Genomic DNA, 57,671 nt, shown 5'->3' with positions numbered 1-57,671 from the left:
ACGCAGTCATCGGCTGGCATCCCCAGGACGCCAAAGACATGACCGACGAGCATTTGGAGTGGATCGAGGAGTTGAGCCGCGATCCGAAGGTAGTGGGGCTGGGCGAAATGGGCCTGGACTATTACTGGGATACGTCGCCAAAAGACGTGCAGGCAGAAGTATTCCGCAAGCAAATTCGTTTGGCGCGGAAGCTCGACATGCCGATCATCATCCACAATCGCGACGCGCACCAGGATGTTTTGACGATCCTGAAAGAAGAAAAGGCAGCAGAGGTCGGAGGGATCATGCACTGCTTCTCCGGCAGCTGGGAGACGGCGAAGCTGGCGCTGGACATGAACTTTTACATTTCATTCGGCGGCCCGCTGACCTTTAAAAATGCGAAGCAGCCAAAAGAAGTAGCAGCCCAAGTACCGCTCGACAAGCTGTTGATAGAAACAGACTGCCCGTACCTGACCCCTCATCCGTTCCGCGGGAAGCGAAATGAGAGTGGATACGTGCGTTACGTCTGCGAGGAAATGGCGAACATTCGCGGCTTGTCTTACGAAGAAATGGCCCAAATCACCACAGAAAATGCAAGACGACTGTTTCGCCTCCAGCCGTAAAAAACAGCAAGCCAAAACGGGAGATCACGCCATATCACGTGATTTCCCGTTTTTTTGTGCTGCGATCTGTTGTTCTACTCGTTTTTTGCGGCGCATACCTTGAACAATGTGTCGAACGATTATTGTCCATCCGACAAAGCTTCTCGACAGAAATCTGCTACCATTCGCCATCTGATTTTTGCTAGTCTGTTAGCATTATCGCTTCGGCCAGGGGAGGGTAAATTTGACAAAGGGAAAAAAGTAACTTACAATCAAAGCCGACCTTGTTAAGTACAGACCACTTCCAGAATATTGGTGCAATTACATCGACCCTTACCTGGCTAGACAGGAGAAGCCTCGTGCTTTTCTAGGAAAAGGAGTGTGGGAAATGGAGTTACGCGCGATATGGGAAAAGTATAAGCATTCGGGGCTTGTCGTTTTCGGCATCCTTGCTCTTGTGCTCGTTCCCATGGTTGGCTATTTCTCTGCCCAGGCTACCCAGCCAAAACAGGTCACTTTTTCGTTGGACGGAGAAAGCCAGACGGTAGCTACCAAAGCTAGTACCGTACAGCAGTTCTTGACCGAGCGAAACATTACGGTAACGGAAAAGGATTCCCTTCAACCAACACCTGAGACGAAGCTATCAGACGGAGCATTGATCACTTTACATACAGCCTGGTCCATTCCGGTCCAGGTTGACGGGCAGACTAAAACGATACAGACACTTAGTCGGGATGTTGCTGGCGTGTTGAAGGACAGCGGCATTGCGCTGGGTGAAAAGGACCGGGTAGAGCCGGCCCTGACCGCCTCGCTGACGAAGGACGCTTCGATTACAATTAAGCGCGTAGTCGAGCAGACAGTCAAAGTCGAGGAACGGGTTGCTTTTCAGGAAATACGCAAGAACGATCCGGCATTAACCAAGGGTAAGTCCCGTGTACTGCAAAACGGGCAAGAGGGTAAGGCAATTGCACACTACAAGCTGGTCATGGAAGACGGAAAGGAGGTCTCCCGTGAACTGGTGGCAAGAGATGTGCTTGTGCCAAAGAAGGACCAAGTGGTGGCCGTCGGAACAGCAGCTCCTTCGCTGCAAAACAACGATCCATCGCAAAGGGTCTTGGTCGCTTCAGCGGGAATGATCTCGCGTGGTGGGAAAGTATTCAGGCCGAAAAAAGTGCTGAACGGGGTTACTTTGACTGCCTATTCTCCTTCAGGGGGAGGCAAGCATCCTAGCTCGCCAGGCTATGGACGTACGGCGACAGGCGTCAAAGCAAAGGCAGGCCACACGATCGCAGTAGACCCAAAAGTCATTCCATATGGCTGGTGGGTGTATATTGAGGGCGTAGGGTATCGCCGGGCAGAAGACACAGGCGGCGCCATGCGCGGCGGAAAAATTGACGTGTTTGTGAGCACAGAGCCAGAAGCCGTTCAATTTGGTCGCAAGCGCAACAAAACCGTCTATATAATCGGGCCGCAGAAACCATAGGACAGGAGCAGACCGCTCCTGTCTTTGTCTTTGGCGTTTTGCGAATAGACATGATAAGCTGTTTGATAGTTAGACGGTTTCAGGCGAGGATTCGTTTCGGCATTTTCAGGCTTTTTGCCTGATTTTTTTGGAACACTACTAGCAAAAGCGACATTGTACGAAAGTAGGAGTACGTCATGAAAATAAAAGAGGTCATCGTCGTGGAGGGGAGAGACGACACCGCTGCCATCAAGCGTGCAGTGAACGCTGACACGATTGAAACGGGTGGTTCCGCCATCCATGCCAGAACGATAGAAAAAATCCGGCTGGCGCAGCAGAAGCGCGGCGTCATTATTTTTACAGACCCCGATTATCAGGGGGAGCGCATTCGCAAGATCATCAGTCGTTCCGTACCGGGCTGCAAGCACGCCTTCATTACCCAGGAGGACGGTATGAAAAAAGGCGACATCGGGGTGGAGAACGCTACACCGGAAGTGATTGTTCGCGCGCTGTCGGAAGTCCGGACAGAGATGGCGGAAACAGCCGGAGAGATTACCTCCGATGATTTGCTGGAAAATGGACTCACGTCGGGAAGCGATGCCAAGGAGCGGAGAATCAAGCTTGGGGAAGCTTTGGGGATCGGTTACGCCAACGCCAAGCAAATGCTGCAACGGCTGAATGCTTTTCAAATCACTCGCGCGGAATTTAAAGCGGCTGTAGAAGCCATCGATAAAGAGAGGGAGTAAGCAATGACGCAAGCAGCAGGCAAGGATATTGCCACACCTACGCGAACAAAAGAAATCCTGGAGAAGTACGGCTTCTCCTTCAAGAAGAGTTTGGGCCAAAATTTCCTCGTAGACACCAACATTTTGCACAATATCGTGGACGAAGCTGATCTGACGAAGGAAAAAGGCGCGATTGAAATCGGCCCGGGGATTGGCGCTTTGACCGAACAATTGGGACGAGCAGCAGGGAAGGTCATGGCGATTGAAATCGACCAGCGGCTTTTGCCCATTTTGCAGGACACGCTGTCGCCCTACGACAATATCGAGGTCGTGCATGGCGACGTGCTGGAGCTTGATTTGCGTTCCCTCATTACAGAGAAGCTGGCTGGGGTCGAGAAGCTGAGCGTCGTAGCCAATCTGCCTTACTATGTGACGACGCCGATTTTGATGAAGCTGCTGGAAGAGAGACTGCCTCTGGAGAACATCGTGGTCATGATTCAAAAAGAAGTGGCTGAGAGAATTGCTGCCAAGCCAGGCACGAAAGACTACGGCTCTCTTTCTGTCGCGGCGCAGTTTTATGCGGAAACAGAAGTCGCGATGATCGTTCCAGCCAGCGTGTTTATTCCTCGTCCTAACGTCGATTCTGCCGTCATCAGGCTCAAAGTCAGGGATCGTCCGCCAGTTGAAGTGGACGACCAGGATGTGTTTTTCCGGGTGGTGCGCTGCTCGTTCGCCCAACGGCGCAAAACTTTGTTGAACAACCTGATGAACGGTCTGTTTCTAAAAACACAGAAGGATGAAGTAATACAGATGCTTTCTGACATCGGGATTGAACCGACCCGCCGCGGCGAAACCCTCAGTATCGAGGAGTTCGCCCGCCTAGCCAACGAAGGCTTGCGGCGCGGCCTTATTGGGCAATAAGACAAACTTTTACCCTCGTTTTTGGACGGAAAAAGCCAAAGACGGGGGTTTTTTGTCGATGAATGCAAGAAAAATGCGGGAAATAAAGGCCGGGCTATTATCGGCAAGCCTTGCTACAGCAAGGTTTTTGCGCATTGTGGACATACTGTTGGAGAGCAGGTGACAAATATCTGCTAATTTGCTGAAAAAAACCCCGTTGACAAAATATCTACAGGGTTGCTATAATTTTTTATTTCTTTGACAAAATATAATTGAGCTGTTATAATAGATGTAAGCGAGGTGGATGGAACAATGGCAAGAAACGCGTTACTTGACATTAAACGCAGTTTAGACGGGCACATTGGTGAACGCATCCTTCTGAAGGCCAATGGAGGTCGCCGTAAAACCGTCGAACGAAGTGGCATCCTCGAAGAAACATACCCATCTGTGTTTGTGGTAAAGCTTGACGACGATCAACTCTTTGAGCGGGTCTCCTACAGCTATGCCGACATCTTGACGGAAACAGTAGAGTTGACGGTGTGCCGCGATAACGAGCACATCCGCATCACATTTGTACAACAGTAGAGCCCTTTTGGGTTCTACTGTTTTATTTTTGCTATCAAAAGGTTGTAAATATTTGGGCGCGAAGATGAAAAAGCTGGACTTGGAGCACACTATACCTGTCAACGGGAAGGGAGGATGCTATGGGTCGCAGACGAGGAATGATGTCAGAGCAGTTCAAGATGGAACTCGCCAAGGAGCTTGGCTTTTACGATACGGTAAAGGCGGAGGGCTGGGGAGGCATCACGACGCGTGACGCGGGAAACATGGTGAAGCGAGCTGTACAGCTTGCCGAGGAAGCACTGGCTGCCAGACGGTCATAAGCGCTGGCAGGACGCGAGCGGACACATCCCATCTCAGGAATACAATCATACAAACTCGTTGACAAGGCCGGGACCTCCCGGCTTTTTTCATGCCGAAAAACACTGCTGAATTTTCGAAATAACCGCAATGATCTCGATCCTATTCTTTTTGGGGTATCAACTGGCAGGGGAGAGATTGGCTATGCTACAATAAGAGACTAGGAAATTTAGTATAGTAGGCAGAGGTGAACAACGTGCGTATCTCGGTCAAAGCTCCGGCCAAAATCAATCTGACTCTCGATGTGCTTGCCAAACGGCCGGACGGTTATCACGAAGTGGAAATGGTGATGACTACCGTCGACTTGGCAGATCGTGTAGACTTGACTCTGCGCGAAGATGGTGAGATTACGCTGGACTGCTCTGCCAGCTTCGTACCGGATGATATCCGCAATCATGCTTATAAAGCGGCAGTGCTCTTAAAAGAACGCTATCAGGTGCGCCAGGGCGTACGGTTGTATATAGACAAACAAATCCCGGTTGCGGCCGGACTTGCTGGCGGCAGCAGTGATGCCGCGGCGACGTTGCGCGGTTTGAACCAGCTGTGGAATCTCGGATTGAGCTTGGATGAACTGGCGGAGATTGGCGCAGAAATCGGTTCTGACGTCCCTTTTTGCGTCTATGGCGGAACTGCGCTGGCAAAAGGGCGCGGGGAGCAAATCACGCATTTGGGAACGCCGGCCCCTTGCTGGGTGATTTTGGCCAAGCCGCCGATCGGTGTGTCCACTCCTGATGTGTACGGGAACTTGCGCGTCGACAAAATCGACAATCATCCTGACACCAGGCAGATGCTTCAAGCTATCTCAGAGCAAGACTTTTCATTAATGTGCCAGTCGCTCGGAAATGTGTTGGAAAACGTCACGCTCTCCCTTTATCCGCAAGTGCGGCAAATCAAGGAGCTGATGATCGCGTCCGGAGCGGACGGTGTCTTGATGTCCGGCAGCGGTCCTACGGTGTTTGCCCTCGTGCAAAAGGAAGCGAAAGTACATAGGATCTACAATGCACTCAGAGGTTTTGTCAAAGATGTGTTTGTTGTCCGAATGTTAGGCTCCCAAGATGGGGAAATACTTGCATGAACACGTATAAAAATGATACATTAGCAGCATAATATTCGGTTTTGGAGGAAGAGCCATGAAGAAATTGCGCAGAAGTGCGCGTCTGGTTGACATGACGCAGCACTTGCTTGCCCATCCCCATACGCTGACTCCTCTCACTCTGTTTGCGGAACAATACGGCGCAGCGAAATCATCCATCAGTGAAGACTTGTCGATCATCAAGGAAGCGTTTGAGGTCCAGGGTGTAGGACAGCTCAAGACGGTGGCGGGTGCGGCAGGCGGAGTGAAGTATATTCCCCAGGTAAAAACGGAAGAGGCCCTTCACTTCATGCGCGAACTGATCGAGCAATTGGCCAATCCGGAAAGACTTTTGCCAGGTGGATACCTGTACATGTCCGACATTCTCGGCAACCCGGCGACTATGGCGAAGATCGGCAAGCTTTTTGCCACTGCTTACGCTGACAAAAACGTCGATGTGGTCATGACAGTGGAGACAAAAGGAATCCCTCTCGCATACGCGACAGCCATGTTTTTGAATGTGCCTGTCGTCATTGTGCGTCGCGACAACAAGGTGACGGAAGGTTCTGTGGTAAGCATCAATTACGTATCCGGTTCCAGTAAGCGGATTCAGACGATGTCTCTCGCTCGCCGCGGCTTGGCCGAGCAGTCCCGCGTCCTGATCGTGGACGACTTCATGAAGGCTGGCGGCACGCTGCGCGGCATGATCGATCTGCTTCAAGAGTTCCGCGCGACTGTTGTTGGTTGCGGCGTGCTGGTCGAAACGACAGCAGATGTGTCCGAGCGATTGGTTGATGAGTATGTGTCTCTTGCCAAACTGCAAGATGTCGACTTCAAGGGCAAGCAGATTGAAATTGAGCTAGGCAGTTTTTTTGAAAATAGAGGGGAGTAGATCAAAATGGCAATCTCTTTTGTTTCAACTGACAAGGCTCCAGCAGCTATCGGCCCGTACAGCCAGGCTGCAAAAGTAGGTCCGTTTCTGTTTGCATCCGGCCAAATCGCGCTGCGTGCGGACGGCACACTGGTAGAAGGCGACGTTGTGGAGCAAACCCATCAGGTGTTCTCCAACATCAAAGCTGTTCTGGCAGAAGCAGGAGGAAACCTCTCGCATGTAGTGAAGGCGACCGTATTCATCAAGGACATGAATGACTTTGCGCAATTGAACGAAGTGTATGGCCAATATTTTGGCGATCACAAGCCTGCTCGCTCTACCGTTGAAGTGGCACGCCTGCCGCGCGATGTAAAAGTAGAGATCGAGATCGTTGCCTATATCGAAGCGTAAGAATAGAATAATTGGAAATTCGACACAGCCTGATGCTCGTTGCGTTAGGCTGTTTTTGCGTTGTTTATAACATGGATAGTAAAAATGTGCCGTGTAAAGAGTTGATGTTATGAACATATTTATATATTTTTTTAAAAATTGCATAACATCAGCAGGAATATTTACCCAGAGGGTGGAAATACTCCTAAACGCGTTTCATAGATAAAGGGAGTGAACTAGATGGAAGTTACAGACGTAAGACTGCGCCGAGTGAATACGGATGGTAGGATGAAAGCGATTGCATCCATTACAATTGACCATGAATTTGTGGTTCATGATATCCGTGTCATTGACGGAAACAACGGCATGTTCGTTGCAATGCCGAGCAAGCGCACACCAGACGGAGAATTTCGCGATATCGCCCATCCGATTTCTTCGACTACCCGTGAAAAGATCCAAGCTGCTGTTTTGACCGAGTATGAACGCGTAGGTCAAGAAGAAGAAAGCACGATCGAAGCGGGTGCGTAAAATAGCACCCAATACAAAAGCACCCTGTCATTTCTGGCAGGGTGCTTCGGCGTCTGATTACCCGTAACATTTGGATAATTTTCTTGTAATTTCCTGTTGATCCATTCCTTCCCCGATAAAAACAGCGACCAGTTTCGGTCCGAAGTTCTCGAATGGAAAGAACAGCACTTGATTGTCCGTGTGCTGGAACGAAATCAGTTCTTTTTTTCCATGAAAGAGCACATACCCCTTTGCCCGATACACGTTTTTGGGCAGATCATACAAAAAATCCTCGAATTTTTTCTCGTCTATCGGCCCAGTAAAAGTGTAGGAAAACGTATCGATGCTGTTGTAAAGCGAAGGTGTGCTCGTTTTCAGGCCGAGCGATTGTTTCAGCCTGTCCATCGTGGACATGCGGCCGATCGTTGTTTGGACGGGAGCAGGGGAGGCAGAATCGGGTTCTCTCACATGCTCGACTCGTTTCACAGCCTGAAGCCGGGAGAGATCGATGTTCGCCTGCACCGCTTGGTGAATCGGCGCTTTCGGGTTTAGCTCCGCGAGCTTCTGCTTGACGCGCTCCACCAGTTCTGCGCTCGCCATATCTGTTTTGTTGAGCAGGATGAGGTCGGCGTATTTGACCTGATTGCGGACGGTCTTCACGAGAGCCGCTGTGGAGGCAAAGCGCGAATTGAGATCCAAAAAGCGGGAAGCATCCACGACGCTGATCGTCCCTTTCAGCTCGATGCGATCGTAAAGCTCGGGATGGGTAAGCGTATCGATGACATCGATCGGGTCGGCGACTCCTGTTGTTTCTATCAAAATGCGATCGGGTTGCAGGGAGTTCAAAATATCCCGCAAGCCTTCTGTCAGTTCCCCTTTGATCGAGCAGCAAATGCAACCGTCCAGCAGCTTTTTTACGGGGAAGCCAAAGCCTTGCAGCTGTTCGCCGTCAATATCTTCCTCGCCCATTTCATTCATCAGGACGACTACGTTTTCGTTCTGGACGCGTAGATGAGTCAGCCATTTTTGCAATAAGGTCGTTTTTCCGCTGCCCAAGTATCCGGTCAGCAAGTAGACATCCGCTGGCATTCCTTCCTGCCTCCTTTATATAACCTCTTTCGCCCATCAATATATCACTTTTTGTCAGATTATTAAATGTTGTCTGTTAGATGAACAACTTTCAGGCAATGTCAGGGAAACGGCGATAATCCTGCATCGATTGTCTTGAAATCCACATATGATTAAGATATAGTCATTGTGGAACTTCTACGATGGAGGGTTGACATGTCTAAGATCCATGCCGTGGTTCTGGCCGCTGGTCAGGGTACGCGGATGAAATCGAAGCTGTACAAGGTTCTGCATCCTGTATGTGGGAAACCAATGGTTCAGCATGTTGTGGATACGATGGTTTCTATGCAGGTTGAGGACATCGTTGTCGTCGTAGGTCATGGTGCTGACGTGGTCCGCGCCAAACTAGGCGAGGGCGTTACTTACGCACTGCAAGAAGAACAATTGGGAACGGCGCATGCCGTTTCGCAGGCAGCGCCGTTTTTACAGGATAAAGAAGGCACTACGTTTCTTTTGTACGGAGACGTTCCCCTCTTGTCTGAACAGACGTTGTCCGCCTTGCTGACCTATCACGAAGAGCAGCAAGCGGCTGCAACTGTATTGACCGCCGTGCTCCCCGATCCGACAGGCTACGGGCGCATCGTGCGCAACGAGGCGGGCGAAGTATTGCGAATCGTGGAACATAAGGACGCTACAGAAGCGGAACGGGCGGTCCAGGAAATTAACACGGGCATATACTGTTATGACAATCGCAAATTATGGAAAGCCTTGGCGGAAGTGAAAAATGACAACGCGCAAGGCGAATACTATGTAACAGACGTTGTCGGCATTTTGCGGGAAGCGGGCGAAAAGGTAGTGGCGTACGAAGCGGTTGACCCTGAGGAAACGATGGGCGTCAATGATCGTGTGCAGCTGTCTGAAGCGGAAGCGTATATGCGGAAGCGGATTGCCAACGGTCATATGCGCAATGGTGTTACCATCATTGATCCGGCTTCTACGTATATCGAGGCAGATGTCGTCATCGGGGCCGATACGGTTATCCAACCGGGTACATTTTTGCGCGGACGGACAACCATTGGCACGGATTGCGTCATTGGGCCACAGGCTGACTTGACAGATGTGCAGGTTGGTTCCGGCGTCACCATTTCCTATTCGGTCATGGTAGAGTCAAGCGTGGAAGCAGAGTCGGCAGTCGGGCCATTCGCCTACATTCGTCCAGGCTCGCAAATTGGCCGCAAAGCGAAGATCGGTGATTTCGTCGAATTGAAAAATACAAAGATCGGCGACGGAAGCAAAGTACCTCACCTCAGCTATGTAGGTGACGCGGAAATTGGCGATGGCGTGAACATCGGCTGTGGTACGATAACCGTCAATTACGACGGGGCAGTCAAGCATAAGACAATCGTCCAGGACGGAGCGTTCATTGGTTGCAACAGCAATCTGGTGGCTCCCGTTACCGTTGGACAAAATGCGTATGTAGCAGCAGGATCGACCATCACTCAGGATGTGCCTGACAATGCGCTTGCGATCGCACGTGAGCGTCAAGTGAATAAACCAGATTACGCTAACAAAATGCCTCGCAAGGGCAAAAAGCAATCATAACGGGAGGTTCTAAGAGAAGATCATGGCTAATTACCGCGACCCCAAACTGAAGGTATTTACGTGCAACGCAAACCCTGAATTGGCAAAAGAAATCGCTGAACACATTGGTGTACCGCTCGGAAATGCACAAGCTGTGCGCTTTAGTGACGGCGAATGCCAAATTAAATTGAATGAAAGCGTTCGCGGTTGTGACGTATTTGTTATTCAGCCAACGTCTGCTCCCGTTAATGAGCATTTGATGGAGCTTTTGGTAATGGTCGATGCACTGAAACGCGCATCTGCAAAAAGCATCAACGTTGTTATTCCTTACTACGGATATGCCAGACAAGATCGCAAGGCGCGCGCACGTGATCCGATCACAGCAAAACTGGTTGCCAACCTGATTGAAACCGCAGGAGCGCAACGTGTAATTACCATGGATCTGCACGCAACACAAATCCAGGGATTCTTCGACATTCCTGTGGACCATCTGCTCGGTGTGCCGATTTTGGGCAAACACTTCTCCGAAAAAGGCTTGAAGGACATCGTCGTCGTATCGCCTGACCATGGCGGCGTAACTCGTGCCCGCAAGCTGGCTGAGCGTCTGGAAGCGCCAATCGCCATTATCGACAAGCGCCGCCCAGAGCCAAACGTAGCGGAAGTCATGAACATCGTCGGTAATATCGAAGGCAAAACTGCCATCATTATTGACGATATCATTGATACAGCGGGAACAATCACCCTGGCTGCCAATGCATTGGTAGAAGCTGGTGCCCGCGAAGTTTACGCATGCTGCACACACCCTGTTCTGTCCGGTCCAGCAATCGAGCGTATCGCCAACTCGAAGATCAAAGAGTTGATCGTAACCAATTCGATCCCGCTGACCCAAGAGCAAATTATCGACAAAATCACCGTTCTGTCCGTAGCGCCGATCATTGGCGAAGCGATCATTCGCGTACACGAAGAACTGTCTGTCAGCAAGCTGTTCGATTAAGGCAAGCATCCCCTTTTAGGGGATTGAAATAAACCTCCTTTGGACAAGCTAGTGAGGAAACTTTTACTAGCTAGGGTCCGAGGAGGTTTTTTTGTGGAAGCGATAAAGGCTCAAGTGCGTAACCAAACAACAGGCAATTCCGTAAAGGTGCTGCGGCGTGAAGGCTGGGTGCCTGGTGTCGTGTACGGAAGCGATGTAAGCAGTCAGTCGATTCAAATCAATGGACGGGAGCTGGATGCGGCCTTGCGTCACCAGACGACAAACAAGCCGTTCCGGTTGGATGTGGATGGAACTACCCATGATGTGATGGTAAACGAATTGCAACGCCATCCTTTGCAGGGCAACATTTTGCATGCCGATTTCAAGAAAATCAATATGAACGAAAAAATGCAGACGTCGGTACCTGTCCTCATGACGGGAGATCCTGAATTGGGAGTAGCGACGCTTGTGCGCCATAACGTAGAGGTCAACTGCTTGCCAAGCAATATTCCGGGATCGTTCCTGGTGAACGTGGACGGCTTCCAGATTGGAGACGTTGTTTTGGCAGCCGACCTGGAAGTTCCGGCGGGAGTAGAGCTGCTGGTTGACCCTACAGAAGTGCTGATCAGTGTCCTGCCAGTGAAGGCCAAGTCGGAAGAGTCGATCGAAGCGGAGCAAGAGGCGGAAGCCGTAGCAGAGAAGGCTGCGGCTGAATAAGAAAAAAGTCGAATGATGGAAAGAAGGGGCCGAGTTGATGACTGCGGGCCCTTTTTCTTTTGTTACCGATGTCATTCTAGTACAATGGGGAGAGAGTAGGAGGGAATGAACGTGAAAGTAATCATTGGATTGGGTAATCCAGGTAAAAAATATGAAGACACCAGACATAATGCCGGATTCATGGCCATAGATAAGATTAGCGACAAATGGGGCATTCCCGTTACGCAAAACAAGTTTCGCGCTCTTGTCGGCGAAGGCCGGGTGGAAGGCGAAAAGGTGCTGCTTGTCAAACCGCAGACGTACATGAATCTGTCCGGTGAGTCAGTCGCAGAAATCTTGAAATTTTACAAGCTGATTCCGGATGATCTGGTTGTCATTTTTGACGATCTCGACTTGCCGACCGGACAGCTTCGCCTGCGTGAAAAAGGCAGTGCTGGTGGTCACAACGGCATCAAGTCGATGATTCAACATTTGGGAACCCAGGAATTTAAACGCATCAAGGTCGGGATCAGCCGTCCAGAGCCAGGGCGCAGTGTGAGCGACTACGTGCTGCAATCGTTCCCTGCTGCGGAGAGAACGCTGATTCAGGAAGCTGTGGAGCATGCTGCCGATGCAGCGGCGATGTGGACGAGAGAGCCTTTTATTAAAGTGATGAACCAGTTTAACAGCCTGCAAAAATAAGCGGCGGCACACAGGAGTCAGGCTTGCCGCTAGTATGATTTTCCACCCAACCGACCATACTAAGCGATATGAAAGGTATGGGGGTGGCATATGCATGAGCATTCGCTATACGTGTCGTTGCTGCGGCATGAAAATCGCGGAATTTGACGAATCGCAAGTGACAGAAGCGCAGCTCGGGTTTGATTCCTTGACCCCGGAGGAGCGTGCTCTTATAATATCGAGAGAACAAAGTGGAGATACGGTCGTCAGCATCACGTGCGACTACTGCCGTGAAGCGCTGATTCAGCATCCAGAGCTTTCGCTAGTTGGAAACCCACTTCAATAAATAAGTGGATACTCGTTAGGAAGGCTTGCACTGACAAGGCCTTAGCTTGGGGAGCTAAGGCTTCTTTTCGCATGGTCGACCCGCGGGCAAATCGCTTGACCAGTCATGCTCTGGCTGTAGATGACAGAAGAATTAGAGAGGGGATTAGTGAATGCAAGTCATCATTAACCCGATGAAACAAGACTCGAACGTCGGGACAATTGTGGCTGGTTTGGAGAAAGGTCTGCATGAGCAGCTTGTCTCCGGTCTAGCAGGCTCAGCCCGACAGACACTGATGGCGGCACTGAAACAGATGACCGGGCGCCCGGTTTGTGTCGTCACGCATAACATGTACCAAGCACAAAAAGTATACGAGGATCTTATTGAGCTGGTTCCTTCTGATCAAGTGCTGCTTTATCCGGGAAACGAGCTGATTGGCTCTGAGCTTGCCATCGCCAGTCCCGAGATGCTGGCGCAGCGCATTCATGTATTCAACCGTCTGGCCCAAGGCTTTACGGGTTTTTTGGTTGCGCCATTCGCCGGATTGCGCCGCCTGGTTGTGCCTCCCGAAGTGTGGAAAGAGGCGCAGATTACGCTGTCTGTCGGTGACGAGCTGGATATCGAATCGTTTTTGTCCCGCTGTATCGAGCTTGGTTACGAGCGCGTCGATATGGTCGAGCGAAAAGGCGAACTGAGCGTTCGCGGCGGAATTATCGACCTGTACCCGATTGATTCCGAGTGGCCTGTGCGCATCGAGCTGTTCGATGTGGAGATTGACTCGATCCGTACGTTCGACATGCTTTCCCAGCGCTCGCTTGAATCGGTGCAAACCTACATTTTGGGCCCGGCAAAAGAAATGATCGCCTCTACGCCTTTGCTGATGGAAGCGGCTGTTCGCTTAGAGCAGAAGCTCGGTGAAACCGTTGCCAAGCTGAAAGATGGCGCCGCCAAGGAAAAAGTGGTCGAGCGGATTGGTTCGGATGTCGAGCGTATGAAACAAGGGCAGCGTTTTGCTCAGCTGTACTCGTACGTTTCCGTCATTTATCCGTCACAGGACACGCTGATCTCCTACATGCCGTCTGAAACCCTCTTGATCATGGATGAGCCTTCCCGCGTTTTGGATACGGCAGCACAGCTGCAAAAAGAAGAAGCAGAGTGGCTGACCGGACGAATCATTCAGGGCGAGTACATGGCTAACCTGAGCCTGTCCCGCACTTATGAAGACATCGTTTCCCACAAGAAGCGGCAGATTGTCCACCTGTCTTTGTTCCTCCGACAATCTCCCAAGACCCAGCCGCAAAACATCGTCAACCTGACCTGTCGCACTATGCAGAACTTCCACGGACAGATGAATGTGCTGAAAACAGAGCTGGCCCGCTGGAAAAAGTCTCAGGACCAGATCGTTTTTGTCGCGGCCGATCTGGAGCGTGCCAAACGTCTGGAGCGCGTCCTGCACGATTATGAGATGGAAGCAGATGTGTTGACCGAAGCGGTTGAGGTGGTGCCACCAGGGCGTCCTACGATCATCTTGGGGAACCTCCAGACAGGCTTCGAGCTGCCCCTGAACAAGCTGGTCGTTATTACGGAGGGCGAAGTATTTACCGCCAAGCAGCGTAAAGCGCGCAAAGTTCAGCAGACGATGAACAATGCGGAGCGGATCAAAAATTACTTGGAGCTAAAGCCCGGCGATTTTGTGGTGCACATCAATCACGGGATTGGGAAGTACCTTGGAATTGAAACCAAGGAAATACTCGGAATTCATAAAGATTACCTTCACATTCAATACGCAGCAGGCGACAGCCTGTTTGTGCCGATCGATCAAATCGACCATGTGCAAAAGTACGTGGCGAGCGAAGAAGCCCAGCCGAAAATCTACAGCTTGGGCGGAAGCGAATGGAAGCGGGTCAAAAACAAAGTTCAGTCTTCCGTCAAAGACATTGCCGAAGATTTGATCAAGCTGTACGCTGCGCGCGAAGCAGCGGTCGGTCACGCCTTTTCCTCAGATACAACCGAGCAGCGTGACTTTGAATCGATGTTTCCGTATCAGGAGACTCCCGACCAGTTGCGGGCAATCGCTGAGGTCAAAAGCGATATGGAGCGCAGACGCCCGATGGATCGCCTCGTCTGCGGAGACGTGGGTTACGGAAAAACAGAAGTGGCGATTCGCGCAGCGTTCAAGGCTGTCATGGACGGCAAACAGGTGGCTGTTCTCGTTCCGACGACGATTTTGGCGCAGCAGCATTACGAGACGTTTCGTGAGCGTTTTGCCGACTACCCGATCCGGGTTGAGGTGTTGAGCCGTTTTCGCTCGCGCAAGGAACAAAACGCTACGTTAAAAGGACTGAAGGAAGGCACTGTCGATGTCGTCATCGGAACGCATCGTTTGCTGTCCAAAGACTTGACGTTTCGCGAACTCGGACTGCTCATCGTCGACGAGGAGCAGCGTTTCGGTGTGAGTCACAAAGAAAAGCTGAAGCAAATCAAGACAAATGTCGATGTTATCACGTTGACCGCGACGCCAATCCCGCGGACGCTGCACATGTCGATGCTGGGTGTGCGTGACTTGTCTGTCATCGAGACACCGCCAGAAAACCGTTTCCCTGTGCAGACGTACGTAATGGAATACAGTCCTGCGCTGGTGAGAGAAGCGATTGAGCGCGAGATGGCGCGCGACGGCCAAGTATTTTTCCTCTACAATCAGGTGCAAGGCATTGAGCAGATGGCTGAACAAATATCCATGCTCGTGCCTGATGCACGGATCGCGGTAGCGCACGGCCAGATGAATGAGAGCGAGCTGGAAGGCGTCATCCTCGACTTTTTGGAAGGGAATTTTGACGTGTTGGTCAGCACGACGATCATTGAGACCGGGGTGGACATCCCGAACGTGAACACGCTGATCATCCACAATGCCGACAAAATGGGCCTGTCCCAGCTGTATCAGCTTCGCGGACGGGTTGGACGTTCGAACCGGATTGCTTATGCTTACTTCACATACCAACGGGACAAGGTGCTGACAGAAGTCGCAGAAAAACGGCTTCAGGCGATCAAGGAATTTACGGAACTCGGCTCCGGCTTCAAGATCGCCATGCGCGACTTGTCGATCCGGGGGGCTGGTAATTTGCTCGGTGCCGAGCAGCACGGGTTTATCAATACAGTCGGTTTCGACCTGTACAGCCAGATGCTCAAGGAAGCGATTGACGAGTTGAAGGGAGAGGTCAAGCAGGAAGCGGTTACGCCTGTGGAAATCAATCTCCAGCTCGATGCTTACATCCCGTCTATGTACATTACCGACAGCCGGCAAAAGATCGAGATGTACAAAAAGTTTGTGGCGGTATCCACGCTGGAGGATGTCGACGATCTGGCAGAGGAATTGTTGGACCGTTTCGGCCCTGTTCCGCAGCCGGTTGACAATCTCCTGACCATTTCCCGTTTGCGTGTCTATGCGCTGCAACACCACATCACCGAGATCAGCCAAAAAAATCCGGATGAAATCAAGCTCGTTCTCCATCCTAGCCAAAACAACAACATTGATGGCGGTGCTCTGTTTGCGCTTGCCAGCAACTGGAGCCGGAGGTTGGGGCTCTCAGGTGGACAACAGATCACGATTACTGTTAAAGTAAAGGGGTTAAGGGAAGACGAAGGTGTACAGCTGATCGAGAAGCTGCTTCGTCAATTTCACCAGGTGCGTAAAGACACCGGTACGGAGAGTCCTGTGTCCTAATGGGCAGAGGACTTGCCAGGAAGGGAGATTTCTATGAAACGTTCTGTAGCGATCTTGTCTTCTGCTGTTTTGGTCGTGGCGCTCATGACGGGCTGCGGCAAGGCAGAAGAAAATGCTCAGCAAAACCAAAATCCATCCAGTCAGACAGACGGTAATAAACAAGGAAACCAAGCGACTGATGCCAACGATCCTTTGACACAATTTCCTAAGCTGACTCTGCCATATACAGCAGATGCGAAGGCTGTGGTTGTTGAGTATCAGGGTGGAACGATTACAGGTCAGGAGTTCGAAGAGTTCCTGCGCGTAATCAACTTCATGAACCCGCAACAAGGCACGATGATCGAGGCTGCCGACAATCAAGCGCTGAAAGCTTTTGCACGCGAGTACACGGCAACGAAAATTTTGGCCAGTCGCTCAGACGATGCCATGAAAAAAGAAGCCAAGGACTTGGCGGATAAAACCTTTGAAAAAATCAAAGGTCAGTACATGGGCTTCCTGGGCAAGGATGAAGCCAAGTTCACAAAGCTGATGGAAGGCCAAGGGGTCACCAAAGAAATGGTAACCAACCAAATGGCGCTCATCAACGAATCGATTACCGTTCTGAAAAAGAACATCAGCGACAATACGCTGAAGCAAGAATTTGACAAAATGGATAAGGCATCGCGCACCGTTGCATCCGTACGCCACATCCTGATTTCGACAGAACAGCGCAAGCCTGAGGAAGCATTGAAAATCGCCAACGACCTCGAAGCGCGTCTGAAAAAAGGTGAGGACTTCGCCAAGCTGGCGAAGGAGTTTACCGATGACCCTGGAAGCAAGGAAAACGGCGGTCTGTACGCAGATGCTGACGTAAGCCAATGGGTGCCTGAGTTCAAGGACGCAGCGATTACACAAAAAGTGGGCGAAGTAGGCCCGCCAGTGAAAACAAGCTTTGGCTACCACATCATTAAAGTGGAAAACCGCAAAGAAAAAACCTTCGACGAAATGAAGGAGCAGCTTCGCGCAGGTGCGCTGGAGTCTGGCTATGACGCTTTTGGCAAAAACGAGCTGGACAAGCTGATCACGAAATACAACGTGCCTGCATCCAAAAACGAGGCCGCTCCAAAATAATAAGTCGTCTGATCAAAAACAGGGAATCCGTTTCCCTGTTTTTTCGTTTTCTCGCATATTCTTGAAGCGTGGGCAAATACTATTATCACTCGCTACCACCCGGGGGAGAGTAACAAAGCAATTGGTAAAAATTGATGCAAGCACCCATAGTTAAAATTAGAATTTGAGGAAAAAATACAAGTAACCAACCACCATTTATTCACTACCCACTTCTCAGGGAAAGCGAGGCAACATGACATGAAAGCAACTGGTATCGTTCGTCGAATTGACGACCTCGGTCGGGTCGTGATTCCTAAGGAGATTCGTCGTACACTGCGCATTCGTGAAGGCGACCCGCTTGAGATTTTTGTGGATCGTGACGGAGAAGTCATTCTCAAAAAGTATTCACCGATTGGAGAACTGGGTGATTTTGCAAAAGAATACGCTGACTCCCTGTACGAAAGCATGAATCATACGGTATTAATCTCAGACCGTGACAGTGTGATCGCTGTCGCTGGCGCATCGAAAAAAGAATATCTGGAAAAAGCGATTGGCAGCATTGTGGAGAAGTGTTTGGAGGAACGCAAGACACGACTGGAGAAAAACGCCGGTTCTTATGAAATTTGCCGCGACATGAGTGAAACGTACGGTTCCTTTGTCGTCGCTCCGATTGTAGCGGGAGGGGACCCGATCGGTTCTGTCATCCTGCTCAACAAAAATGAATCGACGAAGATGAGTGATTTGGAGATGAAGATGTCGGAAACAGCGGCCGGTTTCCTGGCAAAGCAAATGGAACAATAGCAAGAACAAAAACAGCCTCGGACAAAAGAGGCTGTTTTTTTGTCGTAAAAAAATCAGCTGATCCTGTTGCGTTCAGGGCTTGGCAGATTTTTTCTCGCCGATTTGCTTGTGGTATAATGGACGAAGTTTCTGGTTGGAGAGGAGAAATTTCACGCACATGGCTCAAGAAAAGGCATCTGTTCAATTTGTGAAAGGCGCCGCAATATTAGGGGTTGCCGGTCTTGTCTCCAAGCTGCTTGGCGCAGTATACCGCATTCCATACCAAAACATTGCCGGAGATATCGGCTTGTACGTATATATGCAAGTATACCCGCTGTATACCACGTTGTTGATCCTGGCGACGGCAGGCTTTCCTATCGCCATCTCCAAGATCGTCTCGGAGCGCGTCGCAATCGGCGATACGCTGGGAGCGCGAAGAGCGTTCCGTGTTGCCAGTATTGCGCTGGTCGTGCTCGGCTTGTTTTTCTTTATGCTGTTGTACACAGGAGCACCAGTCATTGCCCGGTTCATGGGGGATGAGCATTTGACGACTCCGCTGCGTGCTGTTGCCTGGTCCCTGCCGCTCGTGCCGATGGCAGCGATCTTGCGCGGGTATTTTCAAGGACATCAAAACATGATGCCAACAGGAGTATCACAAGTTATTGAGCAGTTGATTCGCGTTATTTTCATTTTGGTCGCCGCTTTCTGGGCGATGAACGTTTACCAGGATGCTTATCTCGCTGGTACGGGAGCGGTGTTTGCCGCATTTCCCGGCGGTATTGCCGCCATCCTCGTCTTGCTTTGGTACTGGAGAAGAGACAAGCAGGGCGCCCAACTGATTCCGGAAAGGACTCAGCAAGCGGGAGTGAGCGCCTGGACCAACCGTCAGGTGCTGCGCAGCCTGTTGATGTATGCGGTTCCGATTTGCATGGGGGCGCTTGTTTTGCCGCTCGTCCCGCTTGTCGATTCTGTTACCGTCGTGAACATGCTGCAAATCAGCGGGACCCCGGAAGATTTGGCCAAACTGGCAAAAGGGGCATTTGACCGCGGGCAACCGCTCATTCAGTTCGGTACATTTTTTGCCACCTCGCTGTCTTTGGCGCTTGTGCCTGCGATCAGCGAAGCAGTCGCCCAGCGTCAGCATCAAATGATTGCGAACCGTTCCGAAATCGCCATTCGCCTGACATTCTTGCTGGGACTCCCGGCATCGTTTGGGTTGGCCCTGCTTGCCGAGCCGATCAACGTCATGCTGTACGGCGATAAAAACGGAACCGAAGCGCTTGCGGTTCAATCCTTCACGATTATTTTTGCCACATTGAGCATTGCCAGCGCGGGCATTTTGCAAGGGTTGGGGCGCGTCATGCGGCCTGCGCGCAACTTGTTTATCGGTGTGCTCGTCAAACTCATATTAAACCTTGCGCTCGTCCCTCTTTGGGGGATTTCCGGCGCGGCACTGTCTACGGTCATTGCCTATCTCGTAGCGATGGGGTTGAACGTGCTCGCTGTGAAAAAATATACAGGGGCGCAGATTGGATTGCGCCAAACAGTCAAAAAGCCGTTTTTGTCTGTCATCGTCATGTCAGTGGTTGTCCTGATTGTGGAATGGGGAGCAACGGCCTTGCTCGGGAAGGCAGGCATGTCTGAACGACTGTTCCAGACGCTGGTTGGACTGCTTGCCGTTGGTGCAGGGGCAGTAGTGTATGTGCTGGCGCTTTTGAAAACAGGCGGGCTTACGCGAAACGACATTCATTTCCTGCCAAAAGGAAAACGAATTGCTGCGCTGTTGACACGGTTCCAGCTTCTCCCCAAATAAAAGGCATGAGGTAGTCGAGTGGAGGCGAAACGATTGGATAAGAACAAAAATACGATTACGGTAGTGGGGCTGGGCGCAGGTGACCTCGATCAGCTTCCGTATGGGATTTATCGGACACTCAAACAGGCTGACCAGCTGTACTTGAGAACGAAAGAGCATCCGGTTGTCGCGCAGTTGGCAAGCGAAGGCGTCGCCCTGACCTCTTTTGACGAAGTGTACGAGCAGCACGACGGCTTCGCCGAGGTGTACGCAGACATCGTCGAACGGCTGTTGGGCAAAGTGCAGGAAGCAGGTCATATCGTGTACGCCGTTCCTGGCCATCCTTTGGTGGCGGAACGCACGGTTCAGTTGTTGCTTGAAGAAGGCCCGAATCGCGGCGTGCAGATTGAGATCGGCGGCGGGCAAAGCTTTATCGACCCCCTTTTCGCAAGACTGCACATCGACCCGATCGAGGGCTTTTCCTTGCTCGACGGGACGGCTCTCTCGGCGCATCAAGTGTCGCCAGGGCTGCACACGATTATCGCGCAAGTATACGATGCTTTCGTCGCATCGGATGTGAAGCTGACCTTGATGGAAGTGTTGCCGGATGATTACGTGGTAACGGTGGCTACAGCTGTCGGCGTAGCGGGCCAAGAGCGGATCGAGAGCGTTCCGCTGTACGAGCTGGACCGGGTCGAGCATTTCGGCAATTTGTCTTTGGTGTACGTGCCGCCAACTACAGACGACACCGTATCATACCGTCAGTTTTCTTATTTAAAAGAGATCGTCGCCATTTTGCGCAGTCCGGATGGCTGCCCGTGGGATCGCGAGCAGACGCATCAAAGCATTCGCAAAAATTTGATCGAAGAAACGTACGAGGTACTGGAAACGATTGATGACGAAGACCCGGATGCGATGTGCGAGGAGTTGGGTGATTTGTTGATGCAGATCATGCTGCATTCGCAAATCGCAGCGGAAGATGGATATTTTACCGTCGACGATGTGGTTGCGACTTTGAATGAGAAGCTGGTGCGCCGTCATCCGCACGTATTCGGGGAAAAGAGTGCCAATGATTCAGAGGAAGCGCTCGCGAACTGGCAAGAAATCAAGGCACAGGAAAAAGCGGCAAAAGGAATCGACGTGGCCGCCGCGTCCAAACTTTCCGGTATTCCGCGCGATCTGCCAGCACTGATGTACGCTTACAAGCTTCAGAAAAAAGCAGCGGAAGTCGGCTTCGACTGGGACGATATTGCAGATGTGTACAAAAAGGTAGAAGAGGAATACAACGAGCTGCGGGAAGCGTCCGCAGAAGAGCGCGCTGGCGAATTGGGCGATTTGCTCTTTGCCGTGGTCAATCTGGCTCGTTTCCTCAAAATTGATCCGGAAGAAGCGCTGGCACTGACAAACAACAAGTTCAAAAAGCGTTTTTCCTATATCGAAGGGAAGCTGCACGAAGCTGGCCGCACCTTTGAACAAACCGATTTGCAGGAAATGGACAAATGGTGGGAGGAAGCCAAACACCAGACAAAAGGGAGAGAGTAAGGATGAGACTGGATAAGTATTTGAAAGTATCCCGCCTGATCAAGCGCCGTACGCTGGCAAAAGAAGTGTGCGACAAAGCTCGGGTAGAAATCAACGATCGTCCGGCCAAAGCATCCAGCAACGTGAAAATTGGCGACAAGCTGGCGATCCGTTTCGGACAAAAGATCGTTTCCGTAAAAGTAGAAGACATCAAGGAAAATCCGCGAAAAGAAGAAGCAGCTTCGCTCTATACAGTCATTGGTGAAGTTCCCGTGCCACGTGACGAAAAAGAAGAGGACGCTTATTTGAAAGGGTAACGTGCCCAGGATTGCAACTTAGACTGCCATTACGGCAGTCTTTTTATTTTGACAAGGCTACTGGTGGCACAAAACCGCAGGACGTTTTTTCTGCAAAAGAAGGATATAATGGAAATACATGAAAGCAAATCAGAAGGGATGGTGGTGCAGATGGAACAAAGGGGAGTTCAGACGGGGTACTTCTTGGCCATTTCACTTTTGCTTTCAGCCCTGTTTTACTTTTTCGCCTCCAACTGGCCGATGCTGGACAGATGGGAGAAAATAGGTGTCAGTGTCACTGTATTGGTTCTTTTTTATCTCTCATCCTATGTCACGTCCGTGTTGTTGAAACGTCATGCTTTCCTCAGCAATTGGCTGCTGGTTGCCGGAGGTCTGGCATTTGGACTTTGTGTCGCTCTTTTAGGGCAGATTTACAACTCTCACGCCGATAGCTACATGCTGTTTGTCGTCTGGCTGATTCCTAACCTGCTCTTCGCGATTTTTACGCGCTACCAGCCTTTTTACGTGATCAGCTATGTTTTGGCGCATCTGGCCCTGATCTTTTTCCTCGAACCGACAGTCGTTCACGTATCGCGCGAGAGCGAATGGTGGTACATGATTTTCTGGCTGGTCGCACTTGGCAATATGGTGCTTTTTTGGCTGACGTCGACGCGAAAGCTGCCGTCTCAACCGATCTATTATTTGTCCTTTCTCGTCTTTTCCGTCAGCTTGTTCATCTCATCGTTTGTCGAAGTGTACGATGCATTGCCTGAAATTCTGTATCTTTTGGTCGGAGCCGTCCTGTTCGTAACCTTTTTGAAATGGCTGCCCAACCGCGGACTGCTGATTGCGACAGCTTCCATGCTGTCTTTGTTCCTGCTCGCGAAGTTTTTCTGGTATATGCTTGAGTATTACTCTGAGGGCTTTTTCCTCGTGGCGCTGTTGGCGGCTGCGGGTTTGGTCTGGGGGGCGGTCGTGGGCATCAACTGGCTGCGCAAGGAATCGGCGCACCAAAAAAGCAAGTGGGTGCAATTTTTCCAGGAAGCATTTACGGTGCTGGTAACGACGATTGCCGCATTCATTGGAGCCATTTCGCTGACCGGGCTGCTCGTTCTTGTATTCGATGACGAATCGGTGCTGTATTTTATCTTTTTCCTGTCGCTGCTCGGGTTTCTTGCCCCGGTTTTGTTGCTTCCGAAAATGAATGCAACGGTTCGTTATACATTGCTTACGATAGGCTATTTGCTCGGAATCGGCTCCTCGCTGTTTTTGGAAGGTTATTATTGGGTGGTGTTCCTCGCCGTTTTGCTCTACGTGTGGAAGGCGGTAGCTGGCATTCCCGCGCGGCTCTTGACCCAACTCGCCTTTCTGCTCGTGCTCTATTTCAAGCTTACGAACAACATGTTCATGCAGGATACGACGGTGCTTTTGATCCTGTTTGTGTTCCAAATGGGGATGTATTACGTCCGAAGCCTGCCCGCCGTCTTGCGAAACAGCTCCCTCGTCTACGGCTTGCTGTCTTTGCTTGCGTTGACCGAGCTTCATTTTGAATCATTTGCCGTGAATTTGCTGATTCAAGCCGGGTTCTTTGTCTTCACGACTTATTTGCTTTATCAGACCTTGCACAGGAAGAGCAAAAGCGCTTTCGGCATCGTTCTCGCCTTCTGGTTTGCCTTTTTGCTGATGAAGTATTACGACCTGTTGTGGAGCTTGCTGCATAAATCGTTGAGTCTGCTGCTTTTGAGCATCGTCTTTTTCCTCGTCAGCTATTGGCTGGAGCGGCGCGTACAGTCAGACACGCCGATAGTGTCGCCAGTCTTTGCGAAGCGGCCGCTAATTTTGCTGATGATTATGCTGCTTCAACTTGTTTTGGCAGGCTACCAGGTGTACAGCAGCGAGACGATTTTGTCCCAAGGAACCTCCGTCAAGCTGAAGCTGGCGCCAGTCGACCCACGCTCGCTGTTGCAAGGCGATTATGTGAGATTGAACTACGACATATCGACACTTGCAGACGAGGAGCTTCCTTCCGGGGAAAAAGTCCGTGTCGTATTACGGAAGCAAGAACAGAATGTGTACGGCTACAGTGGCTACTATGAAAAAGCAGGCGTCTGGAACAAGCCTTATACGGCTGATCCGTCCGATGTCGTCATCAATGGGAAAACAGTCGGATGGGGCCAGGTTGAGTACGGAATCGAGAGCTATTTTGTCCCTGAAGGAACAGGATTGGAAGTACAGGAAAATGCAAAGTTTGCGACGATCAGAGTCGGAGCCAAGGGCGATGCCTTGCTGGAGAGCCTGTCGTCGGAATAAAGATGAAGCATCTTGAAAAGAAACAGCAAGAAGCTGTCCGAGCATTATCGGGCAGCTTCTTTTGCATGGGTCATCGGGACATGAGTCTGCTCCAGTTGCGATACGACATGGCGGACGATCAACATGCCCGTAACCCCGAGCAGGAAAAACAGCAGCGCCATCAGATAGGAAGGGAAAATAGCCCCCAGCGTAATTCCAGCCGTTCCGATGATTCTGGCGCCCTGAAACACAAGGCCGTTCACTGCCATGTAGGAACTGCGGGCGTCATCGCGGACAATCCGGGCGAGAAAGGTTTGCCTGGTCGGAATGTGAATCAGCTCGCCCCAAGTGGCGATTAGCATAGCCGCCATCAGCAGGAAAAGGGAATTGCTGTACAGGATTACCGTATAGCCGACGATGTACAACAGCCCGCCAACGTACATGGCAGAAGCTTCTCGCGCATGGCGGATCAGCCTCGTGATAAAGAGGGAGAGCAAGACCACCAGGAGCGTATTTTCCAACTGAATGAGACTGAACATTTTCAGACCAGTCAGTTCAACGGCAAACCAATCGAAAAGCGAGATGCTTTGGGACGGGAACTCGTGGGATAGCCTTACAGCGACGTAGTTCGCAGTCTGGAACTCCAGGGAAAAGATAAACAGACCTCCCAGCGAGTACAGCAAAAAGCGACGATCCGTTATTACCTGCCTGTAGCTTTTTATGACATCCACGAGAACGTTTGCGCCTGCAAAAGGAGTTCGTTGCGCCCTGTCCTTTTGCGGAAAATACGATTCCTGCATGCGCACAGACATCATGTAGAGCGTGAACAAACTGACCAAGGTTAGGGCAATAAACAGCTCGAAGCGGTGCGTGGCAAACAGCAGTCCGCCGAGAACGGAGCCGATTGCAATCGACAAGTTGGAAGCCCAGTAATTGATGCTGTACATGAAGGTGCGATTTTCCGCGGTGCTCACATCAATCAGCATCGCATCGGCTGCTGGACTAATCAGCCCATTGCTCGCGCTTTGCAAGAGCATCATGGCAAAAGTGAGCCAAGCGGAATCGAGCCACGGTGAATTGGCAAGCGTCATGATCAGGAAAGCGGCACATTGGACCGATTGACCGTATACCATTACTTTTTTTCTGCCCCAGCGATCAGCCAGATAGCCCCCGTAAAAACCGAGCAAAATCTGAGTGAGCAACGTCAGACTTAACAAAAACCCTGTCAAAGCCAACCCCATTTTGGCAGAAAAGTAGATGGCCATGAACGGGAAAATCATATTTCCAACCAGTTTCGTCAGAAAGGAAGTCACGATGCGAATGCGGATATTCGGGTGTAGTTCAAACAAACTCATGTGCAGACCACCTCTCCTTTTTCTTGACTAAATTGTAGCTGTTAAAAGGAGAAGAAAAAGAGTAAGATCGCAGTAATGATTTCACCTTTTAGGATGGATGAACATGAAAAGTCATGAACACTTTACGCAAATGTTGCTCGGTTTTTCCGCTTGGGAGCCGGGGGCAGAGCTGACGGTTGGAATTACGGAATTAGCGGAGCTGCTTTGTTGCACACCGCGCAATGTGAAACTGATTTTACGCAAATGGGAGAGGGAAGGGCTGCTGAGATGGCAGCCGGGCGTGGGCAGAGGCAACCATTCTACGCTGACGATTCTTTGCGATGTCAGCCAGTTTTTGACCGATTCTTTTCACGAGCTGCTTTCACAAGGAAACGTTCGGGAGGCGGTGGAGCTTTTACAGCATAAAAGCTTGCCTGTAAACGTCCGGCGCTGCTTGCAGGAAGTGTGGGACGCTCAATTTGGCTTTGTCGCAGAGGAAGGCGAGAGCAGACGCCAGGATGTTCTGCGCATTCCGCGGGAGCGCGTGCTTTCGACTCTTGATCCGGCATTTGTTGCTGTATCGGCGGAGAGTCACTTTATTCAACAAATTTGCCATACACTCATTATTTTCAATCCTGCTTCCCAGTCCTTTCAGCCTCAACTAGCCTACGCCTGGGAAAGCGATCAGGAGAAGCGGACCTGGACGTTTTATTTGCGCAAAGGCGTGCGGTTTCACCATGGGCGCGTGCTTACGGGAAAAGATGTCGCCTATACGATTCAGCGCCTCGTCGACCTCGACTCGCCTTATCGCTGGCAGGTCGAGGACATCGTGAGCATCGAGCACCCTGACGATTGCACGGTCATCTTTCATTTGCGGGAGCCGAACGGGTTTTTCCTGCATTATGCCGCATCTATCGCACTGTCGGTTTTGCCGCATGATGTGCCGTTTTCCGAGCGTGCGATAGTAGGAACGGGGCCGTTTCGCATGCTGGAATTTACCGAGGACAAGCTGGTGCTTGGCGCTTTCGAAGACTATTACCGGGAGAGAGCGATATTGGATCGGGTAGAAATTTGGCGGGTATCGGGCGCGGAACAGGCGAAGATGCGGTACCAGTTGCCGGAGCAGGCAGAGCAGACAGTGTCGTCCTCAACAGTTTTGCAAGGCGATGGCGATGGTGGCAACAACATCGAGTTTCAAGAGATCGGTTGTTATTACTTGAGCTTCAACTTTAACAAACCAGGCATTCAGCATGACTTCTATTTTCGGCAGGCAATCAAGCATCTGCTCGATCCCGTTCAGATGATCGAAAAGCTGAGAACACAAAACCGATCTCCCGCAGGCAGTTTCCTCCCGTCGAGAAGCCAGCAAATGACTTTTCAATCATCAACGATAGAAGAGGCGGCAGCTTGTTTGCAAAAAAGCGCCTACCAGGGAGAGACGGTTGTTCTTTTGTACGGGGAAGGAAAACAATATGGCGAGGAGGCGGAATGGCTGCGGCAAAGATGTGAGCAAATCGGTATCCGGCTTGAAGCGAGGAGCGCGACGAAAGCCGAGACGTTGTCCGACTTTGCTGAAAAACACGCGGATATGTGCATGATGGGAGAAGTGCTGCAACGCGATATTGAGCTGGGCTTGATTGAAATCTACAAAAATAAATGCACGATGGTGTACCGTTTCCTCGATGACAAAAAGCGGGGGATTGTGAACAGGCAATTGGCTGGGGTGTTCGGTTTGGAACAGCAGGAGGAGCGCCTGGAAGCTTTGGCACGCATCGAGGACATGCTGAGAGATGAGTTGTGGATTTTATTTATTCACCATGCAAGGCGCATTGACCGCTATCATCCGGCTCTGCAAGGGATCACGCTGGATTCTTTTGGCTGGATTGATTTTTCAAAACTGTGGGTTAAGTCATTCGTTACCAGTCTGTAACCCTTTCTTGCCTTACTTTTCCTATCATAGAAGGAATTGCAGCGCAGGGTTTGATTTTGTGCTGCAGGCCGCTTGCGGTCACATCCATATTGGAAAAACGGCGAGCGAATCGCCACCCCGTTCGGGGAAGTTTTTCAGAGGAGAAGGAGGCGTTACCGTTGAACAAAAGCGCGAAGAAAGGGATCTCTGTCCTGCTGGCGACTACGGTGCTAACAAGTCCGTTTGTGATGGAGCCAAAAGCTGCTCAAGCTCTTTCCATCGAAGAGGTTTCAGCAGATGATACAGGTGCGGAAGAAGAAACGGAATATACGATTGAGTTTGAAATCGACAAGGAACTGAAATCAGGCGACACGATCTACGTTCGGTTCCCTTCTGACTATTCCGTAGACAAAAAGCTGAAAAAATCCGACGTTTCGGTTAAGGATGACAGCGACAAGGTTACGATTGACAGCGTATCTGTAAGTAAAAACGTGGTGGAAATCGAAATCGGGGATCGCATTAAAAAAGGCTCCGTAGTGACTGTGGAAATCGATAACATCACCAACCCCGATGATAAGGGCAGCTATTCCATAGAGGTCAAAACAAGCAGCGAAAGTACCTATAAAAGCAAAAAAATCTCGATTGGCAAGTCCTCTTCCAGCAGCAGTAGCAGCAAGGGGGATTTCGAAGCTTCTCACAGCAACAAAAATGCAGAAGAAAGCATTTCGCTGACGCTCGGCAAATTCACTCTGGCTTCCAAAAGCAAGCTCAAAGAGGGCAAATACATTTATGTAGACTTCCCAACGAGAGACATGCTGCCGAAAAGCATCAGCAAGTCCGATGTAAAGGTCAACGGTTACAAGGCTGATTACGTGACGATAATCGACAGCGATACCGTGCGAATCGAAGTGCCGAGCGGTGCTGACGGAGACAACTATATCAAACTGGAGTTCAGCTCATCGGCAGGCATTGTGAATCCGTCCGATCCTGGCAAGTCCTACTATTACACATTGGAGTACGACAGTAAAAAGTACAAATCCAAGGACGTGGAAATCTCAGGCGCCAGCAGCACGCCTTTCTCTGTTTCCTTGTCTGATAGCTCCGTGGGAGCGAGAAGCAGCTATACGCTTGATTTCGATTTGTCCAGCAAGCTGTACAGTAATTCGGATATTCAGGTCGAGTTCCCTGAGTGGGGAATGGTGCCGCCTGTTCTCTCCAGCTCCAATGTGACCGTCAACGGCGATCAGGTGACGGGACTTAGCGTGAACGGGAACAAGGTGTCATTTCGCACGCCCAGCGGCTTTTCCAGCTCGAATCGCCTGAGTGTCAAATTCGCGTACGACGGCTATCTGGTCAACCCGAAATCCGCAGGGAGCTACACGATTACGGCAAAAGTCGATAACAAAACATACAAGTCCAAAGATTTTCAAATTAGCGGCGTAGTTGCCCCTGTTCCTGTAGACAACACGCAGGCTACGATCGGGCTTACCAGAGCTACCGCATCGACTCCGGCCGGATTGCAGATTGGCATCAAAGCACTGGGCGCTCCGATTGTCCGCAACCAGGGCTTTATTGAAGTGGTTCTTCCTGTCGGCTTCAAGGTGCCAGCTTATGTGCCAACAAATACAGTAACCGTGAACGGCGTGGCAGCCAATTACGTAGGCGCGCGCGGACAAAATCTGATCATCGTGCCTTCCACAGACATCCCGGCGCGTGCTGCGGTGCAAGTCAACGTGGCTGAAACGGCGGGGATTGTAAATCCGGGTACGCCGGGCGTCTACAGCATCGGCGTCTATACCTCTGAAGAGAAGGGCTTGCTGTTCGCCCGTCCTGCCAATGTAGTGGCTCTGAACGGTGTGAGCTTCAAGGCGAACGTCGCGACCTTCACGAAAGCAGGCAAAACGACAAAACTGGCCGTTGCTCCGTATACAGTAAACGGCAACACGCTCATGCCGACTACATTTTTCCGCGATGCTCTCGGCTTCTCGGTCAGCTACACGAAAACGACAGCAAAAGTCGTCAGCGGCAACACGGTGATGCAGTTCAAGGTCGGTTCCAACATCGTGAACGTCAACGGGCAAAACGTTACCTTGCCGGCAGCGGTTCAGTTGAAAAACAACATTCCTACCTTGCCGCTCAAGACGATTGCCGATCGTACCGGCTACAAAATCATTTATGTGAACGGCAACTATACCGTGTACAAATAAGAGTGGCAAAGCAACCCCGCAGGTCAGCGGGGTTTTTTTGTTCTAAAAGGACATCCCCCTCCATACGATGGTACAAGAAGGGTACGTTAGGGGGGAGTAATCATGAACGACCACACGAAGCGGCCGCGCCACGAAATCGTGATGATCAATCGACGCAGTTTGGCGATTTCGGGAGTAAAAAACGTCGAAAGCTTTGACAGTGAAGAATTCCTCTTGGAAACGGACGGCGGCTTTTTAACCATACGAGGCCAAAACCTGCATATGAAAAATTTGAGTCTGGAAACCGGAGAAGTGGCGATCGAGGGCCTGGTTCACGAAATGGCGTATCTGGAACAAGGTCAGGCCGGAGATCGGTCGAGAGGATTCTTCGGCAAATTGTTCAAGTGAACATCATCCTTCAGTTGCAGACGGTTTTGGCCATGTCGACGTGCGGGGCTCTTATGGGAATGGGATTTGATACGTATCATGTGTTCAAAGGGAAGAGCAGGATGCCGCTCTGGCTGGTCTTCTTCTTTGATGTCCTGTTTTGGGTTGGCAGTATGGGAGCCGTTTTCTGGATTTTAGTAAAAGTAAACGACGGGATAATTCGTTTTCCCATCTTTTTTGGAATGATTTTCGGTGCGTGGCTGTATTTTTTATTAGGAAGTAAGAAGTATATCCTTTTTTTAAACCGCATGATAAAATTTTGTCAGTGGTTATACCGAACGGTCATACAAATTATTGATACCCTGGTTGTACGTCCCGTGCTCTTTATTTACCGAGTGATCCTGATGGTGCTGGCATTTTTTTATTCCATGTTGCTCATGATCCTCGGCTTTTTGTGGAAAGTGACACGTTTTGTCACCTCTCCTTTTGCCAAATGGGGTCAACATTTGGGGAAAAAAATGTTCGGAAAAACAACAGGAATCTGGACCAATTGGAAGAATTGGTTTCACTCAAAGAGAAAGCGGGAGTAATCCGAGGTGGCGAAATGATGAAACAGGCAACGACCTCTCCAACCAATCGAAAAGGACAAAGACGAAGAATGCGGCTCTTTTTCTTTTTTATCCTGTGCTTTTTCGTCTGGACTGGCTATACACTCTACTTGCAGAGCGGAGTGTTGGCTGAAAAGAGCAGCGAACTGGAAGCACTCAAGCAGGAATCGGTTGTCTTGAAGCAAAAGGAAGAGGAACTGACGTATGAGGCAAGCCGCTTGAACGACCAGGAATATTTGGCCGAGCTGGCGCGCAAACGAATTTACTACACCAAGCAGGGCGAGAGCATTTACGTGATTCCGGAATAAGCTCACAGTGTGATCTTCTAGGAGAGGGAGGCTTTCCACGTACATGGGAGTCGAGATCGGGAGCAAACTGGAAGGAAAAGTCACTGGCATCACGAAATTTGGCGCGTTTGTAGAGTTGCCTGGAAATGTGACCGGACTGGTGCATATCAGTGAAGTTGCCGACGTATATGTGAAAGATATTCACCAGTTTTTGAAAATCGGCGATATCGTAACGGTAAAAGTCCTCAGTGTGAAGGAAGGCAAGATCGGGCTGTCTATCAAAAAGGCGCAGGAAAAAGAGCGCCAGCCCCGCCAACAGCGGGAACGCACAGAAGGCTTTGAAGATAAGCTCAATCGCTTCCTCAAAGAAAGCGAAGACCGCCAGTCCTCTCTGAAAAAGAGCGGAGATAAAAAGGGACGAGGTCGGTAAGGATTGATCGGAAAATTATGACTTTTCTTTCTTTGTTAAAAGCACAGTTTGACAGAAAAAAGAGGAAGGTCATTTTGAAGTAGTGACGAATAAGGTATCGTAAGCCCGTTTCGCAAAGCGCGAATCACCTGTCAGCCGACGTTATCCGCCATAACGTCGGTTTTTTTTGTCCAAATTCGCAGGTTTATTTGTCGCACGATTCTGTGAATATTCGCTGGTTTTTTGACAAATTTTACAATACCACCTCCGTATAATGGAGAAACACATTGAACAAGAACGGGGTGGAGCTAAAATGATCGCAAACAAAAATGTGACCCAAGCTGGGCAAGCATGGGCGCGCCAAGTGTCAGAACGAATGGATACGACCGCACGAACATGGGGAGACAAAGTCGCTGATGCCGTACGCAGATGGAATGTGCTTCCACTTTTGATGGGGTTTTTGCTCGGGCGGGCCTTGATCTTGGAAGAGCTGACGCCTTTTGCTATACCGTATTTTATCGTCATGTTCTATATTCGCAGAGACTGCCTGCTCGTTACCGGATTGGCGCTGATTCTCGGGGCTTTTACCCAATCGGTGCCGATCGGGCTACAGACGATCCTCAGCATCGTCCTCGCTCTGTTTACATGCAAAATGATGGAGCGGCTGCGGCGCAAAGATTTTTCGCGCACTCCGCTGCTCGTGGTCGTCACGATCTTTGTCAGTCGGCTCTTGTACGCGGTGCTTACCAATCAGGTAAATACGTACGAGCTGATCATGGTGGCTGTAGAAGCTGTACTCGGCTTCGTGCTAACGCTCATCTTCATCCAGTCGCTTTCGATCATTCATTTGGCCAAGCCTTATGAGCCGCTGAAAAACGAGGAAATCGTGTCGCTCGTCATCCTGCTCGCCTCTGTGATGACAGGTACAGTGGACTGGATGGTCGAAGGCATCTCGATGGAACACGTACTCTCTCGCTATTTGCTGCTCGTCTTCGCCTTCGTCGGCGGTGGAACCGTTGGTGCAGCGGTTGGCGTCGTAACTGGTCTTATCCTCAGTTTGGCAAATGTAAGTGCCCTTCTGCAAATCAATTTGCTGGCCTTTTCAGGTCTTTTGGCAGGACTGCTGAAAGAAGGCGGAAAAGTAGGCGTTTCCGCAGGTCTGCTGATCGGAACAGCGATCCTGGCTATTTACGGCGGGGCGGAAGAGACGCTTTACTACTCCTTGATTGAAACTTCCCTGGCGATTGTCTGCTTCATTCTCACCCCTGCTGTACTTTGGAAAAAAGTAGCCAGATTTATTCCGGGTACCCCCGAAAATTTGCAATCTCATCAGGAATATATGCGCAGAGTCCGCGATGTGACGGCGGGCAAAATTCAACAGTTCTCCGATTTGTTTACCCAATTGTCCCGCAGCTTTGCCCAAACCGCAGATCAGGAGGAGATCGAGGAACAAGCCGATGCCTTTCTCAGCCGGGTGTCCGAATTTACGTGCCAAAAGTGCTGGAAAAAAGAACAATGCTGGGAAAAGGACACGCAAGCTACGTATCAAGGCATGCGCTACCTGATGGAAAAAGTGTACGAAAACGGAACGCTCGCGGGTGTCACTCCGCCACGCGACTGGGAGCGAAAGTGCGTCAAGACAGAAAAGGTGATGACGGTCATGGAACAAGAGTACGACCGTCAGCAAGCTTTTGACCAGTTGAAAAAACAGGTGAAGGAGAGCCGCAAGCTGGTAGCTGACCAACTGTCGGGAGTTTCCCGGGTCATGAGCGACTTTGCCCGCGAAATTCAGCGGGAAGGCATGGAGCTGTCTTTTCAGGAAAAGCAAGTTTCCAAAGCGTTGGAAGGATTGGGGCTATCGGTTCGCCGGGTCGAAATTCACAGCCTGGAAGAAGGCAAGGTCGATATCGAAATCAGTCAGCCGACTTGCTTTGGACATGATGAATGCGGGAAAATCGTCGCTCCGATGCTGACGGAAATTTTGGGCGAGAACATCGTGGTTCGCGAGCGTCAATGCGAAGCGCAAAAAGACGGCTCTTGCACGATGTGCCTTGCCTCCGCCAAAACGTTTGAAATCGAAATCGGCGTCGCTGGCGCAGCGAAAGATGGCAAGCTCTTGTCTGGAGACAGCTTCCGCACGATGGATTTGGGCAATGGCAAAATGGCGCTGGCGATCAGCGACGGCATGGGCAATGGGGAACGGGCTTTTCTGGAAAGCCAGTCTGCCCTCGACATGCTCCAGCAACTGCTTCGCTCCGGCATGGACGAAAAAATTTCGATCAAGACCGTCAATTCTATCCTGGCCTTGCGCTCTACAGATGAAATGTTCGCCACCGTTGATCTGGCGTTGATTGACTTGCAGACGGCGCATACCCGGTTTATCAAAATCGGTTCGACACCGAGCTTCGTCAAACGAAAAAACGACGTCATCACGATTACAGCCAACAACTTGCCCGTGGGCATTTTGGAAGAAATCGAGGTCGATGTCGTGTCGAGAATGCTCAAGCCAGGCGATCTTTTGGTCATGATGTCCGATGGCATCTACGAGGCTCCCCGCCATATCGAAAACAGGCAGGCGTGGATGAAGCGGATCATCAGCGAGCTGGAAACAGATGATCCGCAAGAAGTAGCCGACCTGCTCCTGGAAAAAGTCATTCGTCAGCATTCCGGGAAAATCGTGGATGACATGACGGTACTCGTGGCGCGGATTGATCGGTTCGTTCCGCAATGGTCAGCGATCCAGGTACACGGGATGGAGAAGCTGGAACGGCCACGGATTGTAAGCTAGGGAGTATGTTTTCCCATCAGCGCGGCGATACTGTTGCTAAAACAGGCTGAATGGGGAGATTATTTGTGAAAGAAGCGACACTTCGTCAAATTCTCGTAGTAACAGACGGCTGCTCCAATTCGGGAATAAGCCCGGTTGCCGCAGCAGCACTGGCGCGTGAGCAAGGAATCACGGTCAACGTGATCGGAGTCATTGACAAAAGCGAGCTTGGCGAAAAAGGGGAGCGGGAAATCCGCGATATCGCCGAGGCGGGAGGAGGGCTTTGCGATATCGTCTATCCGCAGCAATTGGCGCAAACAGTCCAAATGTTGACGCGCAAGGCGATGACAAGAACCATCCATCAAGTGGTCAATAAAGAATTGAAAGAGATTTTGGGCGATTCCGGAATAGATGAACTGGCCCCGGACAAACGCGTTCAAGTAGCAGGCATGGTCGACGATCTGGGCGAAAAAAGCAGTCTGAATGTCGTGATGCTTGTCGATACATCCGGCAGTATGAAGCCAAAACTGTCTGCCGTTCAGCAAGCGATCCACGATTTTAGCATTAGCTTGCACTCCCGAAGTGGACAAAGCAGAATGGCTGTCGGCTCATTTCCTGGGAAACAAAAGCATTTGGATATACGCATTCCTTGGACAGAAAAAGTACAGCAGGCTCATCAGTTGACCAGTGATCTGGCAATGAGCGGCATTACGCCGACCGGGCCTGCGATCGTTGAAGCGATTGCTTTGTTTGAGCAGGATAAACTCCCAAGCACGCTGAAAGATCGCTATACAGACGAAGAAGAAAACGACGACATGAACGGAAGTCTGCGCGACCATGTCTTCTAAGGCAGCTACTCCAGATCTGCCCAAGTATTTTCAGGGCAAGTGGAATCGGAAGTCGTACCACGTTCTGCGGGAGTTGGGGCGTGGTGCGAACGGAACCGTTTACCTCGTCTCCCAGGACGGTGTGCGCCGTGCTGTCAAGGTAGGCGTGGAAGGTATGGACATTTTAATGGAAGTGAACGTGTTGAAAAGCGTACAACAGGGGCGGGATTCCAAAGTGGGACCGCTCCTCTGTGATGTGGACGACCTGGTCGTCAACGGAAAAGCGTGTACGTTTTACGCCATGGAGTATCTGGAAGGCGAACAGTTAGATCGCTATATCCAGCAGGCAGGGACGGAATGGGTGCCTGTCCTGATCGTGCAGCTGTTAGCCCGGCTCGATGTGCTGCACAAGCACGGCTACACGTTCGGTGATTTGAAACCGGAGAACATCATGGTGAGCCAGACGGACAAAACCGTCCGGCTGATTGATTTTGGCGGTGTTACCAAGCAAGGAAGTGCCGTTCGCCAATTCACGGAAGAGTACGATCGCGCCTTTTGGCATGCCGGCGATCGAAAGGCCGACACAGGCTACGACTTGTTCTGTGCAGCTGTGATCATGGTGCGTTTGACCGTTGGAAAAGAGTTGTGGAAAAGCAGCCTTAGTGAACCGCGTCATACGGGTTTGCTCTGTGATATAATACGGAAAAGTGACAGCCTGTACCCTTACCGAGTGCCTTTGTTAAAGGCTTTTCACGGGAAGTTTGCCTCGGCGGGCGAGATGAGAGCGGAGCTTTTGACAGTCCTGCGGGAGCGCACTGTCGCGCAGCCGCGAAAAAAGGCGCCGAAGCCAGGCAAAGTCGGGGGAGGCATAAGCGGCTTGTTTGTCGCCTCTTTGCTGCTATTGGCTGGAACTTTGTATTATGCATGGTTCATGTGAAGGATGTGACGGTTTGTGTCCTCGGATTTGGTGATGGATACTTGCTTGTTGGCAGGCTCAATCATATTGAAAAATGGTGGTGAAACATACAGGACGGAAGAGACGATGGCTTTGATTGCCGTGGCTGCGGGGATGGATGACGTCAACAGCTCGGCTACACCTACGAGCATCATTTTGTCTTTTCGGTGTAGCGGGCTGGATCATACCCGCATGGTCCGAACGCCAAAGCGAACCACCAATTTGAATAAAATCACACTTGTAAACGACGTATCCCGGCGCTTTGTCAGCGGGAAGATCACCTTGGAGCAAGCGTATCGAAGGCTGCGTGAAATCGACCAGGAAAAGCCGATTTATCCGAAGTGGATGCAGCATATGGCAGCAGCCATCGCCAGCGGCTCCTTTGCCATGCTTGCCGGAGGTACATGGTTTGATCTCGTCCCGTCGGCGCTGGCTGGACTGATCGTCAATCTGAGCCTCGAATATTTGGAACAGTTTGTTCGAATGAAGTTTTTTACCGAATTTACGGCTGCTTTGCTGGGCGGGCTGTTTGCCTTGCTGGCTGTAGCCCTTTTCCCACAGCTGCACATTAGCATCATCATTATCGGTGCCATGCTTCCATTGTTCCCAGGGATTGCGATCACCAACTCGCTGCGGGATTTGTTGGCAGGTGATCTGGTTGCGGGTGTTTCCCGGGGAGTCGAGGCCATGTTGACGGCCGTCTCCGTAGCGGTAGCCACAGCGATTATTCTCTGGTTGAGGTGAGTAAGTATGTTTGTTCAAGGTTTGGCGCTGAGCTTCTTCTCATCAATGGCGTGGTGCGTGCTGTTTAACGTCCCGGTTCGCACGATTTTGGCCGGTGGCTTGGCCGGGATGGTCGGATTTTGCGTGTTTTCGCTTTTGCCGATCTGGGGGGCGGAAGTGCTGCTGTCGACATTTGTTTCCGCAGCGATCGTCTCGTTGCTCAGCCAGTTTTTATCGATTTTGCTCCGTGTTCCCTCGACCAACTTTAGCGTCGCGGGCATTATTCCGCTCGTTCCCGGTTCGCTGGCCTACAAATCCATGCTGGCTTTCGTGAACAACAACTACGTGGAGGGAATCACGCTGGCTACCAAGACGTTGATGGTGGCTGGGGCGATTGCATCCGGACTTATTTTTGGTATTTCCGTCGTGACGATTTGGAAAGGAGCCCGTTATGCTGGAAAGCGTACGCAACGAGATTGAGGCTCTAAGGCTCCTTCTCCCCGGAGAAACGGTTGTCGTCGGAATTTCCGGCGGCAATGATTCTACAGCTCTTTTGCATATATTGGCTTCTCTAAATCAACACTATCAATACGGCTGGAAGCTGCATGCCGTTCATTTGAATCACGGCTTCCGCGGAGAGGAGGCCAGGCTGGATGCACAGTACGCAGAAGCGTTGTGCAGCGAGCTTGGCGTGTCTTTTCACCTGTTTGAGTACGATGTCCCTTCCTATATGAAAAAGACGGGGAAGGGAGGCCAGGAGGCAAGCCGCGAGCTTCGCTACCGCTTTTATCGCGAAGTAGGCATTGCTCATCAGGCAACCAAGCTGGCGTTGGCGCATCATGCCGATGACCAGGTGGAGACGATTTTGTTCCGTCTCGTGCGCGGCAGCAGGTTGCAAGGACTGGCTGGCATGCCGCAGCGTCGCATGCTGGAAGATACTGGGATTGAACTGGTGCGTCCGCTGTTGCATAAAACGCGTCAGGAACTGGAAGCCTATTGCCAGGAAAATGGTCTTGCTCCACGAGAGGACAGCAGCAATCGTTCGCGCAAGTACAAGCGCAATTTGCTGCGTCTGGATGTGATGCCGCTCTTGGCTCAGGTAAACGAGAAGTACCGCGAGCATATTCTTGATTTGGCAGGCGCGGTTTCGCAGGATGAGGCGTTTTTGACCAGGCTGGCTCGCGAGCGTCTGGACGAGGCTGTGATCGAAAAGAAACAGGAAGCATTTGTCATTGACAAAGACAAGTTTCAAACTTGTGACGTTGCTTTACAAAGGAGAATGATTACTCTAATATTAAGTTATCTCTCAAAACATACCGAATGGTCTTCGCAGCATGTGGAGACCGTTTTGCACATGCTAGGGGGAAGTCGCCCTTCTGCGGAAGTTCATTTGCCCGACAAACTGGTCGTAAGCCGGATGTACGGACGAATCCTTTTTAGTCGTAGAAAGCGGCAAGACAGCATACATACCTATAGTTACGAACTCGCAGTTCCAGGGGTGACCCGGATCGACGAGAGCAATGCCACGGTACATATTTCATACCTTGAAAGTCCCATGGATTGGGGACGACTCCCTGAAAATGAAGCGGTTTTCGACGCCGATCAGCTCCCGGGAGCGCTTTATTTGCGCAACCGGAGATCAGGAGATCGTCTCACCCTGTTTGGCTCTGCAACTGGAAAGAAGCTGAAGGATCTACTAATTGATGCCAAATTTCCGCGAGCATGGCGGGACAAACTTCCGCTTTTGACGGCGGGCGATGAGGTGATTTTGGTACCAGGTGTGCGCCGTTCCGCCGTAGCGCCTGTAAATGGACAGACCAGGCGTTTTCTACACGTGCGGGTTGAGTTTGGAGAAGATTGGCGGGAGGTTTTTTCATGAATCAAGACATCGAGAAGATTTTGCTATCAGAAGAAGATATTGCAGGAAAGGTAAAGGAGCTGGGCGAAACACTGGCTGCCGAATATCAGGGCAAAAATCCGTTGGTGATTTGCGTACTGAAAGGCGCGGTTGTTTTCATGGCTGACCTGATCCGTCACATGAACATTCCATGCGAAATGGATTTCATGGCGGTTTCCAGCTATGGCAGCGGAACAGAGTCATCCGGCATGGTGAAAATCCTCAAGGACCTCGATACTTCCGTGCAAAACAGACACGTGCTGGTAGTAGAAGACATCATGGATAGCGGACTGACATTGAGCCGGCTGGTAGAGCTGCTTCGCCATCGCGAAGCTGCCTCTGTGAAAGTGGTCACACTTCTCAACAAGCCAGAGCGTCGCAAGGTGGATATTTCACCGGATTACAGCGGTTACGATATTCCTGACGAATTTGTTGTTGGATACGGCTTGGACTATGCCGAGCACTATCGTAATTTGCCGTATATCGGGGTGTTGAAACCTGAAGTCTACACGAAGTAGCTTTGTTGTGGAGACCCTGCAAAATATGATAAAATGTGAAAAGTGTCTGTTCGTGAGAGGAGGTAAGGAATGAATCGCTTTTTTCGTAATACCGGGTTCTACCTACTGATTTTTCTTGTCACGGTCGGGATCGTGAATTTCATCCTCTCCGGTACTGATAAGGTTGGGAAACTTACATATCAGGATTTCCGGGTACAGCTGAAGGCTGACAATGTTACAGAGCTATCCATGCGCCCTGAAAATGGCACATACAGGGTAGAGGGTACACTGGCTAAAGCTATTCCGGGACAGGAAAGCAACAAATTTTTTACCAACGTTCCTTTGTACGACTCCGATGTTGTAAAACTTGTGGAGACGAAAATTGATGATCAAAAACTGAAAAAGGTAGAGTTCAATCCAGCGGAGGGCAACAGCATTTGGCTCACGTTCCTGACCTCGATCATTCCTTTTGTCATCATTTTCATCCTGTTTTTCTTCCTTCTGAACAACGCTCAGGGTGGCGGAAGCCGAGTCATGAACTTCGGAAAAAGCCGCGCGAAGCTGTACAACGAAGAGAAGAAGCGCGTTACGTTTGACGATGTAGCGGGTGCAGATGAAGAAAAAGCGGAGCTGGAGGAAGTTGTTGAGTTCCTGAAAGACCCGCGCAAATTTAACGCTGTTGGCGCTCGTATTCCGAAAGGGGTTCTGCTTGTAGGCCCTCCAGGTACGGGTAAAACATTGCTCGCCCGCGCTGTCGCTGGTGAAGCAGGCGTTCCGTTCTTCAGCATTTCCGGTTCTGACTTCGTGGAAATGTTCGTCGGGGTCGGTGCATCCCGCGTGCGTGACCTGTTTGAAAACGCGAAGAAAAATGCTCCGTGCATTATCTTTATCGATGAGATTGACGCCGTAGGTCGCCAGCGTGGTGCTGGACTCGGCGGTGGTCATGACGAGCGCGAGCAAACTCTCAACCAGTTGCTCGTAGAGATGGACGGGTTCGGCGGCAACGAAGGTATCATCATGGTAGCTGCGACCAACCGACCTGACATTCTCGACCCGGCGCTTTTGCGTCCAGGACGTTTTGACCGTCAAATCACAGTGGATCGTCCTGACATCAAGGGCCGTGAAGCGGTGCTCAAGGTTCATGCCCGCAACAAGCCGCTTGGCGAAGACGTGAAGCTCGATGTGATTGCCCGTGGTACTTCGGGCTTCACTGGTGCAGATTTGGAGAACTTGCTGAACGAAGCAGCTCTTCTCACTGCCCGCAAAAACAAAAAGCAAATCAGCATGAAGGAAGTAGACGAAGCCATCGACCGCGTTATTGCTGGTCCGGCGAAAAAGTCTCGCGTAGTCAGCGAAGACGAAAGACGCCTGGTTGCGTTCCACGAAGCTGGTCACACGATTATCGGCTATCATTTGAGAAATGCAGAAATGGTACATAAGGTAACAATCATTCCGCGCGGCCAGGCTGGCGGATACACAGTGATGCTGCCAAAAGAAGACCGTTTCTTTGCAACCAAAAGCGATTTGCTCGACAAAATCGTCGGCCTGCTGGGTGGACGAGTGGCTGAGGAATTGGTGCTCGGGGATATCAGTACCGGGGCGCACAATGACTTCCAGCGTGCGACAGCAATTGCTCGCAGCATGATTACCGAATACGGAATGAGCAAGCTCGGTCCGATGCAATTCGGTAAAAGCCAAGGACAGGTGTTCCTGGGCCGCGATTATGGCAACGAGCGCAACTACTCGGACAAAATCGCGTACGAGATCGATCTTGAAATGCAAAACATCATCAACGAATGCTACGCCAAGTGTACAGAACTGCTGACCAAGCACCGCGATCAGCTGGATCTGATTGCTAACACATTGCTGCGCGTAGAGACACTTGATGCTGAGCAGATCAAGCAATTGATCGAAACGGGAAAAATGGACAACGATCCGGCTAATCAGGAAAACAATGATGTGGTCGTGAACATTCAACCAAAACAAGAAGAAACAAACGAAGAACCGAAACAATAAGAGGCGCCTCAGGTGCCTCTTTTCTTCATAAAGGGACAAGGGGCATTTGTCTAGCCCAACAAACCGAATCAGTGGAGGAGGAGAAATGATGCTACTTACACCGGGGATGGCAGCATTTGATATGGATGGTACATTGTTGAATGAGGCATCACAAATGAGCGAGGGAAACAGGGAAGCACTGTTCAAGCTGCAGGAAAAAGGCTGCAAGCTGGTGCTGTCGACAGGAAGGATGTTTGGCTCCGCACAAATCCCGATTGATTCGTTTACGTTCGATGGTTACGTGTGTAGCAACGGGGCGGCCCTTTACGAAAAAGACGGCACACTGGTCCGCCGCTACTCCTTGGCAAAAGAACTGGTGATCGGTGCGATTCATGGGCTGAGACAAGAGCCGGTTTACTACGAAATGCACGATACAAACAGCAATCGCTGGATGGTGCAGGAGGATCGGGATCGTCTGGAGGCGATCATTGAGCAGGATGCATCGCTCGAAGGAGTTTCCATGCGGCAGTTCGCCTTTTACAGGCTTGCGCGCGTGGCGCCGCTTGAGGAAATGTTGGCAAAAATCGAGACTGGCGAAGTGGAGATTGTGAAGTTTTTTGTTTGGGACAACAATCAGGAGCGCCTGAAGTGGAGTGCCGATCAGTTTGCCCCATGGCAAGAGCAGATTTCGATTACTTCATCCGGGCAGCACAACATTGAAGTCAATTCGCACGGTGTTTCCAAATGGGCAGGGCTGCTGTATTTTTGCGAAGCATGGAGGATAGCACCGGAGAAAGTGATGGCTTTTGGCGATGCGGAAAATGATCGGGAGGCACTGACCGAGGCTGGCTATTCGGTGGCGATGGAAAATGCCTCGTCCAAGATCAAGGAGATCGCCAAATACACCGCACCACATCACAATGAAGATGGTGTCGCCCAATTTATTTGGCAGCACGTCCTCGGTGAGACGCCTTCACGATAATGGACAAATCGAGCCAAAGGCTTTTACGCGAAGAAACCGTTCGTTAGTGGACGGTTTTTTTGTTGTTATTGAGAATTGTTATCAATTATAATGAGCGTAGTGATCTGGCAGGGAGAGGTGATTCGCATGAGGCGAAACGAGTTAGTGAATCTATGGAATCATGCTTCCGTAAAAGTCATGGATGTGCGTCATCAAATTGTGCAGCCCACGGATATATTCAGCTATGCCTCTCTTCCTTCCAGTGTGTTCGTCTATGCTGTTCGTGGCCAGGCGGAAGTGCTGCTGGATGAACTCGTGTATTCGGTTAACGGATGCCACGTGATTCACGGCGGAAAGGGACATGCCCTCGAAATCGTTCCCCAGAAAACGGAATTTGAGTTCTATATTCTTTTCTATAAAGCGGTGATTCCTCTGCCGTGCCGTCAGGAAATCAAGAGCCTTTTGGAGACGCGCAACTGGTTTCTGCTGTCGTATGACTTTGTGCCACAGCAGTCGATTGTGTTGCTCGACAAGCTCGAAAAACTCCAGGACATATGGCAACAAGTCACCGATACTGCTGTACAGCCGCTCTACGCCAAAGCTTTGTTCCAGTTGTTTGTAGCCGAATTGCTGGAGCAGATGCATGAGACGGGGGAGGGGGGAGAGAGTGGCGATCTGGTTTGGCAGGCCAAGCAATTCATTCACTCCCATTACAGCGAGCCGATTACGCTGGAAGCCATCGCGCAAAAGCTGCGCTACAGCGTCCCGTATTTGTCCAAGCAATTCAAGCAACAGACAGGCTACAGCCCGATTGATTACTTGATCCGCGTGCGCTTGGACAAGGCAAAAGCTTTGCTGATGCGCACCGAAGCTTCCTTGCAAGCTATTGCCGAAGGAGTCGGGTACAGCGATCTTTGGTACTTTATCCGGGCGTTCAAAAAGCACACGGGAGTAACACCCGGGCAATTCAAGGAGCAAGCGGAAACGGCACTCTGGGAAGCAGGCTCAGAATATCCTGTGAAAAGGCTAAGATCATCTCTTGTTCAAACCTCGCCCCGCTACTACAATCTGTTTAATAATGAAAATCATTATCGAAAAGGTGAGGGAGAGAGAGTGCAGCTATTCAGAAACGGAACAAAAGGCAAAATGCATAAACTTATGCTGGGGCTTGCCCTGCTTTTGAGCGCATGCTCCGGTACCGGCAATGGAGGGGCAGTCAACAGCAGTCCTCCACAGTCGACCCAGCAGTCAACAGAAGTAGCTACCTCCGCGTCCACTACAGCTAGTCCGCAATCGGCCAAGCAGCAATGGCCGAGAACATATGTCGATGCGACAGGGAAAGAAGTGGTGATTGCCAAACAGCCGCAGCGCGTTGTCGTTACTCATTTCGGCATGATGGAATATTTCTTTGCCCTGGAGACTCCGCCGATCGCTTCTACTTTGGCTGAGCGCATGCTGGGTTCGTTTGAGACGTTGAAGCCTTATGCCAAAACGGCTTCTGTCAAAGACATCGGGGAAGTGACCACGCCGAATCTGGAATTGATGACGGAGCTTGAGCCAGATTTGATTGTCGCCTTTTCCGGTACGCATAACGACGTTTACGAAGATTTGAGCCATATTTCGACCGTTGCCATGATTAACAATACCGAGGAACGGACTTGGGCACAGACGCTTCGTGAATACGCCAAGCTGATTGGCAAAGAGCAATTGGCCGAGGAATACATTACAAAGCTGGAAGCGCTGATGGCTGAAGCGAGAGGCAAGATGGCTGCGAAAAAAGACAAGACCGTGACGTTCCTGCGCGCTTCGGGAGACGGCAACACTTTTTACGTGCTGGACGACAATGACGTGTCCTACGCTTTTGATGACAAATCAGGACTGGGACTCAAACCTCCCGGCCAGTACAAGCTGGAGGGCGATGTTGTGTCGCTGGAAGGCGTGACTGTGCTTGATCCCGATTACATTTTCCTCGTCGATTACTTGGACAACGTAGATACTACGCTCGCCGAGTTGAACAAAAGCAAAGTCTGGAACTCGCTGAAAGCAGTCAAAGCCAAGCACGTATATCCGCTGGATGTCTCAATCAGCACAAAAGGTCCGTTGGCGGTTGAGTATACGACGAAGGAGCTGCTCCGGGTTCTTTCGGAATAGCACCGAGAAATCAATCGCACTGACGGAGAGGAGAGACTCAGATGAGTCAGCCTAGCGTGATCCACGATACGTTTAACGATAGACAGTTGCTGGTTTACTTGCCTGACGGCTATGCGGACAGCGATCAGCACTATCCCGTGATTTATTTGCAAGACAGCGGCGATTTGATTGAGCCAAAAGATAGCGACACGCTGCTGAGAGTGCGAGAGCTGACGGCGCAGGGCGAGTTGCCAGGCTTCATTTTCGTCGGAGTGGCTTCTTTTGATCGCAACGACGAATACACGCCGTTTGTTTCACCAAACGTGTTTGAGCCAGGCAAAATGTTTGGAGGCAGCGCCTCTGTCTACGCTCAGTTTCTCGCGCACGAGCTGAAGCCGTATATCGACGGTCGATATCGTACGTTGCCGGAAAAAGAACATACGGGAATCATGGGCTTTTCTCTGGGAGGACTGATTTCGGTCTACACCGCCTTATCCTACCCCGATATTTTCGGGCGGATCGGGAGCTTTTCCGGATCGTTCTGGTTCCCGGGCATTATCGAGTGGCTGGAGCAACTGACGATTGAGGGTACTGGCCAGCGCCTGTACATGAACCTGGGCCACGCCGAAGGGGCCACCCGTACGAATGGACAGCAATGGATGGTGCCAAACAGCAAAAAGGTGTACGAACATTTGTTGCAAAACGGTTTTACAGAGAGCACCGTGCGACAGGTGATTTACGAGAGCGAGTTTCACTCGTTTGACCTGGGAGTGCAATATGTTCCAGACGCCCTGCAATGGTTGTTTCGGGCAAAATAAACAAGAGCGACAAGAACGAGGCTCATATCCTTTTCGGGTATGAGCCTTTTGTTTCCGTGTCTTTCGCGAAAAGGCAAGGATCGGCAAATCATGTAACAACGCTTACATTGACAAGACCAAGTAATCAGCTTACAATGACCGTAAATTATGACACCACCGTAGGGGGATTTTTTCCATGGACGCTTTAGCGTTAGAAAAAAAAGCCCAGCGCAACGCTGAGTTACGTGAACGACTGATGCAGTTGAAGAAAGAACGGAACGCCATCATTCTTGCCCACTTTTACCAACGCCCCGAGATTCAGGAAGTAGCGGACTTCATTGGCGACTCTTTTGGTCTGGCGCAAAAAGCGAAAGAAACCGATGCAGATGTGATTTTGTTCTGCGGAGTTCACTTCATGGGAGAAAGTGCAAAAATTCTCAATCCCCAAAAGACGGTAATCATCCCTGATGAACGTGCAGGCTGTCCGATGGCGGACATGGTGAACGTGGAAGGGCTGCGCAAGTTGAAAGCACAGCATCCGAACGCAAAAGTAGTGGCGTATATCAACACATCTGCCGACGTCAAGGCAGAGACTTACATCTGCTGTACGTCGTCCAACGCCAAGCGGGTGATCGAATCGGTGGACAGCGAGGAGATCATTTGGGTGCCGGACAAAAATCTGGGCCACTACGTATCCCAGTTCACAGACAAAAAAATGATCATCTGGGAAGGCTACTGCAACACGCATGACCAGTTGTCCGTAGAAGACATCATGACGTTGAAGCAGCAGCATCCGGAGGCAGTGGTTGTCGTCCATCCAGAATGTCGCCCAGAGGTCGTTTCTTTGGCTGACTACGTAGGTTCGACTACGGGAATCCTCAAATACTGCCGCGAATCGTCCCACAAGGAGTTCATTATCGGGACCGAGGACGGCACGCGCTACATGCTGGAAAAGGACAGCCCGGACAAAACGTTTATTTTCGCCTCCAAATACCTCGTTTGCCCGAATATGAAGGTAAACAACCTGAAAAAATGCGTCGAAGCGCTGGAAACGATGAAACCGGAAATTTATGTGCCAAAAGATGTTGCCGACGCAGCGCGCGCGTCTTTGGAGCGCATGCTGGAAGTAGCTCCGGCGTAATGGCAAACAATAAAAGGGAACAGAGCTGGTCATGAGCTTTGTTCCCTTTGTTTTTTCCAAGTGTAATTAGATGGTGCCAGGCTTAGGACTGTGCGAGGGGCTGGATGTCTTTTCGACGGTAAACGTTCAGGGCCATCCCCAGCAAAACCATGTTCAAAATGAGGTGAGCATTCCCGTGACTGATCAGCGGCAAACTGATCGGTGCTGGCGGCAGCAGGCCCGTTGTCATAAACATGCTCCAGAAGTAGGGGAGGAAGATGAGTACGGCAATCCCGGTCAACAACAGAGAGCCGTATGTATCTTTTACCCGATTGATGGCACGTATCCAGCGGCTGACCAATAAAAGGCCGATGGCGAACAGCGCTGCACCTGTCATTAGACCAAAGCTGTAGATCATGTAGGCAAAAACAAAATCAGTTTCAGGAAGCGGCACAGTTTCAAGTTGCGAACCAAAGCCTTGTCCCCATAACCCGGCTGAACGAACGGCAGCCATGAGCTGAATGGCGAGATAACCGCTTCCGTTCGGGTCGCTATAAGGGTTAAGATACGCACTCCACCGTTCCAGCATATAACGGTTGCCGAACAGGTAGAAGCAGCTGCCGATGCTTGCTCCTGCCAAGCCGATTACGGTCAAGAACGTAGCCCGTCTGACTGGTGAAACCAGCAAAAGAAAGAGCAGAGAAACCACAAACAAGATGACAGCAAAGGTCTGGTGCGAAGATGCCAGAAGCAAGCAGGGGGGAAGGAAATAAGCAAGTACCCGCAAAGTGACGAAGCGTTCCTTCCAGCTCCATTGGGCGAAGATGCCCGCCAGTGCGATCGTGAACAAAAAGACGCTCAGCTCGATGAAATTGACGATAGTTGATCCAATTTCGAGAAAAGGCGTGCCGTTTATCGGTTTGCCAGTGCGCAGCGTGAACAGCAAGAGAATGAACGTAGCAAAATAAAGGTAGCGGCTGTACTTTTTCAGCTTGCTGTAATCGGAAAAAAGCACAAGCAAAAAGAGGGCGCTGCCAATCAGCATGCCGATCCATTTTTGCTCGACCAGTTTTTCGTTGCCCATGGCTGTTTGCAGCGAGAACATGGTGAGCAGCCCGACGCCGAGCAGAACGGCAACCATCGCCACAATGCTCCATTCCATACGCGGTTTGTGGGTTTCGTGCAGCTGGCGTCCGATTGAGACGGGATCACCCATCTCGGCAATAGCTTGGGCGGTGGCAGCTTCTTTGGTGTGTCCAGCGTCGCGGTAATCCGCTATCTTTTCGGCAAAATGACCCTCCAGCTCCAACCGGATTGCGGGATGAACCTCTTTGCTGGCTATTTGCTTGCAGACTTCATCTATGTAACGGGCGATTTTGTCTGGTTGACTCACGTCGGCTCACCGCCCAACACTCCGTCTACTGCGGTGCGAAAAGAGATCCACTCCTGTTTCTTGTCTTTGAGATGCCGCTTGCCTTCGGGCGTGATTTGATAATATTTGCGTTTCCGCTCGCCCTCACCTTCGCTCCAAAACGCCTCGACCTTCCCCTCCGACTCCAGGGTGTGCAGGATCGGATAAAGCGTGCCTTCCTTCAACGTCAGCACCCCATTCGAGCTTTTTTCCATCGCCTTGATCATTTCGTAGCCATACATCGGCTTTTGTTCGAGCAAGGTGAGAACCAGGATGACCGTGCTGCCTTTCATCAATTCCTTGTTGATCGCCATAGGAATCTCCTTTTGTATCGAATATAGATGCATCGAATATCTAGGTATAATTGTAATCACATTTCCTGTCTTGTACAACAAAAAAAGCTTCCAGTTTTAAGGAAGCTTTGTCAGGAATAGAAAAAGGCTGGATTTCAGGAGGGCATAGGGGTGGGCGTCGGTTTTCCGTAGCCTTCTTTGTAGTTGTTGTCGATGTACTCGCGGATTTCTTTTGTCGATTTGCCAGCCTGTTTCAGCTTGGACGAAATCACGGCAATCTCCATGCAGACACCGCAGCGCGTGCCATGGTCATCCCAGACGATCGAGCCGTCCGACTTTTCCTCTTTGATAAAGCAGTTGCCGTTGTGCATGTGTCCAGCGCTTTCGCCGCAACCGCAATAGCAAGGGATCGATTTGAGCAGTTCGCGGTTTGCCCCTGCGATTTTGTACGATTCGATGATGACGGGGTCCTGATTATCGAGAAACTTCGGCAGCTGATCAACAGAAGCTGTCAGTTCTTGCAGGTCGCCGTTAGGAGCGTGATTTGCGTGATTCGCGTGATCCTGATCAGCTTGATCAGTCGCGCCACAACCAGTGAGCAGGGCTGCGGCAAAAATGCTTATGGCCAACCATGATTGACGTTTCATTTTGGACATACCTCCCGCCTTATATCTTATCATAACGACATGGAGAAATTGTGTAGCTGCGATCGGCGATGCAAACATATGACAATTAAATCGTAATAAATCCTATTTACTTTTTGGGTCACTGTCCGTATAATGAAAAACGATCAAGCAACTAAATCGGAATCATTTTGAATTGGGTAGGAGGAACATAGAGATGAAAAAGAGCCTGTTGGCGATCCTGAGCCTCGTTACGGCTGTCAGTATTGCCGGATGCGGTGCAGCTGAGCAGACGACAAGCACCCCTCAATCCGGGGGCGATGCCAAGCCGAAAGTATATACAACCATATATCCATTGGAATACGTAGCCAAACGCATCGGGGGAGAGCATGTAGAAGTGACCAACATGATCCCCTTGGGCGTAGAACCACACGACTACGAGCCGACTGCCAAAGACATGGTAGCATTGGCGAACGCAGACGTTTTCGCCTACAACGGCAGCGGTTTGGAGCTGTGGGTGGATAAAGCCGTCAGCAACCTCGACAAAAACAAGACAGTGATCGTCAACGCCTCGGAAGGACTCGATTTGCTGAAAGCCTCCGAGGATGAACACGAGCATGAGGGAGAAGCTGCGACCGAAGAGCATGCAAAAGAGGAGCACGACCATGACCACGGGGAATTTGACCCGCACGTATGGCTGGACCCGATGAAGCTGAAGGCGCAGGCGGAAAAAGTGAAAAATACGCTGGCGCAAAAAGATCAGGCGCATGCTGCCGATTTTGAAAAGAACTTTGCGCAGCTGGCTGCTGATTTGGATAAGCTGGATCAAGATTTCAACACAATGGTTTCAGCGGCTCCCAAAAAGGAATTTATGACTTCGCATAGCGCCTTTTCCTATTTGGCGAAGCGATATGGTCTGGAACAGGTGGCAATTTCCGGATTGAACCCGGCCGACGAACCATCTCCGGGCGAGCTGAAAAGCTTGGTCGAGCATGTGAAGGAGCACAACATTTCCTACGTCATGTTTGAAACGCTTGTCTCTCCCAAAGTGGCGGAAGTGATTGCGAAGGAAGCGGGCGTGAAGACAGCTACGCTCAATCCGCTTGAAGGTCTGACAGAGGACGATGTGAAGGCAGGCCGTGATTATTTGTCCATCATGCGTGACAATATGGAAACATTGAAAGTAGCATTGAACTAACGATCAAGAAAATGTCGCTGAAACTGGCGGCATTTTTCTTTGTATCGGGCCAGCCCAAGATTTCTGCTCCATAGGAGGCTTGTAGTTCGGGCAAAATCGTAGTAGGATGAAAGGTAACAAATCAGAACAAATCCGATTTAAAGGATGATCATATCATGGAACCAACAACACAAGGAGTGCCTGTGGTAAAGCTGTCAGGTGTCTCCTTTCAATATGACGACAAAGTGGTTCTGGATGGAGTGGAGTTCTCGCTTGAGCGCGGCGAATTTGTCGGGATTGTCGGGCCGAATGGATCGGGGAAATCAACGCTGATGAAGCTGATCCTCGGTCTTTTGCCCCCGAGCAAAGGGAAGGTCGAGCTGTTCGGACAGCCTTTGTCCAAGTTCCGCGAATGGAACCGGATCGGCTACGTGGCGCAGCAAGTGGCTCACGGTGCGGGCGGGTTTCCCGCGACAGTCCAGGAAGTCGTTGCTTCTGGTCTCGTAGGAAAAGTTGGCCTTTTCCGCAGACTGAATGCCAAGCATCATGAAAGCGTACGGGCTGCTGTTGAGCGGGTAGGTTTGACGGATAAGCTGAACCAGCGGATCGGAAGTTTGTCTGGCGGCCAATTGCAGCGTGTGTTTATTGCGCGGGCGCTTGTCGCAGAGCCGGAGCTGTTGATTCTCGACGAGCCGACTGTCGGCGTCGATCAGGAATCGATCGAGCAGTTTTACAGCTTGTTGCGTTCTCTAAAGGAAGAGAATGGCCTGACGATGATGATCGTGAGCCACGACGTCGGAGTAATGTCGCAATGGGTAACGAAAGTAGCTTGCGTGCAAAAGAAAATCCATTTTCACGGAACCGCTCACGAGTTTGAGCACAATCAGGAAAAAATTATGCAAAGCATGTATGGTGATTCAGTCCGACTCTTGTCCCATCACCATTAAGCCGTTGCAAACGAGATAATGACGAAGGAGTATGAACATGCTGGCTGATTGGTGGCAGTATGATTTTTTGCGGTATACCCTGTTTTCGGGGATTTTGATTGGCCTGATTTGTCCCTTGCTCGGGACGTTTCTCATCGTTCGCCGCTTGTCGATGATGGCCGATGGTCTGTCTCACGTCACACTGTCCGGTGTGGCTGCCGGGATGCTGGTGTCCAAAAAGATTGCGTTTTTCTCGGCTGTGAACCCGTTGTTTTTCGGGATGCTTTTCGCGGTGATCGGTTCTTTGTTCATTGAGCGCTTGCGCAAGGTGTACAAAGCGTATCAAGATTTGGCGATTCCGATCATTTTGTCGACAGGACTTGGGCTGTTTACCGTTTTGATCAGTGTCGCTGACGGATTTAACGCCGACCTGTACTCGTATTTGTTCGGGAAAATCGTCACGGTATCGATTGAAGATTTGTACGCGCTCGTTGGCGTGGCGGTAGTCGTGCTTGGCACGGTTTTTCTGATCTACAAGGAACTGTTCGCCGTGTCTTTCGATGAAGAATTTGCCCGGGTGTCCGGTGTCGCGCGCAGATCGATCAACCTGTGGTTCATGGTTCTCGTCGCGCTTACGATTGCCGCTTCCATGCGCATTGTCGGCGTGCTCCTGATTTCCGCGCTGATTACGCTGCCTGTTGCGGCGAGCTTGCAAATTGCCCGGAGCTTTCGCCAGACGATCTTTTTCTCGATTCTGTTCGCGGAAATATCCGTGCTGAGCGGATTGTATTTTGCCTATCTCTTTGACTGGGCATCTGGTGGTACAATTGTGTTGATGGCTGTTTTGATTATGCTCATTGTTTTGGGTGTGAAAAAGCTGCGTGCGATCATGCGATAAAGTCATCTGGTTAAGACAAAAGGAAGGAGTGTTTGTCGATGAAGGTGGAAGAAGCCCTGCAAATTTTAAAGGAGCACGGGTACAAATATACCGGCAAGCGGGAGGAGATGATCCGCATCTGCGCTGCCGAGAAGCGCTACTTGTCTGCCAAAGATATTATGGAGCGAATTAAGGAGCAGTATCCGACTCTCAGCTTCGATACTGTTTATCGCAATATCTCCACTTTTGTTGAACTGGGGATTTTGGAAGAGACGGAGCTGGAGGGAGAAGGGCGTTTTCGCCTGGCTTGCTCGGCAGACGGTCACCACCATCACCATGTAATCTGTACGGAGTGTGGGAAAACTTCTTCCTTGCCAGGCTGTCCGATGAACGTCATGGCTTCTGTGCCAGAGGATTTTCAGGTAACCGGACACAAGTTTGAGGTGTACGGAACCTGCAAGGAATGCGTCGCCCAATCGAACTAAACGAGTGACTTGCCAAGAGTGTTCGCAAAAAGCGGATGCTCTTTTTTCTTGCAATCGGAACTTTTCCAATGTGGTTTTCTTCTGGTAGGTATTTGCTATAATGGGTGGGAAATCATCAGTTACGGAGAGAAGGGACACAGCCATGATTCCCCGTTATATCGCGGATTTTGATTTGCAGGCATTGCCTCGAATGAAAACAGATGTAGCTGTTGTTGGAGCAGGGATAGCCGGGTTGTACACGGCGTTGCAAACGAGTGAGTATGCGGATGTAGTTCTGATCAGCAAAAAAGGGCTGGATGACAGCAATACCCGCTGGGCGCAAGGAGGGATTGCCGCCGTTACGGCCAAATCGGATTCTCCTGCCTTGCATCGTCAAGACACGTTGATCGCCGGAGCGGGACTTTGCTCGTACGATGCGGTGGAAGTGCTTGTGCATGAAGGCCCTGATCGCTTGAAGGAACTGATTGCTTACGGAACGGAATTTGACCGCGATGCAGAAGGGCAGTATGAGCTGACGCAGGAAGGCGCGCATAGCAAGCGACGCATTTTGCATGCGAATGGCGATGCAACAGGGGCCGAGATTGTGCGTGCCTTGTCCAAACGGGTCATGGAGCAAGAGAACATTCATGTGCTGGAGCATCATTTTGCGATTGATGCGCTTACGCAGGATGGCGAGTGCGTCGGGATGATCGTGCAAAAGCCGGACGGGGAGTTGTTTTTCCTCGAGGCAAAAGCGACCGTGCTGGCGACTGGCGGAGCGGGACAACTATATCGCTACACCACCAATCCGGAGATTGCCACTGCGGATGGGATCGGCATCGCGTATCGGGCTGGCGCGCGGATCAAAGACGTGGAGTTTATCCAGTTCCACCCGACCGCGTTGTACTATCCAGGAGCACCCCGTTTCCTCATATCGGAGGCGGTAAGGGGAGAAGGGGCCATTTTGCGCAACACCAATGGCGACCGCTTCATGGACAAGTACCACCCGCAAAAAGAACTCGCGCCGCGTGACATTGTAGCGCGGGCGATTGTGGCCGAGATGGAGCAGACCAAGTCTTCGTTTGTCTATCTCGATATCACCCACGAGTCTGAGGAACTGATCAAGCATCGCTTCCCGACCATCTACAACTTTTGCCTGCAATACGGCTTGAACATGGTAACGGACTGGATTCCGGTCGCCCCTGCGTGCCACTACATCATGGGCGGAGTCCAGACGGATTTGAACGGCGAGACGACCACCAGCCGCCTGTTTGCCTGCGGCGAAGCTTCTTGCACAGGCGTACATGGGGCGAACAGACTGGCGAGCAATTCCTTGTCGGAAGCGGTCGTCTTCGGACATCGGATCGCGCAGCGAATCAAGGAGTTGACTGAACTGCCAGCAATTCAGCCGATTCGCGTCGTCTCCAAATATCGGCAAACGCGCACGTTCAATACACGTGAACAAAGACTGAAGCTGCAAAAGCTGATGCTGAGACACGTCAGCGTCAAGCGCGACGAGAAAGGTTTGAAAAAGGCGCTGGCCGAACTGGAACGGATGGAACAGTTTTACCAGTATATCGCGCAAGACCGGGAAGCCTTTGAATTTTTAAACTTGCTGAATGCAGCGGTATTGACGACAAGAGCTTCGCTGCTTAGGGAAGAGAGCCGTGGCGGGCACTATCGCACAGATTTTCCGAATAAAGATGACTTGCTGTGGCGCAAGCATCTCATCCAGACGTTCGAGAACGCCATTCAAGAGGAGTGTGGACAAAACGATGTGGAATAAACGGGAGCTTCAACGCAAAATCGAAGAATGGCTGCACGAAGATGTGGGCTTTGGCGACGTGACAACCATGAGCACGATTCCGGATTCCGAGCAAGGGATCGGGATTTTGTACGCAAAAGAAGCAGGTGTGGTAGCAGGCTTGCCGATTGCCGAGCAAGTTTTCGCGACGGTCGATCCTGAGCTTGTTTTCACGGCAAAAGTAGCGGAAGGGCAGCGGGTCGAAGTCGGTCAGGAGCTGGCAGCAGTCAGTGGTTCTGTGCGTTCGATTTTGAGCGGTGAACGGCTTGCGCTCAACTTGATGCAGCGTCTGTCCGGCATTGCGACCAAGACAAGCGAGTATGTAGCGGCAGTAGCGGGCACAAAAGCACGGGTAGTAGATACGCGCAAGACGACTCCGGGGCTGCGTTTCCTGGAAAAGTACGCCGTTCGTGTCGGGGGCGGCCATAACCACCGCTTTGCCCTGTACGATGCCGTGATGATCAAAGACAATCACATCAAAGGAGCGGGCGGAATTGCCCAGGCAGTTGCCTCGGCTCGCGCCGCTATCCCTCATACCATGACCGTAGAGGTGGAGGCCGAATCGCTTGAGCAGGTGCGCGAGGCGCTCGACGCAGGCGCAGATATTATCATGCTGGACAATATGTCTCTGGAAGCAATGGCTGAAGCGGTAGCTCTGATTGATGGACGAGCGGTGGTAGAGGCTTCTGGCGGGGTAAACCTGGACACGATCGGAAATATTGCCAAAACGGGCGTGGATGTCATTTCTGTTGGAGCGTTGACCCACTCCGTTGCGGCGTTTGATATCAGCCTGGATTTGAATACGCGCAAACGGTAAGGAGCGACCTGTATGCTACTGGTGATCGACATAGGCAACTCCAATATCGTCCTTGGTCTGTATGAGGGCGAGGTGCTGCGCCATCATTGGCGGATCGCGACCGACCGCAACAAGACGGAAGACGAGTACGGAATGCTTGTGAAAAGTTTGTTTGGCAGCGCAGGGCTTGTGCTTGAGCAGGTCAGCGGAGTGATTCTCTCCTCGGTTGTCCCGCCTTTGAATACGGCGATTGAACGCATGTGCGGCAAATACTTGCGTCAAAAAGCGCTCATCGTCGGCCCGGGAGTCAAAACCGGGCTGAATATCAAGTACGAGTATCCGCGAGAAGTAGGCTCGGACCGGATTGTCAATGCAGTGGCGGCGATTCATGAATACGGGGCGCCTTTGATCATTGTTGATTTTGGAACGGCTACGACTTTTTGTTACGTGGATGAGCGGGGCCAATATTGGGGCGGAGCGATTGCGCCGGGCATCGGAATTTCCACGGAGGCGTTGTTTAGTCGGGCTGCAAAATTGCCGCGCATAGAGATCGCCAAACCGGGGAGCGTAGTCGGCAGAAATACGATCGCAGCCATGCAAGCAGGCATTTATTACGGCTTTGTGGGGCAGGTCGAGGGAATCGTTCGTCGAATCAAAGCCGAGTACCAGACCGAGCCGACTGTCGTCGCAACAGGTGGGATGGCTTCTTTGGTAGCAGATGAGACATCGTGCATTCAGGTCGTCGATCCTTATTTGACGTTAAAAGGGTTGCGACTGGTTTACGAGCGGAATCAGTAAAAAAACAGCCGTGGCAGTTGATGCTGCGGCTGTTTTTGCTATATTTTTTTGCAGTAAAACACTTCCGGATCAGCAGGATCAAGGTGCTGGATAGTTCCGCTGTAGGCATAGCCAAGCTTTTGGCAAAGGCGCTGCATTTTCTTATTGGAAAGATTAGTGGAAGTGAACAGCTTATCGGTGGGACATAGCTTTTCCAGGTACAGCATTAGCTCTTTTCCGATTCCTTGATGCTGATGCCGAGGATGTACGATGACAAGGTGAATAAAGCTTTGCTGAAAAAAAGATTGATTCATGACGGCAAAGCCTGCGATGTCCATGTCGAGGGAAGCAACATGGCAATGACCGGCTGCAATAGCCGTTTGCAACTCATGTGCTCGGCTGGTTGAGCCTAGAACGAGGGCGTCTATTCTACAGACAGCAGGAAGATCGTGCAGCGTGGCTTGTCGAAGCAATACCACAGGGGTTCACTCCTTTTCTCATTTGGTTATCGCTTGCCTGGCTTGTTCTTCGCGCCTTTTCGCGCTTTCAAAGTCAAGCGAGATCATCAGTGGCTTTCTATTTGTAGGTATGTAGCGCCGAGGTAATTCCTCGCCAATTTTGATTTAGGGAAAGTATATCATTTTATGAATGGAGGTATCTTTTTATGTTGAAGCTAGGGGTGCAAATCGCAGTGCAGAGCCGCGAGTAAAATCTGTGCTGACGGGTAATGATATATGCGTGGTAGGCGAGTGCAAACAAAAGCGGGAAAACGAAAAATCGATTTTTATAATTTTATCGTTGACAGGGCATGGCTCACGCGCTACAATGGCTATTGTGCCTAGCAGAAAAGTTATATGAAAGTGAACTTTTTAAGCGGTATTGAAAAAGTTCTTGCCAAGTTGAGAAGCTTGTGATAACATATGAAGTCTGGAAGGCAAACAAGGTGATCAACTCGATCCCTTCATATATACATGGATGGATGTCCGAGCGGCCGAAGGAGCACGATTGGAAATCGTGTAGGCGGGGTTAACTCGTCTCGTGGGTTCAAATCCCACTCCATCCGCCATTACTCATGGCCCGTTGGTGAAGCGGTTTAACACAGCAGCCTTTCACGCTGTCATACAGGGGTTCGAATCCCCTACGGGTCACTTAATCACCTCACAAAGTGAAGTTGTTGCATTATAGCAACACTGAGCACTTTGCGGGGACCCGACAAAAGTCGGGGAGCATGGAGGCTTAGCTCAGCTGGGAGAGCATCTGCCTTACAAGCAGAGGGTCGGCGGTTCGATCCCGTCAGCCTCCACCATTTATAACATAGCAGGACGGTCAGTTGAAGACGCCGCGTTTTGTGGTGATGCTGACATGTGAGTCCTAATCGTCGCGGGATGGAGCAGCTCGGTAGCTCGTCGGGCTCATAACCCGAAGGTCGCAGGTTCAAATCCTGCTCCCGCAACCAAATTTTCTCTTTGTCCAGGCGATTCAATTTCGCACACCCGATTGGGTTTGGGCATAACAATATGGAGCTGTGGTGAAGTTGGAGTTCACGCCGGTCTGTCACACCGGAGGCCGCGGGTTCGAGTCCCGTCAGCTCCGCCATTTATAACCTAGCTATCTGGTTGTAATGGCAGTGGATTGATATTGAGAGCCATTAGCTCAGTTGGTAGAGCATCTGACTTTTAATCAGAGGGTCGAAGGTTCGAGTCCTTCATGGCTCACCAGTTTTTACAAAATAAATATGCGGTCGTGGCGGAATTGGCAGACGCGCTAGATTCAGGTTCTAGTGGTGGCAACACCGTGGAGGTTCAAGTCCTCTCGACCGCACCATATTTTCTTATCAAAACATGCGGACGTAGCTCAATTGGTAGAGCGTCGCCTTGCCAAGGCGAAGGTCGCGGGTTCGAGACCCGTCGTCCGCTCCATAGATGTTCTCGGGTCTCTTACCCGTTCCGGGTTTACCCTTGAAGAACATCAACGAAGAGTGTCACGGGCACTTCCAATCTGGCTTGTCGGGCAGGAAATCGACGAAGCAGCGCCAGTAGAAGCAAGACCCGTCGACCGCTCCATAACATGTGCCCTTAGCTCAGCTGGATAGAGCGTTTGACTACGAATCAAAAGGTCGGGAGTTCGAATCTCTCAGGGCACGCCATTTTTATCTTAATAGTCGGGAAGTAGCTCAGCTTGGTAGAGTACTTGGCTTGGGACCAAGGGGTCGCAGGTTCGAATCCTGTCTTCCCGACCATCGAGTTCATACATAAGTTCTTTAAAAGAATTTAAGTGTTGACTCGGGATTATCGAGTGTGTTACTATAGATTTCTGTTGTCGGAAAAGAGAACAGAGTCGCATGAGAAAAACGTTTTGAAAAAACGCTTGACTCAAAAATGTGGATGTGGTAAGATTGGGTTCCTGCTAGTTTAGCAGAACTAAAAATGCTCTTTGAAAACTGAACAGCGAAAGCGTTGATGAGTCTATCAATAATGATTTGCCAGCTTTGAA

54 protein-coding genes and 10 tRNA genes (1 of these 64 running past the window's edge) are annotated in these 57,671 nt (G+C 50.8%); 57 read left to right on the top strand and 7 right to left on the bottom strand.

Annotated elements, in window-relative coordinates; all coding sequences use genetic code 11:
• The 10 genes from EDM60_RS22960 to spoVG form a co-directional block, all read left to right on the top strand.
• Positions 1–602 carry the 3' portion of a TatD family hydrolase gene (locus EDM60_RS22960; protein ID WP_063230315.1) on the top strand. The gene continues 169 nt to the left of window position 1, outside the view, so the window shows 602 of its 771 coding nt (coding positions 170–771); the start codon falls outside the window, past its left edge; its stop codon occupies positions 600–602.
• 367 nt (positions 603–969) lie between these two features.
• Positions 970–2,064, top strand: coding sequence for a 3D domain-containing protein (locus tag EDM60_RS22955; protein ID WP_122966032.1), 1,095 nt, complete (start codon positions 970–972; stop codon positions 2,062–2,064).
• Positions 2,065–2,240: 176 nt separating this feature from the next.
• Positions 2,241–2,789 (top strand): ribonuclease M5, encoded by a 549-nt coding sequence (rnmV, locus tag EDM60_RS22950; RefSeq protein ID WP_063230317.1) that lies wholly within the window; start codon positions 2,241–2,243, stop codon positions 2,787–2,789.
• Between the two features lie 3 nt (positions 2,790–2,792).
• Complete coding sequence (rsmA, locus tag EDM60_RS22945; protein WP_063230318.1) at positions 2,793–3,689, top strand: 16S rRNA (adenine(1518)-N(6)/adenine(1519)-N(6))-dimethyltransferase RsmA; 897 nt, start codon at positions 2,793–2,795, stop codon at positions 3,687–3,689.
• 291 nt (positions 3,690–3,980) lie between these two features.
• Positions 3,981–4,253, top strand: coding sequence for a biofilm formation stimulator Veg (gene veg, locus EDM60_RS22940; RefSeq protein WP_122966031.1), 273 nt, complete (start codon positions 3,981–3,983; stop codon positions 4,251–4,253).
• 119 nt (positions 4,254–4,372) lie between these two features.
• Positions 4,373–4,552 carry a small, acid-soluble spore protein, alpha/beta type gene (locus EDM60_RS22935; RefSeq protein WP_063230319.1) on the top strand — a complete coding sequence of 60 codons (180 nt, stop codon included), beginning with the start codon at positions 4,373–4,375 and terminating at the stop codon, positions 4,550–4,552.
• A gap of 233 nt (positions 4,553–4,785) precedes the next feature.
• The gene (gene ispE, locus EDM60_RS22930) at positions 4,786–5,664 is read left to right on the top strand and encodes a 4-(cytidine 5'-diphospho)-2-C-methyl-D-erythritol kinase (protein WP_063230320.1); all 879 of its coding nucleotides are present in this window, start codon (positions 4,786–4,788) and stop codon (positions 5,662–5,664) included.
• 55 nt (positions 5,665–5,719) lie between these two features.
• On the top strand, positions 5,720–6,553 hold the full coding sequence (purR, locus tag EDM60_RS22925; RefSeq protein ID WP_063230321.1) for a pur operon repressor: 834 nt from the start codon (positions 5,720–5,722) through the stop codon (positions 6,551–6,553).
• Positions 6,554–6,559: 6 nt separating this feature from the next.
• On the top strand, positions 6,560–6,943 hold the full coding sequence (locus EDM60_RS22920) for a RidA family protein (RefSeq protein WP_122966030.1): 384 nt from the start codon (positions 6,560–6,562) through the stop codon (positions 6,941–6,943).
• 219 nt (positions 6,944–7,162) lie between these two features.
• Complete coding sequence (gene spoVG / locus EDM60_RS22915) at positions 7,163–7,450, top strand: septation regulator SpoVG (RefSeq protein ID WP_005828662.1); 288 nt, start codon at positions 7,163–7,165, stop codon at positions 7,448–7,450.
• A gap of 57 nt (positions 7,451–7,507) precedes the next feature.
• Here spoVG and EDM60_RS22910 read toward each other — a convergent pair whose 3' ends face one another.
• The gene (locus EDM60_RS22910; RefSeq protein WP_122966029.1) at positions 7,508–8,518 is read right to left on the bottom strand and encodes a CobW family GTP-binding protein; all 1,011 of its coding nucleotides are present in this window, start codon (positions 8,516–8,518) and stop codon (positions 7,508–7,510) included.
• Positions 8,519–8,713: 195 nt separating this feature from the next.
• Here EDM60_RS22910 and glmU point away from each other — a divergent pair, with 195 nt between their 5' ends.
• The 12 genes from glmU (at position 8,714) to EDM60_RS22850 (ending at position 24,262) form a co-directional block, all read left to right on the top strand.
• Positions 8,714–10,099 carry a bifunctional UDP-N-acetylglucosamine diphosphorylase/glucosamine-1-phosphate N-acetyltransferase GlmU gene (gene glmU, locus EDM60_RS22905; protein WP_122966028.1) on the top strand — a complete coding sequence of 462 codons (1,386 nt, stop codon included), beginning with the start codon at positions 8,714–8,716 and terminating at the stop codon, positions 10,097–10,099.
• 22 nt (positions 10,100–10,121) lie between these two features.
• The gene (locus EDM60_RS22900) at positions 10,122–11,072 is read left to right on the top strand and encodes a ribose-phosphate diphosphokinase (RefSeq protein ID WP_063230325.1); all 951 of its coding nucleotides are present in this window, start codon (positions 10,122–10,124) and stop codon (positions 11,070–11,072) included.
• A gap of 93 nt (positions 11,073–11,165) precedes the next feature.
• On the top strand, positions 11,166–11,768 hold the full coding sequence (locus EDM60_RS22895; RefSeq protein ID WP_063230326.1) for a 50S ribosomal protein L25: 603 nt from the start codon (positions 11,166–11,168) through the stop codon (positions 11,766–11,768).
• 111 nt (positions 11,769–11,879) lie between these two features.
• Entirely contained in the window at positions 11,880–12,449 is a 570-nt protein-coding gene (gene pth / locus EDM60_RS22890) for an aminoacyl-tRNA hydrolase (RefSeq protein WP_063230327.1), read from the top strand.
• Between the two features lie 94 nt (positions 12,450–12,543).
• Positions 12,544–12,774 carry an anti-sigma-F factor Fin gene (locus EDM60_RS22885; protein WP_007726431.1) on the top strand — a complete coding sequence of 77 codons (231 nt, stop codon included), beginning with the start codon at positions 12,544–12,546 and terminating at the stop codon, positions 12,772–12,774.
• A 151-nt stretch (positions 12,775–12,925) separates the two neighbouring features.
• Complete coding sequence (gene mfd / locus EDM60_RS22880; protein ID WP_122966027.1) at positions 12,926–16,474, top strand: transcription-repair coupling factor; 3,549 nt, start codon at positions 12,926–12,928, stop codon at positions 16,472–16,474.
• Positions 16,475–16,507: 33 nt separating this feature from the next.
• Positions 16,508–17,584 (top strand): peptidylprolyl isomerase, encoded by a 1,077-nt coding sequence (locus EDM60_RS22875; protein ID WP_122966026.1) that lies wholly within the window; start codon positions 16,508–16,510, stop codon positions 17,582–17,584.
• A gap of 237 nt (positions 17,585–17,821) precedes the next feature.
• Entirely contained in the window at positions 17,822–18,364 is a 543-nt protein-coding gene (gene spoVT, locus EDM60_RS22870) for a stage V sporulation protein T (protein WP_092274966.1), read from the top strand.
• Positions 18,365–18,521: 157 nt separating this feature from the next.
• Complete coding sequence (locus EDM60_RS22865) at positions 18,522–20,156, top strand: putative polysaccharide biosynthesis protein (RefSeq protein ID WP_122966025.1); 1,635 nt, start codon at positions 18,522–18,524, stop codon at positions 20,154–20,156.
• Positions 20,157–20,189: 33 nt separating this feature from the next.
• Positions 20,190–21,677 carry a bifunctional methyltransferase/pyrophosphohydrolase YabN gene (yabN, locus tag EDM60_RS22860; RefSeq protein ID WP_122966024.1) on the top strand — a complete coding sequence of 496 codons (1,488 nt, stop codon included), beginning with the start codon at positions 20,190–20,192 and terminating at the stop codon, positions 21,675–21,677.
• 2 nt (positions 21,678–21,679) lie between these two features.
• The gene (locus EDM60_RS22855) at positions 21,680–21,973 is read left to right on the top strand and encodes an RNA-binding S4 domain-containing protein (protein ID WP_063230333.1); all 294 of its coding nucleotides are present in this window, start codon (positions 21,680–21,682) and stop codon (positions 21,971–21,973) included.
• Between the two features lie 108 nt (positions 21,974–22,081).
• On the top strand, positions 22,082–24,262 hold the full coding sequence (locus EDM60_RS22850; RefSeq protein ID WP_233454144.1) for a GDYXXLXY domain-containing protein: 2,181 nt from the start codon (positions 22,082–22,084) through the stop codon (positions 24,260–24,262).
• Between the two features lie 44 nt (positions 24,263–24,306).
• Here EDM60_RS22850 and EDM60_RS22845 read toward each other — a convergent pair whose 3' ends face one another.
• A complete protein-coding gene (locus EDM60_RS22845) occupies positions 24,307–25,596 on the bottom strand; it encodes an MDR family MFS transporter (RefSeq protein WP_122966023.1) in 1,290 nt (429 codons plus the stop codon).
• Between the two features lie 103 nt (positions 25,597–25,699).
• Here EDM60_RS22845 and EDM60_RS22840 point away from each other — a divergent pair, with 103 nt between their 5' ends.
• The 18 genes from EDM60_RS22840 (at position 25,700) to nadA (ending at position 46,051) form a co-directional block, all read left to right on the top strand.
• Positions 25,700–27,505 (top strand): SgrR family transcriptional regulator, encoded by a 1,806-nt coding sequence (locus EDM60_RS22840; RefSeq protein WP_122966022.1) that lies wholly within the window; start codon positions 25,700–25,702, stop codon positions 27,503–27,505.
• A gap of 158 nt (positions 27,506–27,663) precedes the next feature.
• Entirely contained in the window at positions 27,664–29,691 is a 2,028-nt protein-coding gene (locus EDM60_RS22835; protein ID WP_122966021.1) for a copper amine oxidase N-terminal domain-containing protein, read from the top strand.
• Positions 29,692–29,793: 102 nt separating this feature from the next.
• Positions 29,794–30,078 carry a sporulation protein YabP gene (gene yabP / locus EDM60_RS22830; protein WP_063230335.1) on the top strand — a complete coding sequence of 95 codons (285 nt, stop codon included), beginning with the start codon at positions 29,794–29,796 and terminating at the stop codon, positions 30,076–30,078.
• Positions 30,075–30,647, top strand: coding sequence for a spore cortex biosynthesis protein YabQ (gene yabQ / locus EDM60_RS22825; RefSeq protein WP_063230336.1), 573 nt, complete (start codon positions 30,075–30,077; stop codon positions 30,645–30,647). Before yabP ends, yabQ begins: the two co-directional genes overlap by 4 nt.
• 17 nt (positions 30,648–30,664) lie before the next feature.
• On the top strand, positions 30,665–30,973 hold the full coding sequence (locus EDM60_RS22820; RefSeq protein WP_122966020.1) for an FtsB family cell division protein: 309 nt from the start codon (positions 30,665–30,667) through the stop codon (positions 30,971–30,973).
• 43 nt (positions 30,974–31,016) lie between these two features.
• Positions 31,017–31,382 carry a S1 RNA-binding domain-containing protein gene (locus tag EDM60_RS22815; protein ID WP_063230338.1) on the top strand — a complete coding sequence of 122 codons (366 nt, stop codon included), beginning with the start codon at positions 31,017–31,019 and terminating at the stop codon, positions 31,380–31,382.
• A 292-nt stretch (positions 31,383–31,674) separates the two neighbouring features.
• Positions 31,675–34,149, top strand: a complete 2,475-nt coding sequence (gene spoIIE / locus EDM60_RS22810; protein ID WP_122966019.1) for a stage II sporulation protein E — start codon at positions 31,675–31,677, stop codon at positions 34,147–34,149.
• 65 nt (positions 34,150–34,214) lie between these two features.
• Positions 34,215–34,976: a vWA domain-containing protein gene (locus EDM60_RS22805; RefSeq protein WP_122966018.1), complete on the top strand. Its 762-nt coding sequence runs from the start codon at positions 34,215–34,217 to the stop codon at positions 34,974–34,976.
• Positions 34,966–35,892 (top strand): serine/threonine protein kinase, encoded by a 927-nt coding sequence (locus EDM60_RS22800; RefSeq protein WP_122966017.1) that lies wholly within the window; start codon positions 34,966–34,968, stop codon positions 35,890–35,892. Before EDM60_RS22805 ends, EDM60_RS22800 begins: the two co-directional genes overlap by 11 nt.
• A 15-nt stretch (positions 35,893–35,907) precedes the next feature.
• Entirely contained in the window at positions 35,908–36,654 is a 747-nt protein-coding gene (locus EDM60_RS22795) for a threonine/serine exporter family protein (protein WP_122966016.1), read from the top strand.
• A 6-nt stretch (positions 36,655–36,660) separates the two neighbouring features.
• Positions 36,661–37,113 (top strand): threonine/serine exporter family protein, encoded by a 453-nt coding sequence (locus tag EDM60_RS22790; RefSeq protein WP_063230343.1) that lies wholly within the window; start codon positions 36,661–36,663, stop codon positions 37,111–37,113.
• Complete coding sequence (gene tilS, locus EDM60_RS22785) at positions 37,085–38,512, top strand: tRNA lysidine(34) synthetase TilS (RefSeq protein ID WP_122966015.1); 1,428 nt, start codon at positions 37,085–37,087, stop codon at positions 38,510–38,512. The genes EDM60_RS22790 and tilS overlap by 29 nt, the downstream gene beginning before the upstream one ends.
• On the top strand, positions 38,509–39,048 hold the full coding sequence (hpt, locus tag EDM60_RS22780; RefSeq protein WP_063230345.1) for a hypoxanthine phosphoribosyltransferase: 540 nt from the start codon (positions 38,509–38,511) through the stop codon (positions 39,046–39,048). The genes tilS and hpt overlap by 4 nt, the downstream gene beginning before the upstream one ends.
• Before the next feature lie 69 nt (positions 39,049–39,117).
• The gene (ftsH, locus tag EDM60_RS22775) at positions 39,118–41,043 is read left to right on the top strand and encodes an ATP-dependent zinc metalloprotease FtsH (protein WP_122966014.1); all 1,926 of its coding nucleotides are present in this window, start codon (positions 39,118–39,120) and stop codon (positions 41,041–41,043) included.
• Positions 41,044–41,131: 88 nt separating this feature from the next.
• Positions 41,132–42,004, top strand: coding sequence for an HAD family hydrolase (locus tag EDM60_RS22770; protein WP_122966013.1), 873 nt, complete (start codon positions 41,132–41,134; stop codon positions 42,002–42,004).
• 126 nt (positions 42,005–42,130) lie between these two features.
• The gene (locus EDM60_RS22765; protein WP_167470365.1) at positions 42,131–44,134 is read left to right on the top strand and encodes an AraC family transcriptional regulator; all 2,004 of its coding nucleotides are present in this window, start codon (positions 42,131–42,133) and stop codon (positions 44,132–44,134) included.
• Positions 44,135–44,175: 41 nt separating this feature from the next.
• Complete coding sequence (locus tag EDM60_RS22760; RefSeq protein ID WP_122966011.1) at positions 44,176–44,931, top strand: alpha/beta hydrolase; 756 nt, start codon at positions 44,176–44,178, stop codon at positions 44,929–44,931.
• A gap of 175 nt (positions 44,932–45,106) precedes the next feature.
• On the top strand, positions 45,107–46,051 hold the full coding sequence (gene nadA / locus EDM60_RS22755; RefSeq protein ID WP_063230349.1) for a quinolinate synthase NadA: 945 nt from the start codon (positions 45,107–45,109) through the stop codon (positions 46,049–46,051).
• An 82-nt stretch (positions 46,052–46,133) separates the two neighbouring features.
• Here the strand turns inward: nadA and EDM60_RS22750 are convergent, their stop codons facing one another.
• From EDM60_RS22750 to EDM60_RS22740, 3 genes are all read right to left on the bottom strand, one after another.
• The gene (locus EDM60_RS22750; RefSeq protein ID WP_122966010.1) at positions 46,134–47,423 is read right to left on the bottom strand and encodes an FtsW/RodA/SpoVE family cell cycle protein; all 1,290 of its coding nucleotides are present in this window, start codon (positions 47,421–47,423) and stop codon (positions 46,134–46,136) included.
• Positions 47,420–47,755, bottom strand: a complete 336-nt coding sequence (locus tag EDM60_RS22745; protein WP_122966009.1) for a PadR family transcriptional regulator — start codon at positions 47,753–47,755, stop codon at positions 47,420–47,422. Before EDM60_RS22745 ends, EDM60_RS22750 begins: the two co-directional genes overlap by 4 nt.
• A gap of 134 nt (positions 47,756–47,889) precedes the next feature.
• The gene (locus EDM60_RS22740) at positions 47,890–48,381 is read right to left on the bottom strand and encodes a PCYCGC domain-containing protein (protein ID WP_122966008.1); all 492 of its coding nucleotides are present in this window, start codon (positions 48,379–48,381) and stop codon (positions 47,890–47,892) included.
• A 193-nt stretch (positions 48,382–48,574) separates the two neighbouring features.
• On the opposite strand from EDM60_RS22740, the gene EDM60_RS22735 reads away from it, so the two are divergent.
• The 7 genes from EDM60_RS22735 to EDM60_RS22705 all read left to right on the top strand — a co-directional run bounded on the left by EDM60_RS22735 (position 48,575) and on the right by EDM60_RS22705 (position 55,199).
• Complete coding sequence (locus EDM60_RS22735) at positions 48,575–49,555, top strand: metal ABC transporter substrate-binding protein (RefSeq protein ID WP_122966007.1); 981 nt, start codon at positions 48,575–48,577, stop codon at positions 49,553–49,555.
• A gap of 155 nt (positions 49,556–49,710) precedes the next feature.
• Positions 49,711–50,481, top strand: coding sequence for a metal ABC transporter ATP-binding protein (locus EDM60_RS22730; RefSeq protein ID WP_122966006.1), 771 nt, complete (start codon positions 49,711–49,713; stop codon positions 50,479–50,481).
• Positions 50,482–50,518: 37 nt separating this feature from the next.
• Positions 50,519–51,358: a metal ABC transporter permease gene (locus tag EDM60_RS22725; protein WP_122966005.1), complete on the top strand. Its 840-nt coding sequence runs from the start codon at positions 50,519–50,521 to the stop codon at positions 51,356–51,358.
• Between the two features lie 38 nt (positions 51,359–51,396).
• Positions 51,397–51,822: a Fur family transcriptional regulator gene (locus EDM60_RS22720; RefSeq protein WP_063230357.1), complete on the top strand. Its 426-nt coding sequence runs from the start codon at positions 51,397–51,399 to the stop codon at positions 51,820–51,822.
• 142 nt (positions 51,823–51,964) lie between these two features.
• Positions 51,965–53,587, top strand: coding sequence for an L-aspartate oxidase (nadB, locus tag EDM60_RS22715; protein ID WP_122966004.1), 1,623 nt, complete (start codon positions 51,965–51,967; stop codon positions 53,585–53,587).
• Complete coding sequence (gene nadC / locus EDM60_RS22710) at positions 53,577–54,422, top strand: carboxylating nicotinate-nucleotide diphosphorylase (protein WP_122966003.1); 846 nt, start codon at positions 53,577–53,579, stop codon at positions 54,420–54,422. Before nadB ends, nadC begins: the two co-directional genes overlap by 11 nt.
• Before the next feature lie 12 nt (positions 54,423–54,434).
• Positions 54,435–55,199: a type III pantothenate kinase gene (locus tag EDM60_RS22705; RefSeq protein WP_122966002.1), complete on the top strand. Its 765-nt coding sequence runs from the start codon at positions 54,435–54,437 to the stop codon at positions 55,197–55,199.
• Between the two features lie 38 nt (positions 55,200–55,237).
• Here EDM60_RS22705 and EDM60_RS22700 read toward each other — a convergent pair whose 3' ends face one another.
• Positions 55,238–55,657, bottom strand: a complete 420-nt coding sequence (locus tag EDM60_RS22700; protein ID WP_122966001.1) for a GNAT family N-acetyltransferase — start codon at positions 55,655–55,657, stop codon at positions 55,238–55,240.
• Positions 55,658–56,151: 494 nt separating this feature from the next.
• On the opposite strand from EDM60_RS22700, the gene EDM60_RS22695 reads away from it, so the two are divergent.
• From EDM60_RS22695 to EDM60_RS22650, 10 genes are all read left to right on the top strand, one after another.
• A tRNA-Ser gene (locus EDM60_RS22695) sits at positions 56,152–56,244 on the top strand.
• An 8-nt stretch (positions 56,245–56,252) separates the two neighbouring features.
• Positions 56,253–56,326, top strand: a tRNA-Glu gene (locus EDM60_RS22690).
• An 82-nt stretch (positions 56,327–56,408) separates the two neighbouring features.
• A tRNA-Val gene (locus EDM60_RS22685) sits at positions 56,409–56,484 on the top strand.
• 73 nt (positions 56,485–56,557) lie between these two features.
• A tRNA-Met gene (locus tag EDM60_RS22680) sits at positions 56,558–56,634 on the top strand.
• A gap of 63 nt (positions 56,635–56,697) precedes the next feature.
• Positions 56,698–56,774 (top strand) — tRNA-Asp (locus EDM60_RS22675).
• A 46-nt stretch (positions 56,775–56,820) separates the two neighbouring features.
• A tRNA-Lys gene (locus EDM60_RS22670) sits at positions 56,821–56,896 on the top strand.
• A 19-nt stretch (positions 56,897–56,915) separates the two neighbouring features.
• A tRNA-Leu gene (locus EDM60_RS22665) sits at positions 56,916–57,002 on the top strand.
• 19 nt (positions 57,003–57,021) lie between these two features.
• Positions 57,022–57,097 (top strand) — tRNA-Gly (locus EDM60_RS22660).
• Positions 57,098–57,247: 150 nt separating this feature from the next.
• A tRNA-Arg gene (locus EDM60_RS22655) sits at positions 57,248–57,324 on the top strand.
• Between the two features lie 16 nt (positions 57,325–57,340).
• Positions 57,341–57,417, top strand: a tRNA-Pro gene (locus EDM60_RS22650).
• Between the two features lie 21 nt (positions 57,418–57,438).
• On the opposite strand, the gene EDM60_RS28970 is transcribed toward EDM60_RS22650, so the two are convergent.
• Positions 57,439–57,671: hypothetical protein (locus tag EDM60_RS28970; protein WP_208715243.1), on the bottom strand; the 233-nt coding region annotated here is incomplete at its 5' end.

Origin of the sequence: Brevibacillus parabrevis, from assembly GCF_003710905.1 — a bacterium.
Lineage (GTDB): Bacteria > Bacillota > Bacilli > Brevibacillales > Brevibacillaceae > Brevibacillus > Brevibacillus parabrevis.
The sequence above is the reverse complement of the archived record's forward strand: the minus strand, read 5'-3'. Positions and strand labels throughout refer to the sequence as shown.

Coding starts and splice junctions, on each gene's coding strand:
- EDM60_RS22920 (WP_122966030.1), top strand. CDS start 6,560: ATGGCAATCTCTTTTGTTTCAACTGACAAGGCTCCAGCAGCTATCGGC.
- EDM60_RS22725 (WP_122966005.1), top strand. CDS start 50,519: ATGCTGGCTGATTGGTGGCAGTATGATTTTTTGCGGTATACCCTGTTT.
- hpt (WP_063230345.1), top strand. CDS start 38,509: ATGAATCAAGACATCGAGAAGATTTTGCTATCAGAAGAAGATATTGCA.
- EDM60_RS22955 (WP_122966032.1), top strand. CDS start 970: ATGGAGTTACGCGCGATATGGGAAAAGTATAAGCATTCGGGGCTTGTC.
- EDM60_RS22720 (WP_063230357.1), top strand. CDS start 51,397: ATGAAGGTGGAAGAAGCCCTGCAAATTTTAAAGGAGCACGGGTACAAA.
- EDM60_RS22840 (WP_122966022.1), top strand. CDS start 25,700: ATGAAAAGTCATGAACACTTTACGCAAATGTTGCTCGGTTTTTCCGCT.
- EDM60_RS22765 (WP_167470365.1), top strand. CDS start 42,131: ATGAGGCGAAACGAGTTAGTGAATCTATGGAATCATGCTTCCGTAAAA.
- EDM60_RS22800 (WP_122966017.1), top strand. CDS start 34,966: ATGTCTTCTAAGGCAGCTACTCCAGATCTGCCCAAGTATTTTCAGGGC.
- ftsH (WP_122966014.1), top strand. CDS start 39,118: ATGAATCGCTTTTTTCGTAATACCGGGTTCTACCTACTGATTTTTCTT.
- EDM60_RS22885 (WP_007726431.1), top strand. CDS start 12,544: ATGAGCATTCGCTATACGTGTCGTTGCTGCGGCATGAAAATCGCGGAA.
- EDM60_RS22935 (WP_063230319.1), top strand. CDS start 4,373: ATGGGTCGCAGACGAGGAATGATGTCAGAGCAGTTCAAGATGGAACTC.
- EDM60_RS22790 (WP_063230343.1), top strand. CDS start 36,661: ATGTTTGTTCAAGGTTTGGCGCTGAGCTTCTTCTCATCAATGGCGTGG.
- EDM60_RS22735 (WP_122966007.1), top strand. CDS start 48,575: ATGAAAAAGAGCCTGTTGGCGATCCTGAGCCTCGTTACGGCTGTCAGT.
- rsmA (WP_063230318.1), top strand. CDS start 2,793: ATGACGCAAGCAGCAGGCAAGGATATTGCCACACCTACGCGAACAAAA.
- EDM60_RS22910 (WP_122966029.1), bottom strand. CDS start 8,518: ATGCCAGCGGATGTCTACTTGCTGACCGGATACTTGGGCAGCGGAAAA.
- EDM60_RS22865 (WP_122966025.1), top strand. CDS start 18,522: ATGGCTCAAGAAAAGGCATCTGTTCAATTTGTGAAAGGCGCCGCAATA.
- EDM60_RS22730 (WP_122966006.1), top strand. CDS start 49,711: ATGGAACCAACAACACAAGGAGTGCCTGTGGTAAAGCTGTCAGGTGTC.
- EDM60_RS22705 (WP_122966002.1), top strand. CDS start 54,435: ATGCTACTGGTGATCGACATAGGCAACTCCAATATCGTCCTTGGTCTG.
- EDM60_RS22815 (WP_063230338.1), top strand. CDS start 31,017: ATGGGAGTCGAGATCGGGAGCAAACTGGAAGGAAAAGTCACTGGCATC.
- nadB (WP_122966004.1), top strand. CDS start 51,965: ATGATTCCCCGTTATATCGCGGATTTTGATTTGCAGGCATTGCCTCGA.
- nadA (WP_063230349.1), top strand. CDS start 45,107: ATGGACGCTTTAGCGTTAGAAAAAAAAGCCCAGCGCAACGCTGAGTTA.
- EDM60_RS22845 (WP_122966023.1), bottom strand. CDS start 25,596: ATGAGTTTGTTTGAACTACACCCGAATATCCGCATTCGCATCGTGACT.
- mfd (WP_122966027.1), top strand. CDS start 12,926: ATGCAAGTCATCATTAACCCGATGAAACAAGACTCGAACGTCGGGACA.
- yabP (WP_063230335.1), top strand. CDS start 29,794: ATGAACGACCACACGAAGCGGCCGCGCCACGAAATCGTGATGATCAAT.
- spoIIE (WP_122966019.1), top strand. CDS start 31,675: ATGATCGCAAACAAAAATGTGACCCAAGCTGGGCAAGCATGGGCGCGC.
- EDM60_RS22900 (WP_063230325.1), top strand. CDS start 10,122: ATGGCTAATTACCGCGACCCCAAACTGAAGGTATTTACGTGCAACGCA.
- tilS (WP_122966015.1), top strand. CDS start 37,085: ATGCTGGAAAGCGTACGCAACGAGATTGAGGCTCTAAGGCTCCTTCTC.
- spoVG (WP_005828662.1), top strand. CDS start 7,163: ATGGAAGTTACAGACGTAAGACTGCGCCGAGTGAATACGGATGGTAGG.
- glmU (WP_122966028.1), top strand. CDS start 8,714: ATGTCTAAGATCCATGCCGTGGTTCTGGCCGCTGGTCAGGGTACGCGG.
- EDM60_RS22760 (WP_122966011.1), top strand. CDS start 44,176: ATGAGTCAGCCTAGCGTGATCCACGATACGTTTAACGATAGACAGTTG.
- rnmV (WP_063230317.1), top strand. CDS start 2,241: ATGAAAATAAAAGAGGTCATCGTCGTGGAGGGGAGAGACGACACCGCT.
- EDM60_RS22820 (WP_122966020.1), top strand. CDS start 30,665: ATGAAACAGGCAACGACCTCTCCAACCAATCGAAAAGGACAAAGACGA.
- purR (WP_063230321.1), top strand. CDS start 5,720: ATGAAGAAATTGCGCAGAAGTGCGCGTCTGGTTGACATGACGCAGCAC.
- spoVT (WP_092274966.1), top strand. CDS start 17,822: ATGAAAGCAACTGGTATCGTTCGTCGAATTGACGACCTCGGTCGGGTC.
- EDM60_RS22855 (WP_063230333.1), top strand. CDS start 21,680: ATGAGACTGGATAAGTATTTGAAAGTATCCCGCCTGATCAAGCGCCGT.
- EDM60_RS22875 (WP_122966026.1), top strand. CDS start 16,508: ATGAAACGTTCTGTAGCGATCTTGTCTTCTGCTGTTTTGGTCGTGGCG.
- EDM60_RS22740 (WP_122966008.1), bottom strand. CDS start 48,381: ATGAAACGTCAATCATGGTTGGCCATAAGCATTTTTGCCGCAGCCCTG.
- veg (WP_122966031.1), top strand. CDS start 3,981: ATGGCAAGAAACGCGTTACTTGACATTAAACGCAGTTTAGACGGGCAC.
- EDM60_RS22850 (WP_233454144.1), top strand. CDS start 22,082: ATGGAAATACATGAAAGCAAATCAGAAGGGATGGTGGTGCAGATGGAA.
- nadC (WP_122966003.1), top strand. CDS start 53,577: ATGTGGAATAAACGGGAGCTTCAACGCAAAATCGAAGAATGGCTGCAC.
- EDM60_RS22770 (WP_122966013.1), top strand. CDS start 41,132: ATGCTACTTACACCGGGGATGGCAGCATTTGATATGGATGGTACATTG.
- EDM60_RS22745 (WP_122966009.1), bottom strand. CDS start 47,755: ATGGCGATCAACAAGGAATTGATGAAAGGCAGCACGGTCATCCTGGTT.